The sequence below is a fragment of the Antarctobacter heliothermus genome, assembly GCF_002237555.1.
Lineage (GTDB): Bacteria > Pseudomonadota > Alphaproteobacteria > Rhodobacterales > Rhodobacteraceae > Antarctobacter > Antarctobacter heliothermus_B.
This window is the reverse complement of the sequence record NZ_CP022542.1, coordinates 1-57,671: the sequence shown is the minus strand read 5'-3', so window position 1 is coordinate 57,671 and position 57,671 is coordinate 1. Positions and strand designations below refer to the sequence as shown.

Sequence of the window (57,671 nt, the reverse complement as noted above, 5' to 3'; positions counted from 1 at the left end):
CGCGGCGTAACCAGATAGGGCGTGCCCGTCCTGCGCGCATGGCGCAGGTTGGCCATGGACGGATAGGTCCAGATCCCCTGCACATCCACGAGGTCAGGGACCAACGCGGCGATGGCCGGGGCCATTCCGGGGGCGTATTGCCCGGCCAGCGGGCCTTTAACGTCAAAACCCTGCACGCGCGGACCCCAGCCCTGCGCGGCGGCAGGATTGCCGGGATCCAGCGTGCCGACAACGTGCATTTCCATATCCGGCAGCGGGTCGATGCTATGCGCCAGACCGGGAACGGACACCGCCAGCCCCCCCGCTGCGGGAGACAGTTTCGAGGTCAGAAGGAGAACGCGCAAAGGATCGGTCATGCGGTCAGCCTGTCGTAATGGGATTTCAGGTCGGCAGCGGCCCGGGTCCAGGAAAATTGGCCCTTCACACGCGCGGCCTGCGCGACAGGATCCTGCCAGCGGTTGCCCTGTACGAAATCGGTGATCGCCCTGGCCAGCGGTTTCGGCGCGCTTTGGACCAGCGCACCGCCAGAGGCGGCGATGATCTCGGGCAGCGCCCCGGCGCGGCAGCCGATCACCGGCAGGCCGACAGCGGCCGCATCCAGCGCGGTCAGGCAGAAGCCTTCCTCGATCGAAGGCTGCACGTAGATGTTTGCCCGGTCATAAAGCGCGCCCAGATCGCGGAACGGCACGGAGGCGTGCGCGATTACGCTGTCCTGTAGCCCACGGGCTGCGATATCGGCGCGGATATCGTCAAAATAGCCTCGCACCCGGCCAGAGGGGCCAGCGATTTCCCAGATGAAATCCACACCTGCGTCCCGCAGGCGCGTGGCGGTCTCGGGGATGATGTGCTGGCGTTTGTGGGGGGCGTAGCCGCCGACAGTCAGCAAGCGTACCGGTCCCTCGGGGAGGCGCGTAGCGGGCGGCGTCATCAGCGCTTGCAGGTCAGATGTCAGGCCGTGACCGATCGCCGTGATCGGGTCTTTGACCACCGGTTCCAGGAAGCCTTTGACCTGTTCCGACGGGACGATGTGCAAATCGTAACGGTTCTTTCGCAGCCGGGTGCGGTTCTTCAGGCCCACGGCCTTCAGCCGCAACTCTTCCTTCATCCGGGCGAACAGCGGCGCGTTATGCGCGGTCTGGCGGCATTCCATGGGCGGCACGTTGTGCACCGTGGAGAAGCAGGGCAGACCCGCCGCGCGCAGGCGCCCGGTATCCAGGACCTCCATCACGAAGAGGCCAAAGAGCACATGCAGCACGTCCGGTCCATTGGCCTTGCTTGCCCGCTCCAGCGCCAGGCTGTCGACCTGGCGGCAGAAATCGTAGCGCTGTTCGCGGCTGGGATCGCCCTTGGCGGGATAGCCTGCGTCGATCCATGTGACGGTATAGGGCGGTTCGGCCATGCCTTGAGGTTGCCAGCCGTCCGGCGCCGGACCGGGCACCAGCAGCTCTGCGTCGACGCCAAGACCGGCCAGCGCGCAGAGCGTTTCGTGCACATAGTTCACCGTGCCGCCAACGCGGGGATAGTAGTGTTCGCTGATGGCGAGCAGTTTCATCCCTGCGCCCCTCCTTTCGGTCGCCCCTTGAGGCGTCGGTACAGACCCTGTGCGGCAAAGACCATGCCCGGGCCGCCGATCCCGCGCAGCAGGCGCAATGGGCCGCGCATGTCCGGCGCATAACCGGGCGATATGCGGTGCGCGCGGGCGATCAGCGCCTTGGCCTCGTCTGGAAAGGCGGTCCAGTAGGTCATGGCGATCTTGTCCATGCGCTGCGCCAGTGCCCGTGCAATCTCGGGCGGTATCTGTCCGTCGAACCGCTCCGCCACCTTGTCACAGGCGCGGACGCGGGACTGCATCTTGGCAATGTCGTCATCCGCCGAGACGCGCGGCCCACCGTCGTGATGGACATAGAGGTAATGTACCCCTTCGACGGGGGTGAAGTGATAGCCCTCGTGCAGGATCCGCAACAGCAGATCGCCGTCCTCATCGGTGATCAGGCTTTCGTCATAGCCGCCCAGCCGGACCAGCAAGTCGCGCGGGTAGAGCGCGCCGCAGTGATGCAGGAAGGGCCGCAACATTTGGCGGCGGTACTGAGCGGCGCTGTCGACTGGTAGATCGCGCCAGCTGTCGTTCACATGGGTCGTGCCATTGGCAAAGACGTGTTTCGTGGCGGCGAAGGGGAGCGCCTTGTCCTGCCCCTGTTCCACCGCGGCGAACAGCGCCGCCAAATGGCCGCTGTCCAGTTCATCATCGGCATCGAGGAACTTGATCCACTGCCCCTGCGCCCGCGCCAGCCCGGCATTGCGCGCCGCTCCCTGACGACGGTTTTCCGGCTGCCGGATCAACTGCACGCCCTCGGGCAGCGTGGCAAAGACCGCATCGTAATCGGGGCCGGAGGCATCGTCGACCACGATCCATTCTGCATCGACATTGGCGTTGACAGCCATGGATTGCGCCAGCGCATCGAAACTGGACGGGCGGAAGGCGGGGATTATGACGGAGATGTCTGTCATGGCTTATCCAGAGCTGTATGCCTGCCGGACAAAGCCCGCTCCAGTATTGGCAGAACCAAGCGTTGGGCACCTTCCAGTGTCAGATGGTTGTTGTCGTGGTAAAATGCGGCTTCGCTTGTATGCGTCGGACAGTTGGTGTCGCACATTGCCCGCGCCAAGGGCAGATAAAAGACGTTCTCGACCTGTGCCACTTCGGAAAGGACAGCATCGCTTTTGACCTGCCGTTCTGCGACCTCCCGAAAGTCGACGGGCGCGGGCAAAGGCGCGCCGAACAGGACCGACGCCTTCAGCCTGTCGGCGACGTTCCAAGGTATTTCCGGCACCGTCCCTAACAGCAGGATCCGTCGGTCCTGTTTGAGAAGACGGTCACGCAGGGCCGTCAATCTAGCGAGGACAACCTCCGGATTCCGGGTGACGTCCGCTTGGTGGGGCTCGCCTGTTTCCGCGTCGTAGAGGAACATCGCTGTTGCATTTTCTACCGACCGTTCAACAGGCAGTTCCGTACCTTCCACGTATCGCGGCCAGCGTGCGGCCAGAAAGATAGTATCGACACTGTCGAGCGCCTCGATTCGGGCAAGATCCCTATGTCTCCGCGCTGCGCAGCGTTTGGAAAGCGGATCTGGATTAAGTTCCATCGCACCGGGTATTGGCGGGCAGGACGGGGCGGAGATGAACATCAGGCCGATGCCGTCACGCGCCGCAAGAGTGTCTAGTGCAGGCAAAATGGACTTGGCATGTGAATCGCCCCACAGAACCCATCTTACCTTGCCGTTGGGATCGCCAAAGATGCATGTGCGTTTCGCGGCGCGCACGCCAAAACATACTTCTGCTGGCTCAAACCGAGATATGGATCGGGTCAGCCTGATTTCATCTTCGCTGAACCGTTGTGGCACTCCCTGCGTGACGACGCTCACTGCGGCCAGCCCCCCCAGCACCGCCATCCCTGCGCCCGACAGCGCAAATATACGCCCCTGCCCCATGCCGCCTGCACGGACCGGGACGCGAAAGGGCCGCTCGATGAAGCGCCAGCTGATCCAGCCCGCCGCGACAGAGGCCAGCACGGTTACCACTTGCCACGTCGGCTCTAGGTCCACCGTGAACAGCCGGTTGCGCAGAAAGGCCATGATCGGCCAGTGCCACAAGTAGAGCGAGTAGGAAATCAGCCCGATCCAGACCATCGGGCGCAGCGCCAGCAGACGCGAGGCTGCCACAGGTCCCGCCGTGCCTGCCCAGATCAGCGCCGCAGCCCCCAGAACCGGCGGTAGGGCGGCCAGCCCCGGGAACTCGGTGGACCCGTCATAAAGGAAGACCAGCCCCAAGGCACCCACACCCTCGCGCAGGGCTTTCGGCGCGGCGGCGGGCAGAAGCCCCAGCGCCAGCAAGGATCCGATCCCCAACTCCCAGATCCGCGTCGGCAAGAGGTAGAACGAGGCCGAGGGCATCCTCGGCGTCGCCCAGATCGCCACCACCAGCGACCCCGCTACCAGCAGCACGATGACGGGCAGCAACAGGCGTCGTCCTATCTTGTGCAACAGCATCAGCAGCAGCGGGAAAAAGATGTAGAACTGCTCTTCGACCGCGAGGCTCCAGGTGTGCAGCATCGGCAGATAGTCGGTGGCACCGTCGAAATACCCGCCCGAGTTCCGCCAGAACCACATGTTTGACACGAACAGCAGTGCCGAGAGGATCGACTGGCCCATCTTATCGTAATCAGCCGGCGCCAGGGTGAACCAGCCCGCGATCAGGCTGGCCACGATCACTGCAAAGAGCGCCGGCAGGATCCGCCGCGCACGACGTTCGTAAAACCGCAGGATCGAGAAACGCCCTTCGGCCAGTTCGCGGTGGATGATGGTGGTGATCAGGAACCCCGAGATTACGAAGAAGATGTCCACGCCGACAAACCCGCCGGTGAACCCGGCCACGTTGGCGTGAAACAGAACCACTGGGACCACGGCTATCGTGCGCAGGCCGTCAATGTCGGGGCGGTAGTTCATTGGAGTTTCCTTTTGCAGCTATGGCCGTATCTCTGCTGTGTTGAGTCTCGGAAACTCCCGACGTGGCACAGGGGGGACAGGAAGCCGCACAATTCCGTCCAGCCGTGACCGGAAGAGATGTCGCACAGCGGCGGCGGCAAACGTAGAGCCTCAGGTGTATCGTATGTGTTTGCATCCATGTTGCCGGCCACACGATAGCCCATCAGTGACAAGGCGTATCGCAATAGGGTCCTGCCGGTTTTCTGAAATCCCACGCAGAAGACATTTGCCTGAGGGCGACCGTACCGCAGGCACCGCATTTGTAGTGTCAGGGTCTGACGGGAGTAATGGAGCACGGTTGCAGTTTCCGTATGGAGTTTGAAGGAGTTTGGGTCAGGTTTTCAGCAATGCCCGGGCCTGCAGCCCGCGTTTTATTCCCAACAGGCCAACCAACCCCCTCGCCGTAGGCGGCAGGGATGGACTGAAATCGAAGACAGACAATCGTTTTTCCCAAGCAGCAGCTTTCGCAACCATGTCGTCGAATTCTCTCAGGGCATAGGCGGTCTTGCGGATCCGGCTGAGGCAGGCCCGGCGCGCGGCGCGATCGTTGCGGCGGGAAAGAATGCTTTCCGCAACCACCTCAAAAGCCTGAATGCGACTTTCACCGGCCCGGCGAGACTTGTCGCGACTGACCGCACCTTCAGGCGGGCTTCGATAGTGTACGACGGTGTCGGAACAGAACACCGCGGGTCCGGACAAGGTCAGGAGGCGTCCGAAGTATTCCCCATCCTGATCGGCGGCCAGTTCGGTGTTCCAAGGGCCGCTAGCCTCAGCTAGTGCGCGTGGAACCAACCAAGGATGCGTCGGAAAGAACCCGCCATGCATCCACATGTCCAACAAGAAATTGATCCCCTTGTCATAACTTTTCCAATAGGGGCGCGGGTCGGGGAGATCGACGCGCCCGTCATCGTGCAGCATGCGCCAAGGGCACAGGGCAACACTGCCTTCGGGCGCATTAGACAGCGCCGCCAATTGGCGGGCAATCTTGTCCGGGGGCAGGATATCGTCAGCATCAAGAAACTGCAGAAATTCGCCTGACGCCATCTCCACCCCGGTATTGCGGGCAGCACACCCACCCCGGTTGGGCCCCGTAACCCATTCCACGCGCCCGTCGAAATGTTTGATTTCGTTCAGGCTGCCGTCGGTCGATCCGTCATCGACCACGATGACTTCGCAAGGATGGGTCTGAGCCAAGGCGCTTTTGATCGTGGCAGCGACATACGCACGTTTGTTGTAGCACGGGATGATGATGCTGACGGTCGTCGGTTGCACTGCTTTCTCCTCACCCGTCCAGGTACCGCTGGTATTCCGGCTTCCCGGCGATCCAACTGGTGACTTCGGCGAAATTTTCGATCAAATCCGCCAACGGGGCAGCGACCATCTTTTTCAGGCGTGGCGTGATGTTGGCTTGTGGAACACCGATCACCGTTTGCAAGGTTGCAAAGGTTTCGATTTGCCGTTCGGGATGCTGTAGATCGCGTTCGTACTGGATCTCATGAAACGCCCGACCGTGCAGCGCGGCGCGCTCTGCTTCGCGCAGCTTAAGGCGCAGCTTCAGTTCTCTTTCCAACCTCGGCAGCGGCAGGGTGATCTTTTCCGGTCGGGTCTTTTCGCCGCCGTCCATGTGATACGTCCCGGCTGTCTCGGCAAAGATATTCGACACCACATGACGCAGCGCATTGTCGCGCCAGAGGTAGATGATTGTCCATCCACGACGTTCCATGTGCGCCAAGAACCCCGCCACGTCGTGCAGCCGTTGCCAAGCATGCAGTTGGGTAATCTTGACATGGAACCCGTAGGCAGATGTCGGCGAGACCCTGGCTGCCCTTTCCACAAATTTCAATGGAAAGACCCGTGGCACAATCAGGATTTCGTCATCACAGCGGATGTCGGGATGCATGTTTAGCGTACTGGTCAGCAGGGTTGATCCGGTACGCCCCTGAGCGAATATCATAAATTTGTGCGCAGGTTCGGGATGGTGCCCCTGCAGTGCAAGACGAATTTCCTGTCGCGCGCCAGCGTAGAGCCGCTTCAAGTACGGCCGACGCTCATAGACTTCGGGAACCAATTCGTGGCGAGGGCGGAAAAACATCGTCAAAGCCCCATGATTCTGCGCAGCCTTACGGCTGTCGCCTCATGCGAAAACTCCCTTCGGACCCAGGGCGCACCAAGCCGCCCCATCGAAGCAGCGCGGTCTGGATCGCGCAACAGCGCCTCAATGGCGCAGGCCATGGCGTCTTGGTCGTGTTCATCGACCAAAATCCCCGTCTCACCGTCGCGCACCACGTCGGGAATACCGCTATGCCGGGTACTGACCACCGGAATGCCTGAGGCCATCGCCTCGAGGATCGCCACGGGAAGACCTTCGGTATCGCCGTCGGGTGCCGTGACCGAATGTTGCACAAAAAGAGCAGCACGGCCAAGCAGCGCGCGGACCTGCTCATGCGGCAACGCCCCGTGGAGAGTCACTTGGGCACCAATATGCAGCTCTTCAACCAAGGCCCGGGCAGCGGCAAGGAGCGGCCCGTCACCGATCATGTTCAGATGCGCCGAGGGCAAATCTCGAGCAGCTACCGCAAAGGCGAGGATCGTGGTCAGCGGGGCCTTTTTTTCGACGAAGCGTCCTATCGCGATGACCTGTCCTACGTCACGATGAGTTTCCTCGAAATTTCCCGGATCTATTCCGCAGGCCGACACATGGAGCTTTTCGCGAGGGCAGCCCATCTCTGCCAGTCTCTCGGCGATAAAGCAGGAGGGGGCAATGACACCTGCGACCTGCGGGAACAGGGCGTTGTAGTGCCGTCGCCAACCGGCCTCTCGGGGCAGACGGGTTGCATCGTAACCGTGAAAGTGGACAAAAAGGCGAACATCGGCCCTATTGGCGGCATGCATCAACTTGCAGCCCATGGGACCGAATTCCGCAAGACAATGGGTGACTTTCTGCCGTTCAAAGAAGGCCCGGATGCGCCGTTCCTCAGTCCCTCGCAAGGCCCGCTCCACGTGAACGCTCCACTGAAACCGCAGGGCGTTCCGCAAGCGCTCCGCAAAGCCGCGCGGCGTGGAGTAGGCGTCGACATTAGAAAGGACCGGCATACCAAGCGCTTCCGCACCTGCTCCATTCTCGCAGACCAGAACCGTGGCGGCGGGAAGGATGGTGAGCGCGTGCGCCCGAATAAAGGTCTCTGATGACCGGTTGAAAGAGGGAGCAGCAAGTGCCAGTCGGGTCATGTACGGGAGCCTCCGATGTCAGGCAGCGTTGGCCGAAGAACTCATTGCCAGAAACTCGGGACAGTCACGCTCGAGGTTCTCCCAAGAATCGAAAGCAATCAGTTCACCGTGCCGGAGCACCATGATCCGATCGCAATTGCGCAGGGTGCTGAGACGATGGGCGATCATGATCAGCGTCTTGTCTCCGGGCAGAGCCTCAATCGACTGCATCACTTCCTTTTCTGTCGCGTTGTCCAATGCACTAGTCGCCTCATCGAAAAGGATAAGATCCGCCTGACTGTAGAGGGCTCGAGCAATACCAATCCGTTGCCTCTGGCCTCCAGAAAGGCGAATACCGCGCTCCCCGACAACCGTATCGTATCCGCACTCCAGTTCATCAAGGATAAAATCGTGTATTCGAGCAATCTTGGCTGATTCAATGACAAGCTTCTCGTCGATCTGATCCATTGGCAAACCAAAAGCGATATTTTCCCGAACCGTCAAATCTGTTAAAAATATATCTTGCGGCACATAGCCAACCGATCCTCGCCAGGAACGAAAATCTTCATGCTTAAGAACTACACCATCTATTATCACGTCACCTTGGCTTGGTTCTATCAAACCTAAAACAATATTGGCGAGAGTTGACTTTCCTGACCCCGTGGAACCAACAACTCCAATTCGCTCCCCTTTTTGAATTGAAAAACTAACACCTAACAAGTTTGGTTTGTCAGCATTAGGGTACACGAACGTAACACTATCGAAAGAAAAAAAACTTTTGAGGCCCCGCGGCTCAACGAATTGACACGGCACCGGTGATATCACTTTCGTTTGAGCATAGTCTTCGTGGATAGATTCCACTGCAGAGCGACCGTAGCTTAGTAGGGTAATACTTCTAAATAGTGTAGAAAGCTCTGGAAGGATACGTTGCCCAGAGAAAGCAAGCAAACCAATTGTTGGTATTATCTCTGCCAAGCTCTCATGCCCGTCTAACCCGGCACGTACGAGCAAGGCAAGGCATAGAACAATTATGCCAGAAAACATTATTGCGTGAATCGCATACTGTGGCGACTGAGACGCGACAGAAATAATTAATTGACTCTTTGCCATTTTTTGCGCTGGATCTGAGTAGAGATTCATATAAAATCGCTCACGTCCAAGAACCTTAATAACCTTAATCCCCGCCATTGCTTCGGTAACCAACCGATATCTTTGAGCGTTCGCCTCAACACGAACCTTACCCCAGCGCCGAGAAATTTTTCGCGTGAAAAAAATAATGACCCCATACGCAGCTCCGATCGAAAGAAAAGCGGAAATGGAAATAATTGGCTCCATATATAGCAATACAATAACGATCATGGTGCTGGTAACGATTGCAGCAAATCCCTCAATGGCAGGTTTAATTGCCTGATCTACAACCTGCTGACATTCTGATAGCAACTGCTTTCCAAGCTCGCCAGTATGCTGGTCAAGAAAAAATACATAAGGCTGCTGCAGATATCTTGTAAGAAGTCGAGAACTAAGACTGTAACTGCGCATCGCAGAGAACCGTCCGATCACATATACCTTCAGAAGCTGCATAATATTTGACAATATTATCACGCAAATTGAAGAAATACCTAGCGCCATCAAGAAGTTATATTCACCTTCAAACCCTCCATAATCGTAAGCGTATTTTAGAAATTTACTTTCGTGAATTTTTCCGGGATTCGCGAGCACCGAAAGGAAAGGCACGATCGACAAAACCATAGAAACCGCAGCAATTCCCGCCACACAAACAACTGCCACTACAATAAAAAAGTTCTTCCGTTCATTCTGATCGAGGAAACCCCAAACGAGACGCAGTGTTTTCATATCAACCATTAGCTCTCTCGGCCTTGTTTCTGCACAGTTCCGGCTTCCCCATTACCCGCCTCATGGAAATTACCTTCTCCATAAAGCTCATGAGACAAGTCCAACGAAAATGCGCTTTACTTATTAAGAACCAGATGGATTCTATAAAATTACAAAACGCCATGTTTTCGCAAGGCGGCTTCAAGTTTTTTTGACTGAATGTTAGGATGACGCCTTGCAGCATGAGCCTGACAGGCATGCTGCAAGGCCAAATGTTCACCTTCACTCATTTCACAAGCTTTCTCTATAACATGTCGCAACCCGCTTGGATTTTCGGGATCGTATAGCAATTGGTGATTTTCAATCGGAACCGCCTCAGCTGTTCCTCCAAGGTTGGTTCCAATAATTGGCTTTCCCATAGTCATTGCCAGAGCCACAACACCCGATGTCAGTACGCGGCGATAATTGACAACAACATAGTCCGCATTGGAAAATAGGTCCACTATATCAGAATCGCCCACAAAACCAAGTTTCATTTCTACATCCCTGTTGGCCGGAATGTGTTGGGTCAGATCAGGGCTTTTCCCCGGCCAAAACGGCCCCGCGACTGTAATAACTCCACATTTATCGGATACGTCGGCACTCCCGACACAGTCCAGAAACCCCTCTATTCCTTTCATCGGCAAGATCGTTCCAAAACAAAGGAATCTCCTCTTAATTGGGGCAGGAGTCGGCTTCGGAGTACGGCCATATGCTCCGAAACAGGTGGGCAGCTCCACTAACTCAATTTTATCGGGATCACTGGCAAGCATGTTTTCTGCGAAAGCCCTGCCAGCGTGATTAAATACATGTATCATGTCTACTGTATTCGCCAAAAATTTCCGGAGCTTCTCAATATGATGAGGATAGGACTCATCGTAATGGCTCTCCGCATCGTGAATAGACCATGCAAGCCCCACCCCTTTTATCTTCAGATCCTCCAACTCTTGTATTGTTCGATCTACCAAGTCTTCGGGGGGCAAATCTGGATCAAATCTTGTTCGTCTATGTATTTCATTTTCGTACTGAATGTGTAATGCATCAATATGACCAAGCCTTGCCAGTCGAATTCCACGCCATATGCTCGGCAGCGCCAAAATCTGCGTTTCAGTTTTTGCGAAAATTAACGGGATGAATGGATTTTTTAGTGGGTACGGAAAAACTCCGAGACGCGATCTCTTCCTCGACGAAAAATTAGGCCAATAATGAAAGCGAAGCGCCTTGGATGATTTGAAATGGTTTTTTATGATAGCTTCAACATCGGGATCTTGGTTGTTGTGCATTGAATTCATCTTTTTCCTTCAAAATCGTAGAGATCGACTACGGCAGGGATGCTGTTACTGAACAGTCACACCAATGCTGCGCCTGCAACACAGCGGACGTTGCAGGCGCAGCATGAAATTGCAAGCCCGAATGTTTCACTCATCGAGTGCTGCATACGGCTTTAAATCTGACGTAGATCAGTATTATTTATAAATCTTTCAGATACTTCCGTGACGGACCTCATCCATTTCCACAAAGACATCGTAAAGGTATCGCGTGTCGCGGTTCACATCGATCTCAATGTCGAACGTCAGGTAGTGACGCTCACCTGTTTGGTCTGTCCACGTCGAAGCCCCTTCCTGGTAGACTTGGTCAATAAAGTGCTGTTGCGCATGGCGTACGTTGACAACACAGAGAGAGTTCGGAATGTGCGAGTGGTTGTCGAGCAGTGTAAACGTCCCGCTGGAAACATCATAGTCAAACGCGAACTCACCGATCGACCGTCCTACATTTGAAGTTGCGATCACACGAAGCACCCCCCACCGCGTCTTCTGGTCAATGTTCCCACCACCGAAAGCCCGATACTTGACAGGAAATCGGTAGAATCGTTGCCCGTTTGAACTGCCCGTCCAGATACGCGAGCGTAGCAGTAACTGGTCGCCGATGCCGCATTGCGGTTTGGTCGCGGCCTCGATCGTGTCCACCTCCTCCTGAAGGGTCACGATGCCGCCGGACACATATGCCTCCAACGACGTTCCTTCGATACCCTTTCCGTCAAGTCCCGTAAGAGCAAAGCTATCTTGTGCCGCCGACTGTACAACGTAGTAGATTCGATTGATGTCGGTCATCCCGTCGACACCGTCGATCCAGATAACGTCCCCATTCTGATAGCCATGCCCCGGGCAGGTCACCACTGCCGGCGATGTCTGCGCGATTCCGGTGATGGTGTTGTAGGGGATGTCCAGTGCCAGCTGGCCGCTACTGCCGAAGGATTGGAATGCAGTACTGTCTACCCCGTCCAACATCACTGTGAATTCATTGACCACGGTTACTGCTCGGGTTGTTCCGTTCAGCTCAACCATGCCCTCGATGTCTGATAGCAGAACCTCGTCACCTGTCCGCAGACGATGCGGATAGAGCGTCGTGACCTCGGCCGGATTCGCCTGGCTGATCGCCTTGATCTCGGACAAAGCCACCCGCGTGCGGTATTGCCGGACCGTCGGGACATTGGCACGCAGCCCCCGCATCACCGTTGCGTCAAAATTGTTGCTTTCCGTTGGGCTAAAATCTGCCCCCTCACGGTCGCGTGCACGGGTAAGGTCATCAACCATTATTTTCAGGTGATCGAGGGTGTACTGGCTTTCGTCCAGCCCCCCGACATCGCTTTGTTCAACGATGAACCGGCCTTCTTTACCAGCCCGAATTTTAGTGTGCGGTGCGCGCAGGCGGGTGATCCTCCGCGTAAATTCACCAGCCATCGCGTCGTACTCCGGCAGCAAAAGCGGTGCATTGGTGTTGCCTGAGACTTCGGCGTTTGCATGATGCACCACGCAATCCTCAACAACTTCGCCAAGGCCACGCAAATCGATACCGTAGAGCCCTGTGCGTGTCACACTATCGGATACTCGGCGGAACACCGGCCGGATGCAGGGATGACACTGGATAATCCCATCAGTGGAAATCCCCGTGATGTCTTCGAAAAGGATATCCTGTGCCCATACACTTGCGTCGAGGTGGCGTACGTCTTTGGCCACGCAATTCTTGACATGTACGTGACGCGATCCTGTAGTGATGACTGGCGCGTAACGCAGCTTTTCCAGATCCACGCCATCATAGACGAAACGATCGCAAGACACCGTCTTAACCCCATCGGAGAAGTTTGGAGACCAACCCGGCGCGGGACCACTAACCTTACCGTCTCGCATTGAACTGTCGCACAGGCGGCGGAAGTCCAGTTGCACTGCGGCGGTCATCTCCATGTGCAATCCCTTAATATGAGCGGAGGCACGCTCGTAACAGGTGACCGTGGTGGCTACCGCTGTGGCAAAGAAAAATTCCAGCGGCTGGTCTAGGAACAAGGTCGCACCCTCTATCCGCGCAATGCGGCGCACACATTGCTTGTCGTAGTTCCAGCCTGTCTCGACCCGCGTATCCGTATGAATATGCAGCAGATCTCCGACCTCCATGCCGGTGCTGTCGAGAACTTCGATGAACCGGTCATGGCGGGCTACTTCAGCCGCGAGCATAGTTTCGCAGGCCACGGCTGCGCCAATCCCCATGTTGTTTGTAAAGTACAACTTCGCCCCACGCTCGCCAATCCAGCGCAAGCAGGACCCGCGGGCGAGTTCGATATCCTTCAACGCCCCTCCGAGCGTATAGGTACCACTGCCGAAACGAACTGGCAGATCCTCAGAAATCGCGCTAGCGCTCAGAGCTCCGAGAGCGGAGCCGCAATCCTCTCCGCTGTCGACCACACCAAGAGCGTCGACGGGAAAAACTCCATTCGTCGGTACGACGTACAGCTTGTTGCCCGCGACGGTCAGATGGTGGTCTGTCACCAAAGGTGATGCAACGGTGTAAGCGTAGCCCTCCCGACGCGTACGCAACACCAAGCCCGGTGCGAATTCCTTGGTCTCCGCTTTCAGGGCGGTCACATCGTCAAAAATAATCTCCCCCTGCCAGCCAACGAAAGTCCCCTGCCCCGCATCGTTGCGATAGAGTTGCAGGCCAGGTCCGGTGGGCACAAAGAAAGCATCGCCATCCGCAGTGCCCGCAAGACCTGCATTCACGCTGTCGTAGGTGTTCGAGCCCGCCACCAACGCTGGGACAACATCGAGGTTGACCGGTTGCGTGACAGAGACAAGGTCGGTCTTGGCCTTCGCCTGAGCCAAATCCGCATCATTCTCCGGCGATACCACGCGGCGCCATCCGGTCAGCCCTGGCAGGTTCGTGTTGCCGTCGTCATCGAAAGAAAAAATCGTACCGCCGGCAAACACCATCGTCCCAGCGGAAAAACTCTCGCCCCGGGCGACGGCATGTTTGAAGCAACCCAAGTCGGTATAACGCGTTCCGGTCTGGCAGAATTTAACTCCGCCCGCGCTCATCAGTTGCGGCACGCTTTCTTCAGCGGGCATCACTTTGTACTGGATATCAGTCGAACAGATGAGGATTTTCTGCCCCGGCCGTACCGGGTAGCGCCCAGTCACCTCTTGATAGGATAGGAAAACGTCATCCCGCAGCTGATCAGTAGAGTTGTACTCGTCCAATTCTTGGGTGCGCAGGTGGGATCCCACAAAGACATTATCGGCACTGTACAGAATGTCGCCCTGCGGGCTCTCGATCTCAACCCGGTATTCGCCATCCTGAACGTAGCACAGGTCGAAATATCCCAAAGCATCCGACTTCATGTCCGAGACACGCATGATGGTCAGATCCGGATCTTGGTACGCCGGCGCGTTGCTTGCGGCCCCCTGAAGATAGATTTTTCGAATGGCGTCCTGCACGGGCGCATCCGAGGCATCGAGGGCGCGGTTGGCAGCTTCGTGGTTGAATAGACCCATGCTGTCGTCTCCTGTGTGATCCAAGGGAGCAACCCACGACCATGCCAAGACAGGCAGGGCGCGAGCGGCAAGACTTGCTCCGTCGGCACCGAACGGCGCAGACGGTCACAGAGAAAATCCAGTGGTCAAGTTAATACGGCCTCTCACCACCGCGCGTTGCGCGGCGTCGGGATCAAGACGGGTCTGTTAAGAAGTTCAGCGCCAGCCAAGGCTGCGATGTGTGAGGTCTCCACCCTGTCAGACTTTGCGACCCTCAGAAATCTTGGTGAAATTCCTGCTTTGCAGACCGGGTGGCACTTCAACTTGGCCGCAACATTTTAAGCCATCTCGCGCGACCTGAACGCACGCTGTCTACACGCAACTGAGCATCACAATACACCTCACGCGGCTCAGGCTGCGGGAAAGGCGTTATAACGCGCCACGTTGCCACCCGTCACCGTGATCCCGTGGCTGAGCAGCCAGGCGTGTGCCTCGAATTGTGCGCCCTTCTGGCGGGGCACGCCGATCACCAGCCGACTTTCGATCCCATGGCTCGCCAGCCATGTTCGGGCTGCCAGCGCCTGAACGAGGCAGTCGCTACGCCACGGGACGTAGCGGGCCGCCACCGCGACGGCCCAGGCGGTGCGCTCGATGATGCGGCGCTCAGCGTCACTCAGCGGCGGCCAGGGGGCTTGCGGGTCGCCGATGCACGTGGCCCGTGCCAAGCTGCCCCTGCGCGTCCGCAGCCGCGCCTGGCCCAGCAGCGCGGCGGCCCGGGCCACATCCGCCAGGCGGCGCGGCGTGACCTTGCGCAGGGCCCGCAAACGCTCAGCCCTCTTGCGCGACGATCAGGGACTGGGCGTCAAGATCCGTCATCACCGCCACGACATCGCGGCGCAGCACCTCTTCGGGGACGCTGTATTCCGCCACCAGCGTGGCGCAGAGCGTCTCTACCGAGGCCCCCTCGCCAAGAAGCGCCCACATGTGGGCGCCGACCGGGTTCAGGCCGTAATAAGTGTCCGTCTTGAAGCTGAGCAGGACAAGTTCATCGCCGGTCTGGGTCGACACCACATCGGGATGGGTTTTGTAAAACGTGTTGTGGTCCATCTGGAAGGGCCTCCGGGCAGCATGGGAGTGAGTCAGGGAAAAGGGTAGCGGGAACGAGACCGCAAACTGCTATCAGGTGGCAGGGCCGCAGACAATCTGCGTGCCCCCGCCCGGTATGAGCGGCGGCCTCAGCCCACGTCGTGGTAACGCGCGGCAAAGTCCGCGAAATACCTCACGCCCCGGCGCCTTCTTTATAGCCTCTCGCGCGATGGTCTCGAGCGGGGTGGCCCGGTCGATCCGGGACAGGCAATGTCGGTCCAGATCCAGCTGGGCGTGATCGTGCGGCGCAACGACTAGGCATAGGCCGCTAGGCGGGGACCTGACCTGACCATCACGCCCCAGCTGGTGACGGAATATGTTACTTAGTTATTTAGTTACTTATACTTATTCGTTTCGATCGGCGGGACCGGCTGCTTCATTCTGCCCAGCCTCCAACAGGATGGCGCCGATTTTCTCGATGACCTCGGGCAGGCAGGCATAGTCGCGCGGATAATCCAGCATGAAGCCGGGTACCGCTGCGGCGACGGCGCTGGCCGCGGATAGGCGGGCATGCGCTCCCTTCGGGTCCGACGGGTCCAGCGCGAAGGCTTGCCCGATCAGGGTCATGCAGAGCCGAGAGGCGGTGAGCGCCGTCGCCGCTGCGGTGCCGACGTCCCCGCCCAGCACAAAGACCGCGCGCAGGCGGCACGGCAGGGTCGGATCCGCCATATTACCGGGGTCGAAACGGTACTTGTCTAGGTAATCCGCCACCGGCGAAAGGCCGGCCGGCGGCTCGGGAAACAGCTGCTGCAGCGAATCCGGCAGCAACCGCAGGCTGGGGTAGGTCGCCTGGGCTGTGATGCCCGCGCCATCGGGCCGCAGCACCAGCGCGTCGTCGCCGTGAAAGTCCCAGCCAGCGGCCCGCAGTGCCGCAGAGAGGGTAGATTTACCGCGTCCGGAGTCCCCTACTAGGCAGATGCCGTCGTCGCCACGGGACATGAGGGCGCCGTGCACGACCAGCGGGGCGTCCTCTGCGATGAGACGCGGCAGCAGGACGTCCAGGACAAAATGCTCGAGCGTGTGTGGGGACAGGCCGGGGACAAGGGGAAAGACCTGGATGGTATTAGATGGCGGCGAAACTTCCGCGACGGCCAAGTTGAGGAAATTGACAATCAGCACGCCGAAATCGTCGACTATACGGGAAACCCGTAAAGAGTTTTGCGGATCAGACCAAGAGGGTACCGCGCACGGAGAAGATGCGGGCAAATCTCCAGAGATGGCCACCCGCCACCCGTGACGGGCGCAGAGGGCTTTCAGCGGCCCGACACACTCAGAGGTGGTGCGCGGTGCGCCGCTGCAAACATCCCCGAACATCGACCGATGTGTTCAGACCCTGCCGATCAGCACCTGTTTCTGTTTGGGTTGCCGGAACAACCGCTGCCGGTCGTGGTCTCGGTTTGGATTTGCTGTGAACCGCTCGCGGTCAAAACTGCGACCTCACCAAAAATCTCAAGGCTCGGCGTAACATAGGTTTTCCGCATGTTTTGTTCACACGCACAGGCTTCGTTGGAAATTTCACTCATTATTTTCTACCTTGGTTGGCGCCTGACTCGAATATATGCTCGCGATACCATACCGCTCTGTGCAGTTCAATGCCGGTTCATCTTCACCCAGACATCAAGAAACACGATCCTGCTCCAAAGGCCAAGATTCCAGGCGTTGTCACGGTCACACAGCAGCGGCGCGACGTCGCTTCGGACCATGCGCTGCGTAAATTCGTGGCAGGACAGCACAGCGTGACCGAGATCCGGTGAGGCAGCGAAGAGCGCCTTGTTGAAATCGTACCCGTGATGATCGCGGAACCGGTTCCAGCGGATGGCATCGGGCAGGCGTCCGGCCATCGCGCGACGCAGGAGATACTTGCGGAATCCCTCCCGGAAAAGCTGCGTTTCGGGCAGGGACAGGATGAATGACAGCAAACGGATATCGCAGAACGGGTCGCGCGGCTCGATTCCCTGGGCAGCCGCGGTCCGGTCATAGCGTTCCCGTCCGACGATCATGTTCGGCGAGGTCATCCCGGCCGCACGGTGCGCCACCTGGTCTAGGTCGTGTGCCTTGAGATGCGCCACAAGGCGCGCTCGGCGCCCCGCCAGGTCATGTTTGGCAATCAGCTCCGGCGCCGCGAGGCTCTGTTCGATATGGCGATGTTCACGGCGGCGGTCGCGCAGGGCAGTCAGCGGGGTGCGCTGCCGGCGGATCGCCGGCGGCACCAGCAAGCCCCACCCCGCCTGGGCGAAGGTCAGCCAGAAATCCCGTCGTCGCCCTGTCTCGAGCGACGTGTCGCGGGCGATCCGCGGGATATCGCGGATCCTTCTCTCAGCCAGGGCGTGCCTCAGTACGTTTCCCTGAGAAAACGCCGTATCACCACCGACCCCGTCCAACATGACTTTCACGCCCGCCCGTGCAGCAGTGATGTAGACGGCGGCGATCATCGTCATATGTCCGTCGAACGGATCGTCTAGGTCGTCGATCCAGGCCCGCAGTGCCGGTAGCAGCGCGCCGAGATCGTCATGCCGGACGGCGGTCGGGGCGATGTCCGGCAGGCCCATGGCCGCCGCCACAAGCCGCGTCTCAAGGCGGCTGACATCGGGGCCGGTGCCCGAAAACGTCGGCAACGGCCCCCGACCATCTTCGGCTAGCAGACCCGCCGCCACCGCGGCGACTGAGCCCGAATCCATCCCCCCGCTTAGCATCGCACCGGGTGTCTCGGGGCTGCGCAGCCGGGCGCGCACCGCCTGCGTGAAGACCTCGGTGAAGGCCTCGGCATATTCAGCATCCGAGGACAGGCGCAGCGGCTGCTCCGGTTCGAGCCGCCAGGTGCGCCGCAGCCTCAGGTCATCTGCGTCCACCATCAGACAATGCGCAGGCGGCAGGCGCAAGACCTCCTCGAAAAAGGTCACCTCGTCATCCACCGGCTCGAGCTGGAAATCGAGGAAATCCAGCACCCGCGCCTCGTTCAGCCGCTTCGGCACGGTCTCCAGCGTCACCAGCGCGCGGGCGTCGGTGGCAAAGGCAAAAAGCCGACCGGGCTGGTACGTGTAGATCAGCTGCCGCATGCCCATGTGATCGCGCGCGCAAAAGACCGCGTTGCGGCGCGGGTCGCGGATCGCAAAGGCAAAATCCCCCAGCAGGTGATCAACGCAGTCCTCACCCCAACGCAGGTAGGCCTGCAGGATCAGCGCGCCGTCACCGATAACGCCCCCGGCCCGGTCCAGCCCCAGCGCCGTCAGCAGCACCTCCCGGTTGTCCAGACGCGCGTCGGCGGTGATCACGCAGCCGGTGTCCCCGTGCCGCAAAGGCAACTGCTCCAGCGCCGCCTCGGGGGTGGTGACAAGGCTGGCATGTCCCAGCGCCACCGCCCCGTCCTGCCAGACCTCTGCCCCGTCCGGCCCGCGGCGGCGCAGTCGCGCCATGACCGGCGCCAGCGGATCCGGCGGCAGCGCCGCGCCGCGCAGATCCCACAGTCCGCATATGCCGCTCATGCCGTTCCCTCCCCGGTCGGGCCACTGCCCACTGGTACGATACGGCCCGCTGCCAGACGCACCGTCATGTCCGCCAGCGCCAGACTGGCCGGGCGGTGGGTGATCAGGACCACCGTGCGTCCCGCCAGCGCATCGCGCGCCGAGGCGACAAAGGCCGCCTCTCCCTCGGGGTCGAACATGGCGGTCGGCTCATCCAGGATCAGGATCGGCGGGTCCTTTACCAGCGCGCGGGCCAGCGCGATCCGTTGCCGCTGTCCCCCCGACAGGCGCACCCCGCGCGACCCCACGGTGGTGTCGAGCCCATCGGGAAGCGCGCGGATGAAATCCTCCGCGCGGGCCAGTTCGATGGCACGCAGCAGCGCCGCCTCGGACACGTCGGGCCGTCCAAAGACGATATTGTCGCGCAGGGTGCCGTCGAACAGCAGGGTCTGCTGCGGCACCACGCCGATCAACCCGCGCAGCGCCGCGAGGTTCAGGTCGCGGAGGTCGGTGCCATCCAGCAGCACCCGCCCGGCGTCCGGCTCGTTGAAGCGCAGGATCAGATCGACCAGCGTGCTCTTGCCCGCGCCGTTCTCGCCGGTCAGCGCCAGCACACGGCCCGCCGGCACGGTCAGGTTGACCTTCTCCAGCGTGCCCTTGCGCCCGGAATGGGCAAACGACACATCCTCAAAGCGGATCTCACCCGCGATGGTGTCGGGCTGCAGGCCCGAGATCATGTCCTCGGCCGGTTCATCCAGCACGCTTTCGAACCGTTCCAGCGCGCCGCGCGCGCCCTCGGTGCGGCCCCAGAACCCGGCCAGCCCCGAGATCGGCTCTGTCAGCAGCCCGGCATAGAGCAGCAGGCTGACCAGTTCAGCCACCGGCAGATCCCCAGAGCGCAGCCGATCCCCCGACAGCCACAGCACGACAATCACCGCCGCCGCCGCGACGAACCGCAACGCCGGGCCGATTGTCACCAGCATCCGCCCGACGCGGATCCCCAGATCCCGCTGGCGATGGACCAAATGGGCGTAGCGGGCTGCTTCGCGCGCCTCTTGGGAAAAGGTCTTGATCGCGGGCAGGATGGCCAGATTTTCCTCGGCCAGAGAGACCCCCGCACCATAGTTTTCACGCAGATCCCGCGACAGCGGGCGCATTCTGCGATAGGCCAGCTTGGTCATCAGGACAAAGACCGGCACCGCCATCGCCAGCGGCCAGGCCAGCGCGGGATCAAGGCGCAGCATCAGGAACAGCGCGCCGATTAGCGTCAGGACGGTGGGCACCAGCCCGATCAGGCTGGATGTCAGATAGTCTGCGATATTGTCCACGTCCCGGGTCAGCACGGCGACCTGATCGCCGGGCCGCTGGTTGTGGAAATACCGGACCGGCAGGCTTTGGAAATGGGTGTACAGCTGGGTGCGCAGATCGGCCAGAATGCGCTCGGCGGTGGCCATGATGGCGATGCCGCTAGCGATCCGCAGCGCCGTGCGCAGCGCAAAAAGCCCGATCAGGGCCAGGGCGATGGGGGCGATGCCGAAGTCGCCGCTGCCGATCAGACCGCCTGCCAGCTTGCCCCCCACCCACGGGATCGACAGCGCGGCGCCGGTTTCGATCAGCTGAAAGGCCAGCGCAACCGTCAGGCTGACCCGGTAGGGGATCCCGAACCGCAGGACTCTTGTCAGCTTCATAGATCAGTGCTCCCCTTCCGCGTCAGCGCCGCCACGCCGCGCAGGGCCCGCCGCAGGTACAGCTTGGGCAGGGGTTCAGGCCGCCCGGCATGGCCAAAAGCCTCGCGCATATACGCGGCGGGGGGAAAGGCGGTTTCCCACAGAAAGCCCAATCTCTGGCCCGTTCCGGGGGTGGCGGCCAGATTGGCCATCAGCCTGCCCGCGCGCCCTGCCCTGAGAAACCGCACCGGCGGCTCATCCGGCGGCGCCGCTTCAAGCGCTTGCAGCACCGGGGCGGGCAGGACCAGTCCGGCCCAGTCCCGCGCGGCGACCAGAGAGCCGTGGCAGATCCGCAAAAGTCCCTTGTCGCGGGCGCGCGCCACCAGAGTCTCCCAGTCGCTGTCCGAAAGGAACCGCGCGATCCTGACCATGTCCAGCAGCCAGATCAGGCGGTTTTCACTGAGATGGGATGTGCCCGTCACGGTGATCGGTTTGGCGATATGCATGAACCGATGATAACAGGCGAACAGCATCGCATCGACAAGACCGGGGCGCAGCAGCATCGGCGCAAGGCGGTCCAGCGGTTCGGCCCGCGCCCGCAATTCCGCATAGGGGAACACCCCCGCCAGCGCCGCGTGATTGTTCGTCTGGCGGTGCAGATCGATGACATGGTGCAGCCCGTGTCCGTCGTGCCTTTCATAAGAGCATTGCGACGAAACGATCTGCCCTCCGGGCGCAAAAGCCAACGAAAAGCCATGCGCCTTCAGGATCTCCTGGGAGCGGTCGTAATCCGCCTCGGCGACCACCACATCGGTGTCGCCCCGGGGCCGCAGGGTCGGTTTGTCATAAACCGAATAGGCCAGCGCCGTTCCCTTCAGGATCAGCGGCGCTATCCCGGCGGCGGCAAGATCCGGCGCAAGCCGGGTCAGGAGACGCCGGTGCGCCAGTTCCCAAAAGGCGTGCCCGCGCGCGATGTCCTGTATGCCCTGTGCAACCTCGTCCGGCAGGCGCGCCATCAGGGCCGCATCTTCGGCAAGCAGGCCGGCGACACCGTGATAGGCCACCCGGCTGATCAGCGCGGCGGTGTCCAGCGGCGGATGCCGCAGGCCATCCGGGGGATCCTTGCGCAGACTGGCAGAGATCCAGGCATCTGTTTCGGCCATCTCTGCCGAAAGGTCCGAATGGGTCATGCCGTTTCCCTTTCTGCGGCCTTGTCGCTTGAACGTGTTACGCTTTTTACTGCAAACAAGGGCTCATCTAGGCCATCTGGCGGGCAAACGCGATACGGCATCATGCGCCCCGCCATAGCCACGGCCCGACACAACCCGCCGACGTGCGCGGATCGCAGGCACCCGGAACGCGCCCAGGGGGGATTTGGGGGACATTTGGGCAAAAATTCGCGCTGCAGCGCAGAGCGAGACTTTGCCTTGCGCCCCGGAACGGGTAACCCCTGCCCTGTAGACACGTCTTTTTATAAAGGGGCCCCCTTTGCCCAAGATTTCCGTCGTCACGGCTGTTTTCAACCGTGAAAAGACCATTGCCGAGGCGATCGGCAGTGTCGCCGCCCAGGATCATCCCGACGTCGAGCACGTCATTCAGGATGGCGGATCGCAGGACGGCACGCTTGACGTGATCCGGGGCGCCGCCGGCCCCCAAGTGTCGCTGCAAAGCGCACCGGACGGCGGCATCTATGACGGCATCAACAAGGGCATCGCGCGCACCACCGGCGATATTGTCGGGCTGATGCATTCGGACGATCTGTTTGCCGCGCCGGATGTGCTGAGCACCGTGGCCAAGGCCATGGCCGACCCCGCAGTCGATGGCGTCTATGGCGATCTCGACTATGTGGCGGCCGATGACGTGACCCGCATCATCCGCAAGTGGCGTTCAGGGGCCTACGCGCCGTCCCGGCTCAGAACCGGCTGGATGCCGCCGCATCCCACGCTCTACCTGCGGCGCGCGGTCTTTGACACATGGGGGCTGTATGACACCTCTTTTCGCATCGCGGCGGATTATGACGCCATGCTGCGTTATCTCGCCAAGGGCGGCATTCGTCTGGCCTATGTGCCGGAGGTGTTTGTCAAGATGCGGGTCGGCGGCGAAAGCAACAAGTCGATCCGGAAAATCATCCAGAAGAGCGCCGAGGACTATCGCGCCATCAGGGGCAATGGTGTAGGCGGGGCTGGCACCCTCGCCATGAAGAACCTTTCAAAGATACAGCAGTTTTTTTGAGCCCCGATTTGAGCCAAGACATGAAAAAAGCGTTCATCACAGGCGTCACGGGACAGGATGGCAGCTATCTGGCCCGGCTTTTGCTGCAAAAGGGCTATGAGGCGCACGTTCAGCTGGGCTGGACGCCCAAGGTCAGCGTCGAACAGCTGGCCGAGATGATGGCAAGATCCGACGACGATGCGCTTACCTGACGCCTTGCGCAGCCGCTTGCGCGGTCCAGCCGCACGGTTGCGCGGCTTTCGCGGACATCTGGATGGCGAGATCGGCGGCGCGCTGGTGGGCTGGGTGCAGCTGGTCCCGGCCCGCCGCCCCGTCAGGGTGGGGCTTTATGTCAAAGGCGCGCTTTTGGCGCAGGCCCCGGCCCATGCCTATCGTGGCGATGTGGCGGCGCTGGGGTATAGCTCTGGCCACGGCGGGTTTGTCCTGCTGCTGACGGATGAGATCCGTGACATGGTGGCGGCCAACGGCGGCTTGGCCGAGGTGCGGGTCATGTGCCCGCGCGCGCATGTGCTGGGCCATTGGCGGCCCGCCCCCCCCGCCACAGCCCCGCACGCCGCACCGCTGGGGCCGGACAGGGCCCCGCTGGCCCGGCGGCTGTACGCGGATCTGACACGGCTGGCGCACCGTCTGGCCGCCCCCGCGCCCCCGGCCTGGGCACCCCGCCCCACCCCGCCGGCGCAGAGCCGGATGTTTGGCACCCAGGACTACCTGAACGGCGGCGACCTGCCTGCGCCGCTCTTTGCCTACGCGGAATTCCTGCGCCTGCGCGACCGGCTGGACACCCGGTTTAATCCGGCCCGGATCCCCGAGGATATCCCCCGGTTCCTTGCGCATTATCTGAGCGATTACAGCGCCACCCGCGGCGGGCTGCGGATCCCGTTGTCCGCCGCTGCGATCGCCTGGTTGAACGCGCCGGCCGCCCCGACAATGACAGACGACCGGCCCTGCGGCCTCAGCCGCGCCGCGCGCTTGTTTTCGGGGGACGGGGCCGAAACCACCGGCGCAGAGACCAACAGCGCGCTTGACCGGCTCTACCAATGGGCCGCCGGGCAGGCCTGGGCGCTGCATTGTGAGGATTGTCTGGTGGCGCCCGACCATATCGCGGCGCTGTCTGCTCTCTCCGAGGGGGCCGCCGTCCAGCCATGGGGACTGTCGGAATTCCTGCTGCGGCTGCGGGCAGAGACTGCGGAACTGATCCCCCTGCCCATCGACACCGAAAAGGGACGACGCGACCTGACCTGTGCCGTGCTGATCCTGGCGCTGTCGCGGCCCGATTTCCTGCGTTACATCCCGCCCGCCAGCATAGACGCCGCCCTGTCGGGGGGCGTGCTGGCGGATTTCTGTGCGTCGATGGGCACGCCGCTGCCCCGGCTTGACCGGGCCGGATATGCCCACGCGTTGCGGGCGGCGGGGTTCGATCTGGACCGCATGTGTTTCACCAGCCTCACCGCCGAAGGGCACCGGGCGGAATTTGCCCGCTTTGCCCCGCCAGACGGCGCACCCGCAAACAGCCCCGCAAACGCCCTCGTGGAGATCCAGATCATCGGCCCCTTTGGCAAGGCCTCTGGGCTGGGACAGGCGACACGGCTGTCGGCCCTGATGCTGGAACGCGCGGGCTATCATGTGCACCGGGTCGATTTCACCCTCGACAATCCCTCGCCCGAGGATGCCGCCCGCGCCCGCGCGCTGGCCGATCTGCGCCCCGCCCGCGTCAACCTGTGGCACATCAACGTCGAGGCGCTGCCGCTGGCCGCCGCCTATCTGCCGGATGTGTTTTCCGGCAGCTACAACATCGCCTATCCGTTCTGGGAGTTGGACAGCCCCGGCGCCTGCCATCCGCTGGGGATCGATCTGGTAGATGAACTCTGGGTCGCGCCGCAATTCGGCGTCGATGTGTTCCAGCCCCATACGGACAAACCCGTCACCGCCGTCGGCATGAGCTATGAGGATCTGCCCGATATCCCCCGCGCCCCCGCCCGCGCGCGGCTGGAGGCGCGGATCGGTGCCGCGCCGGAGGATTTCACCTTTCTCGTCACCTTCGACAGTTTCTCATTCTTGATGCGCAAGAACGCCCTTGGGGTGGTCGAGGCGTTTTCCCGCGCCTTTCCCAAGGACGCGCCGGGTGGCCCGCCCGTGCGGTTGGTGCTCAAGACGCAGAACCGCGCGCGGGTGGCGGACCCGGCGCAGGCCGCGCTGTGGCACAGGATCGACGCCGCCCTGCAGGCCGATCCGCGCATCACCATGATTGACGAAACCCTGCCCTATGCAGAGGTCTTGCAACTGAAAAAGGGCGCGGATGCCTATGTCTCGCTGCACCGCTCCGAGGGCTGGGGCTTTGGCATGATCGAGGCGATGAACCTTGGCCTGCCGGTGCTGGCCACCGCCTATTCCGGCAATATGGATTTCTGCGACGCGGACACCTGCTGGCTGGTGGATTACACCCTGACAGAGGTCGGCCCGCAGGATTACATCTTTGTCCGTCCGGGGCAGATGTGGGCCGAACCGGATCTGGACCACGCCGCCGCGCAGATGCGCGCGCTGTATCACGACCCCGACACCCGCGCCGCCCGCACGACCGCCGCGCTGGACCGGGTGCGGCGCGATTTCTCGCAAGAGGCGATTGCGGCGCGTTACGGCGCGCGGATGCGGGCGATCCTCGATAGGCTCGGGGCGGCTGCCACATGACAGGCGAACGGCTCCTTCTGACCGGCAAGCGGCTTATCCTTCATGTCGGCTATCACCAGACCGGCGCCGGTCTGATCCGCCAGTGGCTGGAGGATCACGCCAACATCCTTGCCCCCCATCTGGCACTGTACCTGCCCGATGATCCGCTGGTCGAGGCGCTGCGCGACGCGGCAATGGGCTGCGCGCGCGGGCGGGCGGACGCAAAAGCGGCGCTGACACAGGCCGCACGCGATCTGGCCGAGGACATCCGCAATCAGAGCGCGCCGCTGGCCCTGCTGAGCGACGAGGCCCTGCTGGGCCCCCCGTTGGGCCATGTCGAACACGGCCATGTCGAGACAGAGATCTACCCCAGCCTCTGCCCGATCCTGAACGTGCTGGCCCGCGAACTGGCCGGGTTTGTCCCGACCGTTGCGATCTTTGAACGCGACCCCGACACCTGGCTGGAAAACCTGCACGCCCAGATGGTCCGGCAGGGGGCCTTTGTCGGCGATCTGGACATCTACCTGAGCCATTATGAGCCGCAGCCGGACTGGGCCGGACTGCGCGACGAGATCACCTTTGCCCTGCACGGGCGCGGCACGCTGGCGGCCTGGCCCTTTGAGACGGAATTTTCCAAAGGCGCGGTGGCCCGAGTGGGGTTTTTCAAGGCGCTGGACATCCCCGATGCGCTGATGGCACGCTGCCGCCCGACCTTGCGGGTTGGTCCCCGCACCCCGCCAAAAGCCGCAGAGGGGCCGACCGACACGCCGCCGCTGCCGCGCGCGCTGCAACTGGGCGGGGCCAATGCCATGGCGGCTGACGGCTGGGGCCAGCTGATGCGCCGCGATTACAGCGCCTTGGTAGAGGCGCAGAGCCTGTCGACCGCAGCGGGCACATCGGCCACAGGGCTCTACCGGATGCTGGCGCAGGGCACCGACACGCCGGGGGCGGCGGTGATCTGGGAACAAGGCATCAACGAATACACCCACCTGACCGGCGGGCAGGACCTGGACAGCCTGCTCTATCATGTCGAATGGCTGTTGCAGCTGTGCCTGCGTGAGAACCGCCCCTTTGTGCCCCTGCTGACCCGCACCAAGATGCAGACAGCCCAAGGCCGGGACGATCCCTATGTCACCGGGCTGCGCGCGCTGTTTGCCCGCTATGGCCTGACGGTGCTGGACACCGACCGCCTGATCGAGGTGCTGGAACGAGGCCCCGCCGACCCGGCCCGCTGGTACGCACGCAACGCACTGTATGATCCAGAGACCGACCTGCCGCGCCGGATGGCCGAGGCGGCACTGATGGCGCTGAGCGACGCGCGGGTGCCGGTCTCACCGCCTGACCGCGCGGCGCATTTCGACGCTCTTGCCCTGCGGTTGCGGCGCCCCGCCGGGACACCCGAAACATTCGACCTTGCCGGTACCCCCTGCCCCTTTGCGCCTTTTGAGGATGGTCTCACCCTTGCCGCGCCGGGCCGTGCGCTGGCGGCGATTCTCGTGACCGGGGGCAACGGGCCGGTGATCCGGCTTGAGGCGGATCAGACGGATCTGGGGTGCTACGTCACGCAGGTACCCCACGGTCCGGGCCAGCCGCCGCAGCAACTGCGGCAACTGGTCCTTGGCCGTGGCGCGGGTGGGGTTGAGATACCCGGCGGCGTGGTGCAGATAGGCATCGACACCAGCCCCGAGGCCCCAATTGTCCAGACCATGTTCCATCAGGGCCCGCCTCCGTCCGACCCCCTGCCCACCGGGCTTGTGGCGCTCTTGTGCGAAGAGGCTGCCGGGGATGCGGTTTGAGTATTTTCCTCCAGCACAAGGATATTGATTCATGATCTTTCCGGTTCTTCTGTGTGGCGGCTCCGGCACCCGCCTCTGGCCGCTGTCCCGCAAATCCTACCCCAAGCAGTTCGCCGAGGTCGTGGGCGACGAAAGCCTGTTTCAGGCTTCGGCGCGCCGCTTTGCCGGGATCGGCTTTGCCGAACCGCTGGTGGTGACCGGCGACCCGTTCCGGTTCATCGTGACCGAACAACTGGATGAGATCGGCGTCAAACCCTCGGGCATCCTGATCGAACCCGAAGGCCGCAACACCGCGCCCGCCGCCGCCGCCGCCGCCCTGTTCGCCATGGCACAGGACCCGAGCGCGATGATCCTGCTGGTGCCCTCGGACCACGCCATCTCGCAGCCTGAACTGTTCCGCGAGGCGGTGCTGGCCGGCAAGACCGCCGCCGAGGCGGGCCAGATCGTGACCTTCGGCATCGCCCCCAGCCGGGCCGAGACCGGCTATGGTTGGCTGGAAACCGGCGCCGAGGAACACGGCGTGCTGAAACTGGAACGCTTTGTCGAAAAGCCTGACGCCAAAACCGCCGAAGAGCTTTTTGCCGACAAGCGTTATCTGTGGAATGCGGGTGTCTTTCTGGCCCGCGCCTCGGTGCTGGTCGAGGCGTTCAGGACCTACGCGCCCGAGATCCTCGACGGCGTCGCCGCCGCCATGCAGGCAGCGCAAAGCGATCTGGGCTTTACCCGCATCGACCCAGAACTCTGGGCAAAGGTCGAGGACGAGTCGATCGACTTTGCCGTCATGGAAAAAGCACCCAACCTGTCGGCTGTGCGCTTTGACGGTCACTGGACCGATCTGGGTGGCTGGGAATCGGTCTGGCTGGAATCGGACCGCGACGAGAACGGCAACGCAGTCTCTGACCATGCCATCGCCTTTGACTGCGAACATACCCTGCTGCGCGCCGAATCCAGCGATCAGGAACTGGTCGGCATCGGGCTGAAAAACGTGGTCGCCGTGGCGATGCGCGACGCGGTCATGGTGGCCGACCTGTCAGAGGCGCAGAACGTCAAGAAGGCGGTCAAGGTGCTCAAGGATCGTGGCGCCAAGCAGGCGACCAGCTTTCCGGTCGATCACCGCCCATGGGGCTGGTTCGAAACGCTGATCCTCGCCGACCGCTTTCAAGTGAAACGCATCCACGTGCACCCCGGTGCGGCACTGTCTCTGCAAAGCCACCACCACCGGTCGGAACACTGGATCGTCGTGCAGGGCACCGCCAAGGTGACCGTGGACGAGGACGTCAAGCTGCTGACCGAAAACCAGTCGGTCTATATTCCGCTGGGCGCGGTGCACCGGATGGAAAACCCCGGCAAGGTGCCGATGGTGCTGATCGAGGTGCAGACCGGCAGCTATCTGGGCGAGGATGACATCATCCGCTACGAGGACGTCTACGCGCGCAGCTAAGCGCCACCTCCGAAACAAACCCGCAGGGCGGGGTTTCCCCCGCCCCGCAGTCTACAGCGTCCTGCGCCGACGCCGCGCCGGTTTTGATCCCGGCAGCGTCACCGTCCCATCCTCTGTCACAATCACTGGCTGCGGAAAGCGCACCGCCTCGGGCGCATCCGCCCCGTGCGGCAGCAGCACCAGTGCCGCGTAGCCGTCCTTGACCGCCGTGACCGACACCACCCAGCCCTCGCCGGGGGTGTCGCCCGCTTCTGCCGCCAGCGCGGCCAGATCATGCATCACGCCATTGGCAATCAGGGTTTCGCCCTGCCGTTCCAGCACCAGCGTCTCTTCCCGGCGCACCGGGGCGAATGTAACTGTCAGTGTCATTGCATGGCTCCTCAGATCCAGCGCCCGATGGCCAACAGCCCGGTGGCATAGGCCACCCGCGCCGCCGACAGCCCCCAGACCGAAAAATTCACTCCTGCGGCCGAAGGCGCGCCGGTGCTGGCGAAATGCGCGGTCTGCACCTGCGCCGTGGCCTGTATGATCGGCACGCTGCCTGCCGCGAACCCTGCGGGATACAGCCACAGCGTCTGACCCGCCGCACTAGAGGGCATCTGCTGCCAGCAGATCTGCGTGCCATCCGCCAGCCGCAGATAGCTGCCGTTGGCGTTGGTCCCGCTCTCCAGCACCGCGCCGGTGGGGATTCCCCCCGCCTGCGCCACCCCGCCCAGCAGGTTGCCGGGGCCATAGGCGTAATCCGCCCGCGCCAGCTTGCCCGCACCGGTGTCAGTGGGGGCGTTCTGCACCGCCGCCCCAGACACCGTGCCACTGGCCCCGTCAAAGGCCAGCGCGGTCTGCCACGCCGCGCCATCGGCGCTGACCTTGATGGCAAATTCATCGGTGCCGGTGGTGCCCATCTCGGCGCGGCCCGACCAATCGGTCTGGAACAGCAGGCTGGCGGTGTCGGTCTCGGCGGCCTTGTTCACCTTCAACTGGTGCCCCGCGCCGTCATGGGTCAACAGCGTGGCGGGGGCCACGCTCATCAGCCGGTTGGTGGCATCCGCCGCACCGTTCACACCCAGCGTATCGACATGCAGCGCGCCCAGCCCATCCTGCCACGCGGTGCCATCAAAGCGGACCTGCGCATCCTCGGACAGCACCCGCGCGGACCAGCCCGCCACCGGCGCCTGAAACACCCATGTATTCATGTCATAAACCGCGATCTCACCGTCCCGCCCGGCCCAATCGCCACTGGCCCCCGCAGGCACCAGATAGCGGTCCCCCTGCCCCGGATCGGCAGGCGGCACAGCCAGATCCCGCGCGATCACCGCCAGTTGCACCGCCACATCAAGCCGCCCCAGCGCCTCGTTGTGGGTGACATGTTTCTGGGCCTGCGCGGGCAACAGATAAGGCAGCGACAAAACCGCCGAGACATCGGACATGGGAAACCCTCCTCGAAGCGTCGGGGCATAGAGCTAGGCAGGCAAGGTTAACGGAGGTTGAGGGCAGCGTACGATGGGGGGGCAATGTCATCCCGTAGGCCGGGGGTCTGCCCGCCACGCTGGTTCGGCTGCAAAAGCTCTCGTCGCCCCCGGGGCTTTGCCTGATCCGGCCCGTCCGGGGCTCCGCCCGTCGTGGCCTCAAACTCTCCACTGGAGAGTTTGTCAGGCTTTGCCTGATCCGGCCACGAACCCCAAAAACGCCTTGTCGGGATTGCGCACCTGCACCCGGCCCGAGGCCGCCCACCACGCCCGCCAGTCCGCCTCCAAAGCGTAGACATCCGCGCCGGGGCGCAAGCTCCGCGCCGCCTGCAACGTCTCGGGCAGCAGCGGCGGCAGGCTGGGACCCATGGCCTCGACCACCTCGTCGCGCCGGGTGACCTGCAGCATGTCGCCCTCGACCTCCTCCAGCGCGTAATCCGGCAGGTGGTCCTGTGCGATCATCTTGCGCACCGCCGCCCGGAACACCCGCACGGGGGCGGCACTGCCCGCCTTCTTGTGCAGCACCGCCACGCTCACCTTCCATGATTTCTGCCGCCCGCAATGTTTGCGCGCCAGCTCATAGATCCGCCGCTCCAGCGGTTTGCGCAGGCGGAAATAATCGCGGCTCAGGGTCAGCACCGATTTCGACAGCACCGCCCGGTACAGCCAGTCCGACAGCGTGACCCGGACCGACACCATGCGCCCGCCGCGCGTCTTGCGCACGATCTCCCATGCCTCGATCAGGCCAAAGCCGCGCGTCGTCTCCTCGCCCCCGGTGGCGATATTGGTGGTGATGCGGGTGCCGGCCAGCCGCTCGAACGCCTCCTTGAGACGTGCATAGGCATCGCCGGATGTATCGCGGTTGGTTGCCACCAGCAGGTCATGCGCGCGCAGCGTCAGGTGGCGCGATACGGCGCGCCCGGCATTCACCGCCGCCATCAACTGGCTGATGCAATAGATCAGGATGTCCTTGTCGTGGATCGTCGCCCGCCCCCGGACAGAGGGCGTCACCTGCACCGACATGCCATTGTGCTCATAGGACAGCACCCGCGTGTCGGGCCGCGTCGCCAGTGAGAAAATCGGATGTTCCATCGAGGCGAGATCGTCCTTGGGCGAGGCATCGAAGATGTCGCAGACAAAGAAATCGCTATTCGGATGCCGGTCGGGCAATAGCCCGCCCGCTGTGGTACTGCCCATGTCGTCCTCATGCCCACCCGGTTTTCACGTCCCGGTTTGTCCGGAATCGCCTTCGGGGGTTCAGTGACACCCACCCTAAAGTTATCCACAAGACCCGTCCAGCAGACCCCGGAAAAAAGCCACGCGCTTTCGGGGGACCGGAGTCGCAACCTCGGGGGATCAGAGTCGCCCAAACGTGGGATCAGAGTCACCCCACTCCGCCAAGCGGCGTAATTTCAAGGAGTTGCACGAAAATCTGTTGTCTTAACGGATTCTATAACCTTGAATTAACACCACTGGATGGTCCAGATTTACCACAGCACAGGCTTGGGAACGCAAAATACCCGCCCATGTCCGCATTTCCTTCCCATGTCAGGCCTTTTCCAGTACTCTGAGAAAAAGAGCGCACATCGCGCCGTTCGAGCAGACGACAAGCGGATTACAGGACCAACGCCATGAGCGATCTCCCCCCCTATTTCGGCATCGATCCCGATATCGCCGCGACCCAGCTAGAGGCCCCCGCGCGCACGCAGGATTTCGCACGCATCGCCAAGGCTTGCGCCGCCGGGCGCGGCGATCTGTGCAGCCGGGGCTTGGAAGAGGGCGGCGGGCGCACCCTGCGGCTGTTCTCCACATGGGAAATCACCCGCTACCTGATCCCGGTCGCCGTGGGCCATTTCCGCCGGGTGCTGAAACAGAACCCCGACTTGCCGCAAGGACGGTCAGAGACCACCGGCGGCGCCAAGTGGTTCAGCTTTGACGAGGTGCTGCGCCTGCGCGCGCATTTTGCCGCCGAAGGCTCCAAGTCGAAAAACTACCTGCCCTACCGACCCAAGGATCATCCGGCGAAAATGATCGCCGTGGCGAATTTCAAAGGCGGCGTGGGCAAGACCTCAACCGCTGCCCATCTAGCGATGAGTGCAGCACTCGACGGTTACAAGGTGCTGGTGATCGATCTGGATTCCCAAGGCTCGATGACCTCGATTTTTGGCGGCAAGGTCGAGGATGAATGGCAGACGGTCTTTCCCCTGCTCGCGCGCCACTACGCCCGCCACATGCAGGCGGACAATCAGGCCCGCGCGGCCCGAGGTGAGGCGCCACAGCCCTTGGATGACACATTGTCAGAGGCGCTGGATGCCACCGCGCAGGAGCTGATCCAGAAAACCCACTGGCCCAACATCGACCTGATCGGCGCGCAACTGAACCTGTATTGGGCGGAATTCCAGATCCCGGTCTGGCGCATGGCGGCGCGCGGCTGGCGGCTCTGGGATGCGCTGACCGACAGCCTCGAGGCGGACGGCGTGCTGGATGACTATGACCTGATCTTTCTCGATACGCCCCCCGCCCTTGGCTACCTGACGATCAACGGGCTGGCGGCTGCCGACATCCTGCTGGTGCCGCTGGGGGCGTCGTTCCTCGAATTCGACAGCACGGGCCGGTTCTTTGACATGCTGCATTCCACCTTCGGCTCCATTGAGGAGGCAGAGAACATCGCCGCCCGCGCCCTTGGCCGCGAAGGACTGGCCTTTGAGTGGGACGCAGTCCGCGCCATCGTCACCCGCTATGACGGCGCGCAACAGGGCGAACTGGCGGCCCTGATGCAAAGCTATCTTGGTCCCACCCTGTCACCGCACCGACAAGGGTTCACCGCGCTGATCGGGCAGGCGGGCGAACAGGTGCAGGGCATCTACGAGGCCGACTACCGCGACTTCAACCGAGAGACCTATGTGCGTGGGCGCGAAACCTTTGACGCCACATGGGCGGCGGTCAAATCGCTGGTCATCGGCGCTTGGCGGCGGGACGAACGCGCCGCGCTTCAGGCGGCAGAGTGATGTTTCGCGCGCGAAACATTCGGCTTCTTCTGTCCGAAAATATCCCGGGGGAGACGACCGTAGGGAGACGGGGGCAGCGCCCCCTTGCCCGCCCCTCCACCGCGCGCCGCCCTCAGATGTTCTTAACCCCGCGCCGCAGATTAGGGCACAGCCTCAGGAGGAGATAACATGGCCAAGCGCAAACGCCTGACCCCTGCCAACCCGATGTTCCTCGAGCCCGCGCCCGAGACCAAATCCGCCGTCGCCGCCCCGCTGCGCGCGCCCATCGCCGATGTCGCCCGCGAGGCCAGCGCCACCGCCGCCGCCGAGGAAATGGCCCACAGCATGGCTCAGGCGCGCGCGCAGGGCCGCATGGTGATCGCCGTGCCGCTGGCGCAGATCCGCCGCGACCACCTGACCCGCGACCGGGTGACGGTGGACGAGGACGACATGGCCCCCCTGATCGAAAGCCTGCGCGCCCGTGGCCAGCAGACGCCGGTGGATCTGGTCGATCTCTGGCCCAACAAAGACGGGCCGCGCTATGGGCTGATCTCTGGCTGGCGGCGCTGTCTGGCGCTGGAGCGGTTGCATGCCGAGACCGGTGAGGCGCAGTTCGCAGAGGTGCTGGCGCTGTTGCGCCGCCCGCAGGACAGTTCCGCCGCCTATGTGGCGATGATCGAAGAAAACGAGATCCGTGCTGGCCTGAGCTATTATGAACGTGCACGCATCGTGCTGCGCGCGGTCGAGGCCGGGGCCTTTGCCGATGCGGGGGCTGCGCTGCGCGGGCTGTTTGCCAGCGCCAGCCGCGCCAAACGCTCAAAAATCGGCAGTTTCACCACCATCGTCAGTGCGCTGGACGGGGCGTTGCAGTTCCCCCGCGCGCTTGGCGAACGGCAGGGGCTGGCGCTGGCGCAGGCGCTGGAGGCGGATGCCGGTCTGGCCGCAAAGCTGGCCGCAACCCTGCGCCGAGAGGCCCCTGAGACCGCCGAGGCGGAATTGGCGCTGTTGCGCAGCACGCTGCAACCCGCAAGACCCGACAGGCCCAAATCCCACCCGGTTTCGGTTCAGGTTGTGCGCCGCTCTAACCGTGAGGTGTCCTTGATCGGTGAGGCGGTGGATGAGGCGTTCCTGAAAGACCTCGAGGCCTGGATCGCGAAAAGGCGGGTGTAAGGGGGGCGTCATGCCAAAGGCATGCTTCCAGCATGACCCCCCGCCTCCCTACGGTCGACTCCCCCGGGATATTTTCAGACAGAAGAAGCGCAGAACCGTGCCAAGCCTTTCGCCCCGTCCGCAGAAATCATGAAGGTGTGCTCTGGGTGTTTCGCGCGCGAAACAATTGCGACGTTTTTCCCCCTGCTTTTCATTGGAGCGCCCGGCGATCTGTGGTTCATGAGGAACCAATCTGAAGGGGGACTCCGTGCTTCATCGCGTTCGGCGGCTGTTCGATATCTACGCCGCCTATCACCTGCCACAGGATGCACCTCGCCCGCGCGTTGCGCGGTGGCGGCTGGTCCCCGGTTTCGTTGCCGCGGGCGCGCGGGCGTTGCCCGCTGCGCTGCGATGGGCGCGGCACCGCGATCCGGCAGCACGGGCGCGGGTGAAGCAACTGCTGGATCTGTCCGGCCCTGCCCCGGTGCAACTGGACGCGGACCTGCTGCGCCGCCCGTCCGATCCCACGGTGCCCGAGGGCGCGGGCGTCACGCTTGTCATGCCGGTCTACAACGGCCTTGATCTGCTGCGCCCGGCGCTGGATCGGGTGGCGCGGCACACGGATATTCCTTGGCGTATCGTGATTGTCGATGATGCCTCACCCGATCCGGATGTCCTGCCGTTTTTGCGCGACTGGGCCGAGCGTCATCCACAGGCGCAGCTGATTGAGGCCCCCGAGAACCTAGGCTTTGTCGGAGCTGTCACGCTTGGGATGGTGGCGGCGCGCGACTGGGCCGATCCGGTGGTGCTGCTCAACAGTGATGCCTTTGTGCCCGCAGGCTGGGCGGCGCGGCTGCTATCCCCGATCTGGGAGGATGCGCGTGTCGGGTCAGTCACGCCTTTGTCGAACGATGCCGAGCTGGGATCCGTGCCGGAACCGGGCCGCGCGCGCGACATTGCGCCGGACCTGGCCGAGGCGGTGGACCGTCATGCCGCCACGCTGAACGGTGCCGCGCGGGTGGCCGCCCCCGCCGGGGTTGGGTTCTGCATGGCGCTGTCCCCCAAGGCGCTGGCTGAGGTGCCGGAATTCGACGCCGTCTTTGCCCCCGGCTACGGCGAAGAGGTCGACTGGTGCCAGAAGACCGCGCAAAAGGGGTTTACCCATCTCTATGTGCCCAACCTCTTTGTCGCCCATGTGGGCGGGCAGAGTTTCGGCTCCGAGGCCAAGCAGCGGCTGATCGCCCGCAACAGCGCACTGATCTCCCGCCGCTATCCACGCTTTGACGCCGAGGTGCATGGCTTTCTGCGGCGCGATCCGCTGGTCACTGCGCGGTTGGCGCTGGGGCTGGCGCAGGTCGAACAGACCCGTCGGGGCCCCCTGCCCGTCTATCTGGCCCATTCCATGGGCGGCGGGGCCGAGGTTGACCTGCAACGCCGCCTGATGGCTGATCTGGCGCGCGTAGGCGCGGCGCTGGTGATCCGCGTTGGCGGCGTCTTTCGCTTTACGCTGGACCTGCATGATCTGCGTCCCGATGGCAGCGCCGGAGTGACGTCTGGCGGCACCGCCAGTGCGGCAATGATCGCGCAGCTGCTGGCCCCAGTCACCGGGCGCGAGGTGATCTATGCCTGCGGCGTCGGCGATCCCGACCCGATCACCCTGCCCGACCTCATGCTGTCGCTGCGCGGGCCGCGCGACGGGCTGGAGGTCTTGGTGCATGATTATTTCCCGCTCTCGCCGACGCCCTCGCTGCTGGAGGCGGGAGAGACGTGGAAGGGCCTGCCCGATCCGCAGACCGCCAGCCCCCGCCATGCCACCCGCCGCCCCGATGGTGCGACCGTGCCGCTGTCGCGTTGGCGGGCGGACTGGGGGCGGTTGTTGTATACCGCCGACCGGGTGACCTGTTTCTCCGAGGCCTCGGCTCGGCTGATCCGGCAGGCCTATGCCGGGGCCCCGGTGGAGGTTTCGCCCCATGCCCTGCACGCAGAGGTGCCGCGCATTCCCCGCCCCGAGGGGCCGCCTGTGATCGGCATCCTTGGGTCGCTTGCCCCGCACAAGGGCGCGGGCGTGGCGCAGCGGCTGAGCCGCGCCTTGAAACCGGGTGATCCGGGGCTGGTGCTGCTGGGAGAGATCGACCCGGCCTACCGGCTGTATCGCCCGGCGCGGATGCATGGCCGCTACGCGGTCGAGGATCTGCCGGATCTGGTGGCGCGCTACGGCATCACCTGCTGGTTCATCCCCTCGGTCTGGTCAGAGACGTTTTCCTTTACCACCCATGAGGCGCTGGCCACCGGTCTGCCGGTCATGGTCTTTGATCTGGGCGCGCAGGCCGATGCGGTCCGCGCCGCGGGCGATGACGGCGCGGTGCTGCCGCTGTCGGCGGCAGAGGACATGTCCATGATCCTTGAGACCGCCAAACGGCTGAGCAGTCCTGCATGAGCGATAGCCCCGCGATCATCCTGCATGTGGGCGCGCCGACATGCGGCACCCGCGCCCTGCAACGCGCGCTGAGTGCCGCGCCCCTGCTGACCACAGACAGCGGGACGCTGGCCTATACGGTCCCGCGCCCGCGTGGCGGCGCGGTACTGTCGGGTCGGGCGCTGCGCACGGCGGCCGCGCGGGATGTGCGCGGGCGGCTGGGCTGGCCTGATCCCGAAGGGGCCGAGACCGGGCTTTTCGAGCAGATCGACCGGGTCCGGCGCAAACCCCCGGGCGGCGTGCCGCTGGCGTCGAACCCCGGCTGGATCGGACAGGCCGACCGCTTTGCCGAGGCGCTGCCGCAGTGGTTCACCGAAGACAGTCCGCCGGTCGAGATCTGCGCCTTTGCCCGCCCGCCGCTGGACTGGCTGAACGCGGCCTATTGGGAATGGGGCGTCTGGTCCGGGCGCGGCTTTGGCGCGTGGCTGGCGCAGATGGGCATGCCCTACACGCTGGGCGCGGCGCTGAGCCGTTGGGCGGCGCTGCCGGGCACAGACCTGAAACTGGGGCTGACCGACGATGTGCTGACCGCGTTTGAGGGGGCCTATGGCACCACCCTGCCCCGGCCCGCGCGCGGCACGGATGGCGCGCTGCCCCCGGCCCTGCTGGGGTTCCTGCTGCGCAACCGCCGCTACCGCGCCGATGCCACAGACATCGCCGCCGAAGAGGTGTTTCGCCGCTGGTGCCATGTCGAGGATGCGCCGCGTCCCTGGGCGGTGCTGCCGCGCCACCTGTCGGCGCTGCGCGAGGCCACAGGGGGCGATCTGGACAGGCTGTTTGCGCTGATCCCCGAAGCCGAGGCAGAAAGCCTGCGCGCCCGCGATCCGCGCTGGACGGTCTCTGCGGACCCCTACGAGACACTGTTCCTGCGTGGCCGCGCGCCGCTGGATGACCCCGAGGAACTGGCGCAACTGTACCGGGCGCTGGTCCGGGGCGTGGGCACTGTGGCCGAGGCGGCGGGCAAACCTGTGCCACCACTGCAGCCGGTGCTGGCCACCCGCGCCTCTGTCCATACCTGGGACGTGGCGGTGGCGCGGGCGCTGGAGCACCTTGTGCTGCTGGACACCGCGCAACGGCGCGGGCGGCGGGTTTTCGGGCTGTAGCGGCCTGCTGAAATCGGCCATCTCCCCACAGATGTTTCGCGCGCGAAACACCACCATGCCCCCCACCTCTGGCGTTCCCCCCGGCGAGGTCTTTGACCAGAAAAGAAACCCCCATGTTTCGCGCGCGAAACGGGCCGCCCCCGCCGCAACAGGGTGCGCGGCTCTCATGTTTCTTCTGTCTGAAAATATCCCGGGGAGTCTTGGCTTGCCAAGACGGGGGCATGCTGGAAGCATGCCTTTGGCATGACGCCCCCTCCTGCCCGCCTCTCAGAGCGCGGCGGCGCGATTCATGTTGTCCTCGTGGTGCGCGATCGCATCCTCGAGATCCTCGTAGTAATAGGCCTGCCCCTCATCCAGCACGAGGCCCGCATCGCACAACAGCCGGACCTGCGGCATCGAATGGCTGCACACCACCGCCCCGGCGTGCCGCAGCCGCGCCTTGAACAACCGGTCAGACCTTTCGCGAAAGGCCGAGTCGCCCACGGCGGTGATCTCATCCACAAGGTAGGTGTCAAAGGCGATCCCCATGGACACACCAAAGGCCAGACGTGACCGCATCCCCGAGGAATAGCTGCGCAGCGGCAGGCGGAAATGCATCCCCAGACCGGCGAATTCCTCGACAAATTGCGCCAGCTCATCGGTGTCCACGCCGTAGATGCGCGCGATGAAGCGGCAGTTCTGCAGCCCCGTCAGATCCGGGTGGAACGAGCCCGCAAAGCCCACTGGCCAGGACACAAGACCGGTGGTCTCGATGTGGCCCTCGGTCGGTTCCGTCGCGCCCGAGATCATCCGCAGCAGCGTCGACTTACCCGCCCCGTTGCGCCCCAGCAGGCCCACCGACCGCCCGGTGGGCAGCACCACGTTCATATCCTCGACCACCGTTTTTTCGCGGCCCTCGGTGATGTAGCGTTTTGAGACGTTCTCGAACCGGATCACTGTCTTGGGCTTTCCTAGCGCCGGTCCTTGAGCGCGTAGATCACCAGCACCAGCGTCGACCAGATCAGAAAGATGAACAACGCCGCGAGGCTCAGCAGCATGGGCCGCTGCGGAAAGCGAGAGCTTTCGGCCAGTGTGGGACGCACATAGGGGGCCAGATACCGGCTTTGCCGCCGCGATTCCGCCTGTGCCGCGTCATAGCTGGCCAGCGCGGTGGTATAGCTTTTCTCGGCAAACTCACGGTCCACCACCAGCCGTTCGTATTCGCCGAACAGGTTGGCATAGACTTCGGTGCCATTGGCGCCATCGCCCGCCAGGCCCAGCTTGCGCCGCTCGGCGTCGATACGGTCGCGGATCACCTCGATGCGGCGCTGCGCCTGCGTCACGCGCGGGTCGTCGGTGCGGGTCGACAGGGCCAGCAGGTCGAACTCGATCAGCGCATCGGCCAGTTGCGCCTCCAGCTTGCCCAACAGGCCCGCCTGCGTGGCCAGATCGACCGAGGGGTCGACCAGCTGGTGGGTGTTGCGGAATTTCGTGACCGCCTCGCGCGCGGTCTTGAGCCGGTCCACCGCCTCGTTCAGATCCGCGCGGGCGTAGCGGATCGCGTCTTCGCGCGCGATCGCCGACAGTGCGTTGATCATTTCGGAGGAATGTTCGAACAGGGTCTGCGCGATCAGCTGCGCGTCGTCGGCGGTAAAGGCCAACGCGCGCACCTCGATCAGCCCGGCACCGTCGTCGTAGTAGATCTTGACCATGCGGTTCCAGTGTTTGACCAGATCCTCGATCGTGCCATCGGTGTCGAAGGTAAAGATCGGATCGCCCTCGGGCTTGGACCAGAGCGCGCGCAGATCGATGGCGCTGTCGATGTCCTCGACCAGCTTCTGGCTTTGCAGGAACTCATACAGGATGTCAGTGTCCGATGAGGACGACCCCGAGATGCCCGGAATACCGATCAGGCTTTCCAGCGGAGAGCCTGCCTCTTCGGTGCGCACGGAAAAAGCCACGGTCGAGGCGTATTGATCGGTCGCCTTGAACCAGAGATAGCCCGCCACCACCAGCACCGGCAGGATCACGCCCAGCACCAGACTGATCAGAACCGAATAGTGCCGGCGGCGCAGCCGTGCGCCGCTTGCCATGCGCGGGGCGCCCGATCCGGCGCGCGGGGCAGGGCCCGGCTTGCCGGGTGTCCCGATCTGCGGGCCTTGCGGGGGGCCGCCGGGGGCGGGCCGCAGTGGCGCGACACGGTCCCCGACTCCGGGAGCGATGGGGGCAGGGCCTTTGGGCGGGCGTGGCGGAGGGATCTGGGTCACGGAGGAATGCGGCTTTTCAAGTAGCTCCTGAGACCTCCTTGCTACATAATGCAGAGCGTGGTTTCCAGTGCGGATGCCGCCTCCGGTGCGGTTCGCCGCGCAACAGGGATCCGCGCGGTGTCCCGCGTGCCAAAAAGCGACCCGCAAACCACACCCCAGCCCCGAGCAGAGGCCCCGTGACCGACAGTTCGACCGACAGTTCCGACCCAAGGCTCCCCGCGGCCCAACGCCCCCGCGTGCGCGCCGGCATTCCGCGCTTTGCCACCCTGCGCACCATCACCGCGCTGATCCTGCGCGAGATGAGCACCTCTTACGGGCGCTCACCGGGGGGGTACGCCTGGGCGATCCTCGAACCGGCGGCGGGCATTGCGCTGCTGACGGCGCTGTTTTCGGTGGGCTTCCGCTCACCGCCCTTGGGGGTGAGCTTTGCGATGTTCTACGCCACCGGGATGCTGCCCTTTACGCTGTTCACCGACATCACCGCCAAGCTGGGGCAGGCGATGAACTATTCGCGCCAGCTGCTGGCCTATCCGCGGGTGACCTTTCTGGATGCCATTCTGGCGCGGTTCGGGCTGAACCTGATGACGCAGCTGCTGGTCAGCTACGTCGTGATCGGCACCATCCTGCTGGTGTTCGAGACGCGGGTGGTGATGGACGGCGCGGTGATCGCGCGCGCCTATGGGCTGGCGGCGCTGCTGGCGCTGGGGGTCGGGGTCTTCAACTGCTTCATGATGCTGCGCTTTCCGCTGTATCAGCGGTTCTGGTCAATCCTGATGCGGCCGCTGTTTCTGCTGTCCTGCGTGTTCTTTCTCTTCGACACCATCCCCGAGCCTTACAACAACTACCTGTGGTACAACCCGCTGGTGCATCTGGTGGGGATGATGCGGCACGGGTTCTATCCCAACTATGACGCGCCTTATGTCTCTGAGGCCTATGTGGCCGGGTTTGGTCTGGTGGCGCTGGTGCTGGGGCTGATGCTGCTGCGGCGCGATCACAAGAACGCGCTGGAGATGTGAGATCGGGGCAGGGGGCGTCATGCCAAAGGCATGCTTCCAGCATGACCCCCTCGGGATATTTCTAGACAGAAGAAACAAGGGGGTCGCTCTCCTGGCAAACTAGGGCTACCCGTTTCGCGCGCGAAACATTCGGCTTCTTCTGTCCGAAAATATCCCGGGGGGCACGGCATTGTCACGTAAACTCGACGTTGTCGCCGGTGTGCCGGCATCAGCGTAATTGCCGAGCATGACACAGCATTCGATCAGCTACAAACGCCACCGCTTCCCGCCCGAGATCATCGCTCATGCAGTCTGGCTGTGCGACCGTTTCAATCTGAGCCTGCGTGAGGTCGAGGAAATGCTGCTGAAACGCGGCATCGACGTTTCTTGCGAGACAGTCCGACGCTGGGCCCGCTAATTCGGGTCGCTGATCGCGCGCAACGCCCTCGCCGTCCACTACCACCGACTGGAAGCATTCAATGCATGGCAAGCCGCGGCAAAGGCCGCTTGATAGAACTCTGTGCAGAATTTCGTGTTCCCCACGAGTTAACGTGACAACACCAATTGAAGACATGGCCGCGTAACTAACCGAAATCAGCCTCTGGAAAACCCGGCGCGGTTCACTATCCATTTGCAGAGTCGGATTAAGCCTTTTTGACCCGCCGAAAGCGCGGGGCCGGAGCCTGCGGGAAGGCCACACCGCTGACGGTGACGCCCAGTCGCACCTTTAGCTTGCCGAGTTCGATGGCGCAGGAATAACCCTCGAGCACGGGTATATCCCACCCGCGATCCGACAGGGTCTGTTGCAGATGAGGTTTCAGCCAGTACAGCGCCGAGCATCCGATGATGAGCGATTCCGCTCCGTCCTCCACGATGGCCGCCTCGGCCTCGTTGACCGCCGCGAGGAGGAGGTCGGAGGTTTTACCGGCGTCGACCCTTGATTTCTCGACAGCGATGGAGGTGCCGGCATGGTCTCCCCTTGGCAGCGGGCGCTCGAGGTTGCGCAGCGAGGCGCAGTTTTCGGCGAAGCCATAGGAACGGATGATGTTGCCATAGTGTACCGAATGCGGCTCTGACACATCGATCACGCTGAATCGCCGGCCGAGCATTGCCGCGACATGCATCTGTGCATTGCCGCAGGCGGTTACCGGGATTCCGAAGCGCTGGCCGATCTCACAGGATTCGAGAAAACCCGGATCGCCGCCGCCCAGCAGCACGATGGCATCGTATCTGCCGCTTTCGCAGGCTTCCCGGACTACTGGTAGGCGGGCCGCCGCGATGGCCAGGAACTCTTCGCGCGTCTCGACCAGCGAGGTTCCATGGTGGGACACTGGCCCGGGATGCACTTCCCATTCGACCCCTTCCAGAAGGGGTGCGATCAGGCCATAGTTCATCATCGACTCTTCCCGCGTCGCGCCGGGTTTGCGCATCGAGTAGTCGGCGTCTGGCGGCATCGAGAAGGCCTGGATGAACAGCAGGCGCAGCGGGTCGGGATGGACGCGTGTCAAGATGAGGTCTCCTTGGATGACTGTGGTCACGGTGCCTGACCGGGCCTGCCGCCGGTAATCGACAGGCCGCCGCAGGCATAGATGGTTTGTCCGGTGACATAGCTAGCTCGGTGTCCTAGGAAGAAGGCGACCGCGTCGGCCACCTCTTCCGGCAGGCCGAGCCGTTTCATTGGCACCGATTCCCGCAGGCGCGCCACGTCCGGCGCGTCGGGTGGATTGTTGTGCCGGAACAGTTCGGTGTCGATCATGCCGGGACCGACAGCGTTCACCGTGATGCCGGTGGCGGCCAGTTCGACCGCCCAGACCCGCGTCATCGCGGCGAGGCCGCCCTTGGTGGCGGCATAGGCGCTGCGGTTGTCGCGGCCCAGTGCCGCGCGGCTGGTCACGTTTACGACCCTGCCGAAACCGCCGCTGCGCATCGCGGGCAGCACCGCCTGCAGACAGACCAGGGCAGAGGAAAGGTTGAGCCGGTCCAGCCACCGCTGGGTATCGTCGGTCCCGTCGCGCAGAAACTCCCGCCGCGACGAGCCGACGTTGTTGACCAGCCGAGTGAAGCCGTGCCGTTCTGCCAGTTTCGATACTACCGGAGCCGTCGCGTGGTGATCGGACAGATCGGTCAGGACGAATTCGGAAAGACCCGGTGGCGGGGTGTTCGCGATGTCGAGACCGACCACCGCGTATCCATCCGCGATGAGCCGTTCGGCGATGGCCCGCCCGATCCCGGACGCAACCCCCGTGACCAGGACCGCCCCGGCACCGCCGAGCCTTTGGGGTCCATTCATCATATCGGCAAGATCCCTGCATCGGTGTCCCGGCTCACCTGCAGAACCTGCCCGGAGATCATGCCGGACCGGGGCGAAAGCAGAAACGCGGTCGCCTCGGCGACGCTCTCGGCCACTTCCTGTGGTTCTTCGGCCAGTATAGTGTTGGCGGTGACGTTCTCGGCTGCGAATTCTAGCGCCCAGGAACGTGCCAGTGCGGTCAGCCCGCCGCCGAGCGCCGCGGGCATGGTGACGCTCGACCGGCCCCGCGCCGCGAGGTTGCCAACCAAGACGATCCGGCGCAGGTTGCCGGCGGCAAGTGCGGCCCGGACCGCCGAAGCCGCGCCGGTCATCGTCTCGTCCGTCCGGTTCAGGAAATCATCGATGTCGAGTGCGTCCACCGGTTGTTCCGGCGCTTCCGCGGCGACGTAGACGATGCCCCAGCATCCGGCGTCATTCATGCGGTCCGCACCGGTCGAGACGGCGCAGCCTTCTGCCTTCAGCCGCTCGGCGATGGACCGGACGAGATCGCCGTCATCCCCGGCCAGGACAACGTTGCGCAGGTCCGTCATCCGCCCTGGGTCCAATCAGTTCGAAGGTCGTTCAGGATCGATTGCACGTTCTCCAGCCTGCGTCGAATCCTGTCCTGGCCCGTGGCCCGGCCGGCCGTCCAGGCATTGATCATCGACAACATGGCGTCGTCTCCCCAATATTGCGCCGCAACCCCGCTCTGATCCCAGACCGTGGACCGCCGGGCATGGGTCGCTGCGCGAAGCGTTGCTTCTGCCCCCATGATCTCGATCTCAGCCTCCGTCGCGCCGGCGTTGCACAGCGCAGGCGGCAGGCAGCAGGCGACATCGATCGTGACAACCGTACCATTCGCGGTGCGCGCGATCCCCACCGCCGAGTCGGTTTCCTGGCCGAACATCGCGCCGCCGTCCACATGCATCTCTGCCAGCGTTGAGTCGAGGCAATCGTCAATCAGGCAGACTGCGTCCCACAGAAGCGCCTCGAAGCTGCGGCTTCCCGCATCCTCGGTGGCTGTCCTGACCGACAGATACAGCGAATGGATTGCGCCGACGCCCGGGTCGGAAAGTTGATCAAGAAGGTGGCGTCCGGCTTCCGAATGCCCAAGCCGGCCGGGCGCATCGACCGGCGCATCGGCCGCCATTAAGTTGGCAAGCTCCGCAAGATCGGCCGGCGCAGTCAGGATGACCGCTGCGCCGGCAGCAAGCGCGTCGCTTATCCAGTCTTCGGGTGCCGCGGCATCCGGTGCTATTGCCAGCAGGTCGGCATCGGCGGCGGATTCGACAATGGTGATGCCGGGCAGTAGCGCGGCCTCTCCGGCCAGCCAGCCGCTCCATTCCGGTCCCGCCGCGATCGCCACAGCGGTCAAGAGGCGGCCTTTACTGCAATGCGCCGTCCGGTCTCAGCCGATTCGATCGCCGCCAGCGTCACGGCCAGCGCGAGACGCGCGTCCTGTGGCGTTACCGCAAGTGTTTGGCCAGACCGTATCGCATCTACGAAAGCGGCGAGTTGCCGGACATAGGTCTGCCCGCCGGACAGGTTCAGCGAAAGACTCTCGGGATGGTGCGCCCCGGCCGCGTCGTGGCGAACCAGACTTTGGCAGTCGTGGTCACGCGCCCGGATCGCGCCTTGGGTGCCATAGATTTCCAGCTGATGCACCGCTGGGTAGCCGGGCGGCTGCATGCGTCCGATCTCGCTGGTGCCGATCGCGCCATTGTCGAAGCGCACGGCGAAGGACAGGAAGTCGGGAACGCCCTGGTTGCCCGGCGTCGTCACCGCGTGCCTGGCCACAACCGTGACCGGTCTGGCCGATGCGAACCAGTTGATTATGTCGGCTTCGTGGATACCGGCCAGCAAGGCGATGCCCAGCGTCTGCTTCGGGTCCCCTGTCCAGTGGCCCGGTCGGAACGTTTGTACCCCTCCCGGCCCGAAACCTTGCGGGCGGCGCTCGTTCTCGCGCACCAGCCGAACCTGCCCTATCCGGCCCGAGGAAAGATCGGCGGCCACGTCCATGTATCTTCGCGTGAAACGGCGGCTGTGGGCGACCATGAACACGATGCCGGCCGCGTCGCAGGCGGCGATCATGTCGTCCGCTTCTTCCAGCGTCGGCGCGATGGGCTTTTCGCACATCACGTGTTTGCCAGCCTTCGCTGCCGCGATCACCTGCTCTGCATGACAAGATTCGGGCGTGGCGATCAGCACCGCCTCGACGGCGGGATCGGCAAGCGCGCCTTCGATGTCGGTCACCCGAGCACCGAACGGCTCCGCCGCATGTCGGGCCGCTTCGGGGTCGGTGTCGACCGTCGCCACCAGCCTGACACGCCCTCCCAACGCGGTCAGGGCGGGCTGGTGCGCGGATCGGGTGATGATTCCGCAGCCTATCAGGGCAATCGAAACAGGATCCATGTGTGCCTGCGAGTGACTTTGCGCGGCAGTCCATTGAATCTTTATGTGATTACGTGAGCCGCAATGCAAATCATAGGACCGTATCCCGATCCATGTCAATCCGCGCCACTTGTGCCGAAATTGCTGCTGAACCGATAGTGGATCAACGTTGGCCTTGATGGATGCGCGCCATCAAAGTACTCACAATGGATTGATTTCTAGACACGAGTTGGCGCCGCCAGCCAGTGAACATGGGAACGATCGGGAGGATCGGCGAAGATGAGTCATGCAGCAGGAGATACTTCAAGCGGTCGCACCGGCGGCGGCCTGCACAATGTGAAGTCGGTCGAAAAGGCATTCGCGGTGCTGGAGGCGTTCCGCGATGTCGGCCGAAGCCTCAGCCTGAGCGAACTGGTCACGCTGAGCGGTCTGGACAAGAGCGCCGTCCAGCGGTTCACCCGCACCCTGCGCGATGTGGGTTATCTGCGGCAGAACCCGAAAACTCGCCAATACGAGCTTTCAGCCAAGGTGCTCGATCTGTCGTATTCCTACCTGAATTCCAGTGAACTGGTGGCACGCGCGGCGCCTGGTCTCATCAAGCTGAGGAACACGACGAACGAACGGGTGGACCTGTCATTCGTCGACGACACCACCCTGATCTATCTGTTCCGCATTCAGTCCAAGCAAGAGACGATCTCGGCCGCCCTGATCGGCCGCCGGGTGCCGATCTATTGCACCGCCGGCGGCCGCGCGGTGCTGGCCCGGATGCCCGAGGATCAGGCAAGGGCTCTGCTGGACCGGTCGGAACTGACCGCCCATACCGCCCGGACACTGACGGATCCGGACGCGATCATGGAAGACGTGCGCAAGGTGCGCGATCGGGGTTTCGCCGTACAGGCGGACGAGTGGAGAATCGGTGAAGTGGTCGCGGCGGCAGCAATCGTCAACCATTCCGGCGAGCCCGTCGGCGCGCTGCATATCGTCGGGAACACGGGCGAATGGACGCCCGAGGACTTCGGGCGCCGCATGGGCTCTCTGGTTGCTATCGCCGCACAGGATGCCAGTCTCTGAGGCATTGACGGACCAAACACGGGTTGCAGCCAGTTTTTGGTTGACGGCCACTTTTCTGACTTTCATAGTGATACTGCATATCATATTGCGACACGAAAGATTGGCCGGCCAACGGCCAGGAAAGCGAGTGCCAATGGTCGTCTCACGAGATCTCGTTTCCGGCGTTCTGTTTTTGGTTTTCGGGGCAGCGCTTACCTGGAAATCCCAAGACTACCAGATGGGAACGCTGTTCCAGATGGGGCCGGGGTATTTTCCGTTCATGATTGGCTTCGCTATCGTCCTCGTCGGTGCAGTGATGACGATACGGGCCCTGATCGAAAGTGGGCCGCCGCTGACCGGTATCGCGCTGCGGCCGCTGCTGTTTCTTCTTGCCGCCATCGTGGCCTTCGCGCTGGCGCTTGACCGGTTCGGTCTGGTGGTGGCCACCGTGTTGCTGATCATGACTGGCCGCTTTGCGTCGGCAAAACCGCTGGGCTGGATCGCGACACTCGTGCTGACCGCCTCTCTTGCGGGAGGCTCTGTGTTAATCTTCCGCGAACTGCTTGGTCTTCCCCTCAAAGTCTGGCCCTGATCATGGAAATCCTTAGCAACCTTGCCACTGGCTTCGGCGTCGCCTTCTCTGCCTCCAACCTGCTCTATTGCCTTTTCGGCGTCACGGTCGGAACCTTCATCGGCGTCCTGCCGGGCATCGGGCCGCTTGCCACCATCTCGATGCTGCTTCCGCTGACCTTCTCACTGAATCCGATCGGCGCGCTGATCATGCTGGCCGGTATATATTACGGGTCGATGTACGGCAGCGCCGTCACCTCGATCTTGCTGAACACGCCGGGACATGCGGCCTCGGCGGTGGTTTGCCTTGACGGCCACCCGATGGCCAAGAACGGGCAGGGCGCCCTCGCGCTCGTCATCAGCGCCATCGCATCCTTCTTCGGCGGCACCGTCGCGATCATTCTGCTGATGTCGCTGGCACCGGCGGTGGCCACTTTCGGCCTGCGGTTCGGGGCGCAGGAATATTTCTCGATGATGGTACTCGCCCTTACCTCGGCGGCCGGTCTGTCGCAGGGATCGTTCCTGAAGGGTGTCGCGATGGTCCTCTTGGGTCTTGCGATCGCCACTGTCGGCATCGACGTGAACTCGGGCGCGCAGCGATTCTTGTTCGGGCAGTGGAGTCTTTCGGGCGGCATAAGTTTCGTCATTGTTGCGATGGGCTTCTTCGCCATCGCCGAGGTGGTTTCGAATCTGGAGGGTCCCGAGCGGGGCGAGCTGCTTGGCAAGAAACTGCATTGGCGCGAGATGTTCCCCCCACTCAGCGCCTTGCGTCGTTCGGTGATGGCGGCGATCCGCGGGACAGGCACGGGTTTCATTTTCGGAGCTTTGCCTGGAAGCGGACCGACGATTGCGACCTTTGTGTCCTACGGCATGGAAAAGCGCGTGGCCCGCGACCCGTCACGCTTCGGCAAAGGCGCACACGAAGGCATAGCGGGGCCGGAAGCGGCCAACAACTCGGCAGCAATTGCCGGTTTCATTCCAACGCTGACGCTGGGCGTTCCGGGCGATGCCATCATGGCGATGATGCTGGGCGCGCTGATCGTCTTCGGCGTCACCCCCGGGCCTGGCGTCATCGAAGACAACCCCGAGCTGTTCTGGGGCCTGATGGCCAGCATGTGGATCGGCAACCTGCTTTTGTTGATACTGAACATCCCGTTCATCGGGGTTTGGGTGAAGGTGCTGCAGATTCCTTACAACATTCTCTATCTGTCGATACTTCTCTTCATCTGTATCGGGGTTCACAGTATCAGCAACAATACCTTTGACGTGCTGTTGCTGGCTGCGTTCGGGGGCATCGGGTACTTTCTGACGAAGCTTGATTTTCCCGCCGCGCCACTGCTTCTGGGCGTCATTCTGGGCCCGATGTTGGAGGAGAATCTCCGGCGCGCTATGCTGATTGCCCGCGGCGACCTAACCACCTTCTTCACGCGCCCGATCAGTCTGACACTTCTGCTGGTCACCGCTGCAATTGTGCTGTTCCTCGTCGTCGTCGGAATCCGTGACATGAAGCCTGCAAAGGCAAGCGATGGTACCGCGTGAGGGGGTCTGGAGAGGTTGTTCTGGATGTTCGATCTGTTTGCCGCCGGACGAAGCTAAAGCATGTGTTTCATGTCAGGCGGCGGCTTTCAGGTATTGGCTTTCGGTTGGCGTCAGCAACCCGTGGGATGAGTGCGCGCGCCTCTCGTTGTGAGGTGCTCCCTATTCCTTGGACAGGATCTGGCGCTTTTTAAGCTCTGATCTGCTCCTGCTGATCGGGTTGCGTTGCTTGGATGCGCAGTGAGTAGACCACCGCTGGTGGTTTGCCTGCAAGGGCCTTGTGTGGGCGGCGGTGGTTATAGAACTCCATCCACTTTCGAACACCCGCGCGGGCCTGAGACCCGGTCTCCCAAGCATGCAGATAAACGCACTCGTATTTCAGGGTGCGCCACAGCCGCTCGATGAAAATGTTGTCCAGGTATCGACCCTTGCCGTCCATCGAGATGCGGATGCCGGACCGACGCAAGCGGTCTGTCCAGGCAAACGAGGTGAACTGCGATCCCTGGACGCCCTTCTAAGAGTCAAGCGGCGATTTGTGTCTGATTGATCTCTTTGTAGCGGCGCATGATGATGCCGAAGACTTCGCGCGCGATATAACGTTTGAGGCTGCGAATGGCTTCCAGTTTCGAGTTTCCGGCAGCGATCCGTTTGGCAACGTAGGCTTGAGTGCGTGGGTCCAGTCGCAAACGTCCGATGGCGATAATGTGGATCGCACTATTGGCTGCGCGATCACCGCCTCTGTTCAACCTGTGCCGGACAGTTTTGCCAGAAGACGCAGGCACGGGATTGACGCCGCAAAGGGCGGCAAAGCTGGCTTCGGATTTCAACCGCTCCGGATTGTCTCCAGCCGTCAGCAGCAGCTGCGCCGCGCTGTTCAGGCCGATCGCGATCTGTTCGAGTAGCTCTGGGGCAAGATCTTTGACGATGGCTTCGATCATGTCATCCAGATCGGCGATCTCGTCATGCAGTTCGAGGTAACGCCGCGCCAGGGATTTGAGCGAGATGCGATAGGCTTCTTCGACCTGCCGAAAGGCCGTGAGATCGGGCCGCCAAGCTGCCAGTGTGCGGATCAACTGCATTCGCGTCATCTTACGTAGGGGTTCTCGCAATCTATCGGGGGCACAGATGATCGTCGTCTGGATCATTTGCAAAGCAATGCGGCGCGCCTGAACGGCTGTCTTTCGGCAAACCCTTAGAACACGGAGGCTTTCGACCATACCGTCACGGCTTCTCGGTGTGACAGTGCGCCGTTCGGTGAAGGCGGCATGGGCCGCACTTTCTGCGTCGAAGTCGTCGTTCTTGCCGCGGCGACGGCGCTCGTTTTTGTCAGGGGCAGTGACCACCTCCAGAACTTCGACACCAGCTGTCTGCAAATAGCGCAGCAACCCTGCGCCATAGCTGCCCGAACATTCGATGCCGACGCGTTGCAGATCCCCGAAAGACCGCATCCAGATCAACATCAAGCGATAGCCATGACGGGTCGTGGGAAAGCTCTCGGTGCCGAGCACGCGGTCGTAATGATCTACGACAGCTGCAACATGTAAATCCTTGTGGGTATCGACGCCTCCGACGACGTGAGATGTTTCAGGGGTTTCAGCCATTTGACGATCCTTTTCTGCGGCAAGAGAACGAGCATCGCCTCGATGGATGCAGGGACAGGACAGTCATGAGACCGGATGGTCAGGCCCTTCTGGGGTCACGGCAACACCTTTGAGACAAGCTCGCCGCAGGCGTTCCCGGATGATCGACAGGTCCAGGGAAAGACACGTGTCAGGTCGGTCGCTGTTTGGGTCAAACCAAACCGAGAAGCCATACGGCACCAACCCAGCGAATGGTCGATCAGTGTTTGAGTCAAACCATCCGAGAACTGGTATCAATCGTATGACTATCGCTGTTCATGATCTCAGGCGGCCCGAACCGATAGATCGCTTCGTTCAGCGCCTCGACGCAGAAGTCGGCGTCCAGCGTGTTCGATATGGCCCTCGAACCGGTGGCGTGCTCATGCCTCACTCCAGCCGCTGATCATCGTCGGGCGAAAGTCGTACTTCTTGGCAAGCTCGGCCGACATCAGCTCCGCGCGGATGGCTTCTAGGGCCACCTTCGCCTTGGACTCTGCAGAATATCTCTTTCGCCTTGTCTTCTCAGGTTGGTTCTTTCTCAGACGCTACAGCTTAACGACTGGTCCGAAATCCTGCGACCACCTCTTGGCGCTTGACAATCGTTATTGGTAGTCGCATCATAATGTGGATCTTGGTATCACTAAGTGATACATTTTTGTTCCTGGAGGAAGAAATGGAAGTTACCGAAGACCAAAAGCGTGAGTATCAGGAACAAGGTTATCTTCTGTACAGGAACCTGTTGAGCGCAGATGAGATCGGCGTGCTGCAGGACGCCCTGACCGAAATCAACGCGATGGACGGTCCCCAGGTGAAGCGCGAAAGCCCCGAGGTGCCGCCATCCATCGTCTATGCGCCGCACGCGTTGTCGCCGTCCTTCGATGCGCTTTCGCGTCTGCCGCGGATCATCAAGACGGTAGAAGCGCTGCTAGGCGAATCGGCCTATATCTATCAGTCTCGGGTCAACCTGAAGATGCCGTTCACCAGCGACGGCTGGGCTTGGCATCAGGACTTCACGGCCTGGCACCGGGGTGACGGCATGCCGAGCCCGCACGCGATCATGGTCGCCGTGTTCCTGCACGACTGTACGCCGTCGAACGGTCCGCTGCTTGTCATTCCAGGAAGCCATTCCGACGATCTGGACGAGATCCTGTCGCGTGAAGAGGATGTGCCCGGCTACAAGGCACAGCGCGTGCCGCTAGGTGTGATCGAGAGCCTGGCGAAGAAGGCGAGCATCCTGGACCTGTCTGCGCCGGCCGGGTCTGTGGCCTTCATCCATCCGACGTTGATGCACGGCTCGGCCGCCAACCTGACGCCGTGGCCCCGTTCGATCAGCTATTTCAACTTCAACGCGGTTTCAAACCGGCCATCAGACAACAAGCGGCCCTGGTTCATGAACAACCCGGACACCGCGCCCCTGCAGGCACTGGGTGACGATGCACTTACGACAGTGTCGACCACCGCGTGACGGCGGGTCGCGGGATCGGCCGGCGGAAGGGATGACAATGGCGAAGAGGCTTGAGCAGTGCGTCGCGCTGGTAACCGGAGCCGGAGCGGTCGGGCCCGGCTGGGGAAATGGGCGCACGACGGCCGTGCTGTTTGCCCGTGAGGGTGCAAAGGTAATAGTAGCGGATCGCGACCTTGCGGCCACTGAGGAGACCGTCGAGATCATCCGCGGCGAAGGCGGAAACTGCGTGGTCTGCGAAGCCGATGTCACGGATGCCGACAGCGTTTCGGCGCTGGTCGACCGGGCGGTAAGCGAATATGGTGGGATCGACATCCTGCACAATAACGTCGGCGCGTCATTGCCCGGAGGTCCCGAGGACATGTCGCTCGAGGATTTCCGCCGTCAACTGCATCTGAACCTGACCAGCGTCTTCTTGACCTGCAAGTTGGTGCTGCCTGTCATGCGGGAGCATGGAGGCGGGGTGATCAACAATGTGGGCTCGATCGGTGGGCTGAAGCACCTTGGACACAACCATGTCGGATATTCGGCCAGTAAGGCCGGATTGGTTCAGTTCTCTCGCCAGATCGCGGTGCAGTACGGCCCCGAGGGCATCCGGTGCAACACCATCATACCTGGCATGATCGACGCTCCGCTGCTTGAACATCGCGTATCGCAACTGGCCGGCCGCGCTGACCTGGAGACCTTACGCGAACAGGCGCGGCAGAGAGTGCCGCTGGGCCGCCGGGGCGACGCCTGGGACGTGGCGCATGCCGCGCTGTTTCTTGCGTCGGACGAGGCGCGTTACATTACCGGCACCGAGTTGCTGGTGGACGGAGGTTTGATGGCGCGCAGCGCCTGATGCCCACTTCTCCCGAACGCCTCGCGACCTGTGCGAAGGTACGGGAAGACAATACGACCAAGGAAACTGCATGAACAAGAATGTCGAGCCGTCCGTCACCATTCCGGCAGACCAGCTCTCTGTCTTCTCGGCGGCCGTGGACCTTGCCGAGGCGCTCCGCGCCGGAACGCTGTCCAGCCGCGAGCTGCTGGAGGACACCTTCCGGCAGGTGGACCGGCTCAATCCGCATCTGAACGCCGTGGTCCTTCAGGACCGCGAGGGCGCGCGCAACCGGGCAGACGCCGCCGACGCCGCACGGGTCAGCGGCAAGCCGCTGGGCCCGTTGCACGGGTTGCCGATGACGGTGAAGGAGTCCTTCAGCGTGAAGGGGACGGTGGCGACCTGGGGCCGGTCCGATCTCTCCCACAATGTGGCGACGGAAACCGCGGTGGCGGTCGGTCGGATGGAATCGGCGGGCGCGGTGCTGTACGGCAAGTCCAACGTGCCGCTGCTGCTGTCGGACTGGCAGACCTACAACGCCATCTACGGCACAACGCTCAGCCCCTGGGACGAGACCCGCACTCCCGGTGGGTCTTCTGGCGGTTCCGCCGTGGCGCTGGCGACAGGTTTTAGTGCCGTCGAGATGGGTTCAGATATTGGCGCCTCGGTACGCAATCCGGCGCACTACTGCGGGATCTTCGGCCACAAGCCGAGTTACGGTATCGTGCCGCTGGACGGCCATCTGATGCCCGACGTGAACATCTTTCCGGACATTTCGGTGGCCGGCCCACTCGCCCGAAGCGCGCGCGACCTAGACGTGTTCCTTGACGTCATGGCCGGGCCGCATGGCGACTCGGCCCGCGGCTGGCGTCTCAGTCTGCCGGCACCCGAGAAACACCGGCTGTCCGAGTTCCGTGTGGGCCTGATCTGGGATTCTTCCGTTAGCGAAGTCGACAATCCGTATCAGGACTTGATCCGCTCCTTCGGAGAAAAGCTGCGCGCTGCCGGGGCGACGGTGGTCGATGGCGCGCAACCGCCCTTCGACGAGCGGAAGCATTACGAAGTCTACATCCGTCTTCTGCGGGCCGTCACCACAGCACGGCAGCCCAGGGATGTGTTCGAGAACGCTCTGGAAATCGTGCCGGGCCTGTCCGAGGACGATCAGAGCTATGCCGCGCTGCTTAAGCGGTCGACCGTGATGTACCACCGCGAATGGCTTGCGTGGCACAGTCGGCGCGAGGCCATTCGGGCGGGATGGGCGGAATGGTTCGGCGAATACGACCTGCTACTTTGTCCCTGCGCGGCAAGCACCGCATTCCCGCTGGACGAGACCGGCACGCGGGATACGCGCACCATTCCGATCAACGGCCACCGGGTCAGCTATAACGACCAGCTCTACTGGGCGGGACTGGCCTCGCTTTCCTATCTGCCTGCCTCGGTCGCCCCGATCGGATTCGACTCGGGCGGGCTGCCGGGAGGCATTCAGATCATCGGCCGCTATCTCGACGACCGCACGCCCATCGCCTTCGCTCAGGCCATCGAAAGGGAGATCGGCGGCTATGTCCCGCCGCCGAGTGCACTGCCTGGTGCCTGACCGCCTGCGATGACCCCGCGCGGACTGGTCGTGACCGCAGGTTCGGCGGTCGCGATCGCGATCGTCGCGCTATGGGTCTGTGTCGCCTTGGCCGTGCTTACCGGCCTGACCGCGGCATGGATCGTCGCCGGGACGATCAACGTCGCCGTGGCGTTTCTTGGCGCTGTTCGGCACCGGGGGTTTCCCCGCGTCGCCCTGTTCGGCTTCGGCAGCGTGGCCCTAGTGCTGATCTTCGCTGCGGGAGACTGCCAGGCGGCGGGTGCTGCGGTGGTCAACGCGACGGTTCTGGTGGCGTTTTTGGCCTGTCTCTTCCTACTTCGGACGATGATCGAGACGGCCCCCGGCCTGCCCCGTGTTCTCGCCGGGTTCGGGGCGATGACCCTGCACGAACGGCGGGGCGGGGTGCAACTTCTGGCATGGGTCTTCGGCCTGCCGCTAGCGGTCGGCGCGACGGGTATCGTCGTTCCCCTCGTACGCCGCGAAACCGATACCGGCGATCGGGTGGACCTGGCCGAATGGGCCATGCGGGGCGTGGGCCTGACCGTACTCTACTCGCCTTTCACAATTGCGATGGCGGTGGTGACCTCGATCCTGGCGGAGACGCGTCTGGTGGTTCTGATCGGTTGCGGCTTTCTGTTCAGCCTGGCGCTTGTGACCTCCTCGTTCCTTCTGGCGCATGCCCGGTTGCCGCGTCGCCTAGGAGAGGAGTTCTGGCCGGCCGCGGCGGCGGTGATCGCACCCGTTCTTGGGCTGGTGGTGGTCAACATCTCGATCATCGCGTTGAGTCCTCTCAGCCCGGCCCAGTCCGGCCTGCTTGTGATCCCGGCCTGCGTTCTTCTGGCAGGTCTCTGGACCGGGCCCGGGCGGATCGCGAAGATGGCAGAAGCCACGGTCGACAGCTTGCGTGGCTATGACGCGGAAACCGCGGTCTTCCTGTCGGCACTGCTGTTTGCGGCCGCGATCCGTATGACGCCGGGAATAGACGAGGCCGTCGGGCGGCTGCTGACGGGCGTCGGCCCAGGGCCGCTGATCGCCTTCACCGCGCTCGCGATCACGACGCTCGCGATCTTCGGCTTGCATATGGTGGTATCGACCAGCGTCCTACTGGGCTTGTTCGCGCCGGTGATGCCGAACGGGTTGCATACCGTGCTCTTGGGAATGGCCGCGCTGGCCGGATGGGGATTTGGCGGCATGTGCGGTGTGGGCGCGGTCAGTTTCCTTACCTGCGCCCGGATGTTCGGAGTCGAGGCGCGCAGGCTGGCCCTAGGGCGTAACTTGCGCTTCATCGCGGCGGTTTACGTGCTTTGCGGGGTCGCGGTGCTGCTGTTCGCCTGAGCCTTCGCTCTGCCTGCGAAGCTGTCGAGGAACGGGATCAGTTCCGCCAGACAGCGCTCGGGAACCGCGTCCGTGATGTTGTGCGGCATGTTCTCGAACACGACAAAGCGGTGGTCGGGGACCCGCTTAAGCACCTCGTAGTTATCCATCGAGTGCACCGGATCGCCGCTGGCCACCACGAACAGGCAGGGGCACGAGATCTCGGGCAACCTGTCGGAGAAGTCGAAGCCGGTCATCATGTGGACGAAGTCGGCCAGGAACGAGGCGTCATTTCGCCCGGATTCGCAGCAGAACCAGTCGACAAAGCCCGGATCCACCTGGTCGAGATGAAAGCGCTGTTTCGCCGTGCGCTTCAGGAAGCTTTCGACCCCTTCGGCGACCAGCCCCGTCTTCCATTCGTCATAGTCCACGTGATTGACCGAGGGCGAGAGACCCGGGATCGCGACGAAGGATGACAGGCTGAGGAACCGGTCGGAATGTTCCAGCGCGGCACGCATGCCGATGATGCCGCCGGTCGATGAACCCACGACATGCGCCCTTTCCAGGCCGAGGTGGTCCATCAGTTCCAGGAAATCCTGCGCCAGCCTGTCGATGGTGACGGTCTCCTTGGGTGACGCTTCCGAGGTTCCGTGCCCCCGAAGGTCCGGCCGGACCACCCGGTATTGTCCGCTGAGCGCGGGCACCCAGTGGTGGAAGCGCCGCGACGAGCCCATGGCGGCATGCATCAGGATGATCGTTTCGGGTTGGGTCCAAGGTGGCGTGAAATCATCCACCTCATAGCGGAGTTCGGTGCCATCGCTGGCGACAAAGCCATATCGGCGCGCGCGCTCGATGGTCATGCTACGGTTTCCTTGCTCTGTGCCGACAGATTTGCGGCCGTACCCTGCGGCTCGAGAAATCCCTCGTTGCCGAGGAAATCCAGCGTGTCCTCGACGCAGCGCTCGGGTTGGCTGTCCCACACGTTGTGGGGCATGTTCTCGTAGACCCGCAGGTCAACGCGGGAAATCGATTCCTTCATCCGGTCGAACCCGCTATAGTCGCCGATCTTGCCGGCGCCGGGTACAACCAGCAGGGTCGGGCAGGTGATCTTGTGCAATTCGTCACTCCAGTCCTGACCGTCCATCAGTAAGATGAAGCGTTCTAGGAATTTCGGCTCGGTGCTGCCTGCCTGATCGAGAAACCAGTTTACTCGGTCGGTGTCGATCATGTCCTTGGGGAACCTGTCGGTGATGGTGTCGGCCAGGAAGTTGCGCAGTCCTTCTGTGCGGATCCGCGGCAGCCACGCCTGCGCCTGCCCGCCCTTGAAACCCGGCGTCGATCCGAACAGCGATAGCGAGCGGACGGCATCGGGATGATCCATCGCCATCCGCATCGAGAGATATCCGCCGGCGGAGGTACCGACGAAATGGGCTGCCGGAACTTCGGCAAGTGCCATGAGCTCGCGGATGTCCTCAATCAGTCGGTCGATCGTCAGTTCGCTGTCCGGTCCGGGCACCTCGGACTGTCCGTGTCCGCGCAGGTCCATCCGGATGACCCGAAAGTGCCGGACCAGCCGAGGCATCCAAGTGCGCAGCCTTTCCATGCAGCTCATCGCGGAATGCAGGAGGATCAACGGCTGGGACGGACGCCACGGATCGGTGAAATCGTCAATGCTGTAGGCGAGTCTCACGCCGTCGGTGGTGGTGAAATGGTCCATGCCGCACACTGTCTCCCGCTGCTGTGAGCCGGTTTTCGGATGGCCCGGAACCGGCGT

The 57,671-nt window shown here is 62.9% G+C and carries 45 protein-coding genes and 4 pseudogenes (1 of these 49 running past the window's edge); 18 read left to right on the top strand and 31 right to left on the bottom strand.

What is annotated here, in order from left to right; genetic code table 11:
* The 16 genes from ANTHELSMS3_RS24630 to ANTHELSMS3_RS24555 form a co-directional block, all read right to left on the bottom strand.
* Positions 1 to 356, bottom strand: the 5' portion of a protein-coding gene (locus tag ANTHELSMS3_RS24630) for a glycosyltransferase (RefSeq protein ID WP_198319979.1). 790 nt of this gene lie to the left of the window's left edge; 356 of the gene's 1,146 nt are visible here — the first part of the coding sequence; it begins with the start codon at positions 354 to 356; its stop codon lies beyond the left edge, outside the window.
* The gene (locus tag ANTHELSMS3_RS24625; protein WP_094037661.1) at positions 353 to 1,552 is read right to left on the bottom strand and encodes a glycosyltransferase family 4 protein; all 1,200 of its coding nucleotides are present in this window, start codon (positions 1,550 to 1,552) and stop codon (positions 353 to 355) included. The genes ANTHELSMS3_RS24630 and ANTHELSMS3_RS24625 overlap by 4 nt, the downstream gene beginning before the upstream one ends.
* On the bottom strand, positions 1,549 to 2,508 hold the full coding sequence (locus ANTHELSMS3_RS24620) for a glycosyltransferase family 2 protein (RefSeq protein ID WP_094037660.1): 960 nt from the start codon (positions 2,506 to 2,508) through the stop codon (positions 1,549 to 1,551). The genes ANTHELSMS3_RS24625 and ANTHELSMS3_RS24620 overlap by 4 nt, the downstream gene beginning before the upstream one ends.
* The gene (locus ANTHELSMS3_RS24615) at positions 2,505 to 4,502 is read right to left on the bottom strand and encodes an acyltransferase family protein (RefSeq protein ID WP_094037659.1); all 1,998 of its coding nucleotides are present in this window, start codon (positions 4,500 to 4,502) and stop codon (positions 2,505 to 2,507) included. Before ANTHELSMS3_RS24615 ends, ANTHELSMS3_RS24620 begins: the two co-directional genes overlap by 4 nt.
* A 372-nt stretch (positions 4,503 to 4,874) precedes the next feature.
* The gene (locus tag ANTHELSMS3_RS24610) at positions 4,875 to 5,813 is read right to left on the bottom strand and encodes a glycosyltransferase family A protein (RefSeq protein ID WP_157733658.1); all 939 of its coding nucleotides are present in this window, start codon (positions 5,811 to 5,813) and stop codon (positions 4,875 to 4,877) included.
* 10 nt (positions 5,814 to 5,823) lie between these two features.
* On the bottom strand, positions 5,824 to 6,495 hold the full coding sequence (locus ANTHELSMS3_RS24605; protein WP_157733657.1) for a hypothetical protein: 672 nt from the start codon (positions 6,493 to 6,495) through the stop codon (positions 5,824 to 5,826).
* Between the two features lie 140 nt (positions 6,496 to 6,635).
* Entirely contained in the window at positions 6,636 to 7,634 is a 999-nt protein-coding gene (locus tag ANTHELSMS3_RS26565; RefSeq protein WP_368074452.1) for a glycosyltransferase, read from the bottom strand.
* Between the two features lie 153 nt (positions 7,635 to 7,787).
* Positions 7,788 to 9,611, bottom strand: coding sequence for an ABC transporter ATP-binding protein (locus ANTHELSMS3_RS24595; protein WP_094037655.1), 1,824 nt, complete (start codon positions 9,609 to 9,611; stop codon positions 7,788 to 7,790).
* A 140-nt stretch (positions 9,612 to 9,751) separates the two neighbouring features.
* Entirely contained in the window at positions 9,752 to 10,903 is a 1,152-nt protein-coding gene (locus ANTHELSMS3_RS24590) for a glycosyltransferase (RefSeq protein ID WP_157733656.1), read from the bottom strand.
* 198 nt (positions 10,904 to 11,101) lie between these two features.
* Positions 11,102 to 14,443, bottom strand: a complete 3,342-nt coding sequence (locus tag ANTHELSMS3_RS24585; RefSeq protein WP_157733655.1) for a ubiquitin-activating E1 FCCH domain-containing protein — start codon at positions 14,441 to 14,443, stop codon at positions 11,102 to 11,104.
* A gap of 389 nt (positions 14,444 to 14,832) precedes the next feature.
* Entirely contained in the window at positions 14,833 to 15,204 is a 372-nt protein-coding gene (locus tag ANTHELSMS3_RS24580; RefSeq protein ID WP_254694994.1) for a lasso peptide biosynthesis B2 protein, read from the bottom strand.
* A gap of 46 nt (positions 15,205 to 15,250) precedes the next feature.
* Positions 15,251 to 15,529: a PqqD family protein gene (locus ANTHELSMS3_RS24575; protein WP_094037651.1), complete on the bottom strand. Its 279-nt coding sequence runs from the start codon at positions 15,527 to 15,529 to the stop codon at positions 15,251 to 15,253.
* A gap of 384 nt (positions 15,530 to 15,913) precedes the next feature.
* Entirely contained in the window at positions 15,914 to 16,687 is a 774-nt protein-coding gene (locus ANTHELSMS3_RS24570; RefSeq protein WP_094037650.1) for a hypothetical protein, read from the bottom strand.
* 470 nt (positions 16,688 to 17,157) lie between these two features.
* A complete protein-coding gene (locus ANTHELSMS3_RS24565) occupies positions 17,158 to 18,981 on the bottom strand; it encodes an asparagine synthase-related protein (RefSeq protein WP_198319978.1) in 1,824 nt (607 codons plus the stop codon).
* 65 nt (positions 18,982 to 19,046) lie between these two features.
* Positions 19,047 to 20,717: an ABC transporter ATP-binding protein gene (locus ANTHELSMS3_RS24560; RefSeq protein ID WP_094037648.1), complete on the bottom strand. Its 1,671-nt coding sequence runs from the start codon at positions 20,715 to 20,717 to the stop codon at positions 19,047 to 19,049.
* Complete coding sequence (locus tag ANTHELSMS3_RS24555; protein ID WP_094037647.1) at positions 20,714 to 21,886, bottom strand: nucleotidyltransferase family protein; 1,173 nt, start codon at positions 21,884 to 21,886, stop codon at positions 20,714 to 20,716. Before ANTHELSMS3_RS24555 ends, ANTHELSMS3_RS24560 begins: the two co-directional genes overlap by 4 nt.
* A 298-nt stretch (positions 21,887 to 22,184) precedes the next feature.
* Here ANTHELSMS3_RS24555 and ANTHELSMS3_RS24550 point away from each other — a divergent pair, with 298 nt between their 5' ends.
* The 5 genes and pseudogenes from ANTHELSMS3_RS24550 (at position 22,185) to ANTHELSMS3_RS24530 (ending at position 28,829) form a co-directional block, all read left to right on the top strand.
* Positions 22,185 to 22,928: a glycosyltransferase family 2 protein gene (locus ANTHELSMS3_RS24550; protein ID WP_094037646.1), complete on the top strand. Its 744-nt coding sequence runs from the start codon at positions 22,185 to 22,187 to the stop codon at positions 22,926 to 22,928.
* Positions 22,929 to 22,948: 20 nt separating this feature from the next.
* Positions 22,949 to 23,035, top strand: a pseudogene (locus tag ANTHELSMS3_RS24545) (GDP-mannose 4,6-dehydratase); the annotation flags it as partial.
* A 70-nt stretch (positions 23,036 to 23,105) separates the two neighbouring features.
* Positions 23,106 to 25,613: a glycosyltransferase gene (locus ANTHELSMS3_RS24540; protein ID WP_094037645.1), complete on the top strand. Its 2,508-nt coding sequence runs from the start codon at positions 23,106 to 23,108 to the stop codon at positions 25,611 to 25,613.
* On the top strand, positions 25,610 to 27,388 hold the full coding sequence (locus ANTHELSMS3_RS24535; RefSeq protein WP_094037644.1) for a hypothetical protein: 1,779 nt from the start codon (positions 25,610 to 25,612) through the stop codon (positions 27,386 to 27,388). Before ANTHELSMS3_RS24540 ends, ANTHELSMS3_RS24535 begins: the two co-directional genes overlap by 4 nt.
* A gap of 31 nt (positions 27,389 to 27,419) precedes the next feature.
* Positions 27,420 to 28,829 carry a mannose-1-phosphate guanylyltransferase/mannose-6-phosphate isomerase gene (locus tag ANTHELSMS3_RS24530; protein ID WP_094037643.1) on the top strand — a complete coding sequence of 470 codons (1,410 nt, stop codon included), beginning with the start codon at positions 27,420 to 27,422 and terminating at the stop codon, positions 28,827 to 28,829.
* A gap of 51 nt (positions 28,830 to 28,880) precedes the next feature.
* Here ANTHELSMS3_RS24530 and ANTHELSMS3_RS24525 read toward each other — a convergent pair whose 3' ends face one another.
* The 3 genes from ANTHELSMS3_RS24525 to ANTHELSMS3_RS24515 all read right to left on the bottom strand — a co-directional run bounded on the left by ANTHELSMS3_RS24525 (position 28,881) and on the right by ANTHELSMS3_RS24515 (position 31,492).
* Complete coding sequence (locus ANTHELSMS3_RS24525; protein WP_094037642.1) at positions 28,881 to 29,198, bottom strand: hypothetical protein; 318 nt, start codon at positions 29,196 to 29,198, stop codon at positions 28,881 to 28,883.
* 11 nt (positions 29,199 to 29,209) lie between these two features.
* A complete protein-coding gene (locus tag ANTHELSMS3_RS24520) occupies positions 29,210 to 30,256 on the bottom strand; it encodes a DUF2793 domain-containing protein (protein WP_094037641.1) in 1,047 nt (348 codons plus the stop codon).
* Between the two features lie 222 nt (positions 30,257 to 30,478).
* On the bottom strand, positions 30,479 to 31,492 hold the full coding sequence (locus ANTHELSMS3_RS24515; protein WP_094037640.1) for a replication initiator protein A: 1,014 nt from the start codon (positions 31,490 to 31,492) through the stop codon (positions 30,479 to 30,481).
* Positions 31,493 to 31,926: 434 nt separating this feature from the next.
* On the opposite strand from ANTHELSMS3_RS24515, the gene ANTHELSMS3_RS24510 reads away from it, so the two are divergent.
* The 4 genes from ANTHELSMS3_RS24510 (at position 31,927) to ANTHELSMS3_RS24495 (ending at position 38,010) form a co-directional block, all read left to right on the top strand.
* A complete protein-coding gene (locus tag ANTHELSMS3_RS24510; protein ID WP_094037639.1) occupies positions 31,927 to 33,303 on the top strand; it encodes an AAA family ATPase in 1,377 nt (458 codons plus the stop codon).
* A 168-nt stretch (positions 33,304 to 33,471) separates the two neighbouring features.
* Positions 33,472 to 34,452, top strand: a complete 981-nt coding sequence (locus ANTHELSMS3_RS24505; protein ID WP_094037638.1) for a ParB/RepB/Spo0J family partition protein — start codon at positions 33,472 to 33,474, stop codon at positions 34,450 to 34,452.
* Positions 34,453 to 34,699: 247 nt separating this feature from the next.
* Complete coding sequence (locus ANTHELSMS3_RS24500) at positions 34,700 to 36,868, top strand: glycosyltransferase (protein ID WP_094037637.1); 2,169 nt, start codon at positions 34,700 to 34,702, stop codon at positions 36,866 to 36,868.
* Positions 36,865 to 38,010 carry a hypothetical protein gene (locus ANTHELSMS3_RS24495; protein ID WP_094037636.1) on the top strand — a complete coding sequence of 382 codons (1,146 nt, stop codon included), beginning with the start codon at positions 36,865 to 36,867 and terminating at the stop codon, positions 38,008 to 38,010. Before ANTHELSMS3_RS24500 ends, ANTHELSMS3_RS24495 begins: the two co-directional genes overlap by 4 nt.
* 267 nt (positions 38,011 to 38,277) lie before the next feature.
* Here ANTHELSMS3_RS24495 and ANTHELSMS3_RS24490 read toward each other — a convergent pair whose 3' ends face one another.
* Positions 38,278 to 38,946 (bottom strand): ABC transporter ATP-binding protein, encoded by a 669-nt coding sequence (locus tag ANTHELSMS3_RS24490; protein WP_094037635.1) that lies wholly within the window; start codon positions 38,944 to 38,946, stop codon positions 38,278 to 38,280.
* 14 nt (positions 38,947 to 38,960) lie between these two features.
* Positions 38,961 to 40,082: a hypothetical protein gene (locus ANTHELSMS3_RS24485; RefSeq protein ID WP_094037634.1), complete on the bottom strand. Its 1,122-nt coding sequence runs from the start codon at positions 40,080 to 40,082 to the stop codon at positions 38,961 to 38,963.
* Positions 40,083 to 40,432: 350 nt separating this feature from the next.
* Here ANTHELSMS3_RS24485 and ANTHELSMS3_RS24480 point away from each other — a divergent pair, with 350 nt between their 5' ends.
* Positions 40,433 to 41,272 carry an ABC transporter permease gene (locus ANTHELSMS3_RS24480; protein ID WP_094037633.1) on the top strand — a complete coding sequence of 280 codons (840 nt, stop codon included), beginning with the start codon at positions 40,433 to 40,435 and terminating at the stop codon, positions 41,270 to 41,272.
* Between the two features lie 226 nt (positions 41,273 to 41,498).
* Positions 41,499 to 41,660 (top strand): annotated as a pseudogene (locus tag ANTHELSMS3_RS24475) (IS6 family transposase); the annotation flags it as partial.
* Positions 41,661 to 41,895: 235 nt separating this feature from the next.
* On the opposite strand, the gene ANTHELSMS3_RS24470 reads toward ANTHELSMS3_RS24475, so the two are convergent.
* From ANTHELSMS3_RS24470 to ANTHELSMS3_RS24450, 5 genes are read right to left on the bottom strand one after another with little or no spacing between them, the layout of a single operon-like run.
* Entirely contained in the window at positions 41,896 to 42,759 is an 864-nt protein-coding gene (locus ANTHELSMS3_RS24470; RefSeq protein ID WP_157733654.1) for an aspartate/glutamate racemase family protein, read from the bottom strand.
* A gap of 26 nt (positions 42,760 to 42,785) precedes the next feature.
* Positions 42,786 to 43,544 carry an SDR family NAD(P)-dependent oxidoreductase gene (locus ANTHELSMS3_RS24465; protein WP_254694993.1) on the bottom strand — a complete coding sequence of 253 codons (759 nt, stop codon included), beginning with the start codon at positions 43,542 to 43,544 and terminating at the stop codon, positions 42,786 to 42,788.
* The gene (locus tag ANTHELSMS3_RS24460; protein WP_094037631.1) at positions 43,541 to 44,092 is read right to left on the bottom strand and encodes a hypothetical protein; all 552 of its coding nucleotides are present in this window, start codon (positions 44,090 to 44,092) and stop codon (positions 43,541 to 43,543) included. The genes ANTHELSMS3_RS24465 and ANTHELSMS3_RS24460 overlap by 4 nt, the downstream gene beginning before the upstream one ends.
* Positions 44,089 to 44,916 (bottom strand): hypothetical protein, encoded by an 828-nt coding sequence (locus tag ANTHELSMS3_RS24455; RefSeq protein WP_094037630.1) that lies wholly within the window; start codon positions 44,914 to 44,916, stop codon positions 44,089 to 44,091. The genes ANTHELSMS3_RS24460 and ANTHELSMS3_RS24455 overlap by 4 nt, the downstream gene beginning before the upstream one ends.
* Positions 44,913 to 45,953: a Gfo/Idh/MocA family protein gene (locus tag ANTHELSMS3_RS24450; RefSeq protein WP_094037629.1), complete on the bottom strand. Its 1,041-nt coding sequence runs from the start codon at positions 45,951 to 45,953 to the stop codon at positions 44,913 to 44,915. The genes ANTHELSMS3_RS24455 and ANTHELSMS3_RS24450 overlap by 4 nt, the downstream gene beginning before the upstream one ends.
* 258 nt (positions 45,954 to 46,211) lie before the next feature.
* Between ANTHELSMS3_RS24450 and ANTHELSMS3_RS24445 the strand changes: the two genes are divergently transcribed.
* The 3 genes from ANTHELSMS3_RS24445 to ANTHELSMS3_RS24435 all read left to right on the top strand — a co-directional run bounded on the left by ANTHELSMS3_RS24445 (position 46,212) and on the right by ANTHELSMS3_RS24435 (position 49,091).
* Positions 46,212 to 47,003, top strand: coding sequence for an IclR family transcriptional regulator (locus ANTHELSMS3_RS24445; RefSeq protein WP_094037628.1), 792 nt, complete (start codon positions 46,212 to 46,214; stop codon positions 47,001 to 47,003).
* Positions 47,004 to 47,136: 133 nt separating this feature from the next.
* A complete protein-coding gene (locus tag ANTHELSMS3_RS24440; RefSeq protein ID WP_157733653.1) occupies positions 47,137 to 47,574 on the top strand; it encodes a tripartite tricarboxylate transporter TctB family protein in 438 nt (145 codons plus the stop codon).
* Between the two features lie 2 nt (positions 47,575 to 47,576).
* Positions 47,577 to 49,091, top strand: coding sequence for a tripartite tricarboxylate transporter permease (locus ANTHELSMS3_RS24435; protein WP_094037626.1), 1,515 nt, complete (start codon positions 47,577 to 47,579; stop codon positions 49,089 to 49,091).
* 187 nt (positions 49,092 to 49,278) lie between these two features.
* Here ANTHELSMS3_RS24435 and ANTHELSMS3_RS24430 read toward each other — a convergent pair.
* The 3 genes and pseudogenes from ANTHELSMS3_RS24430 to ANTHELSMS3_RS26220 form a co-directional block, all read right to left on the bottom strand.
* Positions 49,279 to 49,593: pseudogene (locus ANTHELSMS3_RS24430) on the bottom strand (transposase); the annotation flags it as partial.
* Positions 49,594 to 49,609: 16 nt separating this feature from the next.
* Complete coding sequence (locus ANTHELSMS3_RS24425) at positions 49,610 to 50,689, bottom strand: IS110 family transposase (RefSeq protein WP_094037624.1); 1,080 nt, start codon at positions 50,687 to 50,689, stop codon at positions 49,610 to 49,612.
* A 410-nt stretch (positions 50,690 to 51,099) separates the two neighbouring features.
* Positions 51,100 to 51,249, bottom strand: a pseudogene (locus ANTHELSMS3_RS26220) (IS3 family transposase); the annotation flags it as partial.
* A gap of 131 nt (positions 51,250 to 51,380) precedes the next feature.
* On the opposite strand from ANTHELSMS3_RS26220, the gene ANTHELSMS3_RS24420 reads away from it, so the two are divergent.
* From ANTHELSMS3_RS24420 to ANTHELSMS3_RS24405, 4 genes are all read left to right on the top strand, one after another.
* The gene (locus ANTHELSMS3_RS24420; RefSeq protein ID WP_157733651.1) at positions 51,381 to 52,172 is read left to right on the top strand and encodes a phytanoyl-CoA dioxygenase family protein; all 792 of its coding nucleotides are present in this window, start codon (positions 51,381 to 51,383) and stop codon (positions 52,170 to 52,172) included.
* Between the two features lie 37 nt (positions 52,173 to 52,209).
* Positions 52,210 to 53,010 carry an SDR family NAD(P)-dependent oxidoreductase gene (locus ANTHELSMS3_RS24415; protein ID WP_094037622.1) on the top strand — a complete coding sequence of 267 codons (801 nt, stop codon included), beginning with the start codon at positions 52,210 to 52,212 and terminating at the stop codon, positions 53,008 to 53,010.
* A 70-nt stretch (positions 53,011 to 53,080) separates the two neighbouring features.
* On the top strand, positions 53,081 to 54,583 hold the full coding sequence (locus tag ANTHELSMS3_RS24410; RefSeq protein WP_094037621.1) for an amidase: 1,503 nt from the start codon (positions 53,081 to 53,083) through the stop codon (positions 54,581 to 54,583).
* Between the two features lie 9 nt (positions 54,584 to 54,592).
* Complete coding sequence (locus tag ANTHELSMS3_RS24405) at positions 54,593 to 55,918, top strand: hypothetical protein (RefSeq protein WP_094037620.1); 1,326 nt, start codon at positions 54,593 to 54,595, stop codon at positions 55,916 to 55,918.
* Here ANTHELSMS3_RS24405 and ANTHELSMS3_RS24400 read toward each other — a convergent pair.
* A complete protein-coding gene (locus ANTHELSMS3_RS24400; protein WP_094037619.1) occupies positions 55,879 to 56,757 on the bottom strand; it encodes an alpha/beta fold hydrolase in 879 nt (292 codons plus the stop codon). The two genes, ANTHELSMS3_RS24405 and ANTHELSMS3_RS24400, sit on opposite strands and share 40 nt — an antisense overlap.
* Positions 56,754 to 57,614 carry an alpha/beta fold hydrolase gene (locus tag ANTHELSMS3_RS24395; RefSeq protein ID WP_094037728.1) on the bottom strand — a complete coding sequence of 287 codons (861 nt, stop codon included), beginning with the start codon at positions 57,612 to 57,614 and terminating at the stop codon, positions 56,754 to 56,756. The genes ANTHELSMS3_RS24400 and ANTHELSMS3_RS24395 overlap by 4 nt, the downstream gene beginning before the upstream one ends.
* Positions 57,615 to 57,671 lie beyond the last annotated feature (57 nt).

What these genes read in the sequence shown, in the direction of transcription:
- ANTHELSMS3_RS24625 (WP_094037661.1), bottom strand. Translation starts at nt 1,552, where the DNA reads ATGAAACTGCTCGCCATCAGCGAACACTACTATCCCCGCGTTGGCGGC.
- ANTHELSMS3_RS24620 (WP_094037660.1), bottom strand. Translation starts at nt 2,508, where the DNA reads ATGACAGACATCTCCGTCATAATCCCCGCCTTCCGCCCGTCCAGTTTC.
- ANTHELSMS3_RS24615 (WP_094037659.1), bottom strand. Translation starts at nt 4,502, where the DNA reads ATGAACTACCGCCCCGACATTGACGGCCTGCGCACGATAGCCGTGGTC.
- ANTHELSMS3_RS24605 (WP_157733657.1), bottom strand. Translation starts at nt 6,495, where the DNA reads ATGATATTCGCTCAGGGGCGTACCGGATCAACCCTGCTGACCAGTACG.
- ANTHELSMS3_RS26565 (WP_368074452.1), bottom strand. Translation starts at nt 7,634, where the DNA reads ATGCCGGTCCTTTCTAATGTCGACGCCTACTCCACGCCGCGCGGCTTT.
- ANTHELSMS3_RS24595 (WP_094037655.1), bottom strand. Translation starts at nt 9,611, where the DNA reads ATGGTTGATATGAAAACACTGCGTCTCGTTTGGGGTTTCCTCGATCAG.
- ANTHELSMS3_RS24590 (WP_157733656.1), bottom strand. Translation starts at nt 10,903, where the DNA reads ATGCACAACAACCAAGATCCCGATGTTGAAGCTATCATAAAAAACCAT.
- ANTHELSMS3_RS24585 (WP_157733655.1), bottom strand. Translation starts at nt 14,443, where the DNA reads ATGGGTCTATTCAACCACGAAGCTGCCAACCGCGCCCTCGATGCCTCG.
- ANTHELSMS3_RS24575 (WP_094037651.1), bottom strand. Translation starts at nt 15,529, where the DNA reads ATGGACCACAACACGTTTTACAAAACCCATCCCGATGTGGTGTCGACC.
- ANTHELSMS3_RS24565 (WP_198319978.1), bottom strand. Translation starts at nt 18,981, where the DNA reads ATGGCGCGACTGCGCCGCCGCGGGCCGGACGGGGCAGAGGTCTGGCAG.
- ANTHELSMS3_RS24560 (WP_094037648.1), bottom strand. Translation starts at nt 20,717, where the DNA reads ATGAAGCTGACAAGAGTCCTGCGGTTCGGGATCCCCTACCGGGTCAGC.
- ANTHELSMS3_RS24555 (WP_094037647.1), bottom strand. Translation starts at nt 21,886, where the DNA reads ATGACCCATTCGGACCTTTCGGCAGAGATGGCCGAAACAGATGCCTGG.
- ANTHELSMS3_RS24540 (WP_094037645.1), top strand. Translation starts at nt 23,106, where the DNA reads ATGCGCTTACCTGACGCCTTGCGCAGCCGCTTGCGCGGTCCAGCCGCA.
- ANTHELSMS3_RS24535 (WP_094037644.1), top strand. Translation starts at nt 25,610, where the DNA reads ATGACAGGCGAACGGCTCCTTCTGACCGGCAAGCGGCTTATCCTTCAT.
- ANTHELSMS3_RS24530 (WP_094037643.1), top strand. Translation starts at nt 27,420, where the DNA reads ATGATCTTTCCGGTTCTTCTGTGTGGCGGCTCCGGCACCCGCCTCTGG.
- ANTHELSMS3_RS24525 (WP_094037642.1), bottom strand. Translation starts at nt 29,198, where the DNA reads ATGACACTGACAGTTACATTCGCCCCGGTGCGCCGGGAAGAGACGCTG.
- ANTHELSMS3_RS24520 (WP_094037641.1), bottom strand. Translation starts at nt 30,256, where the DNA reads ATGTCCGATGTCTCGGCGGTTTTGTCGCTGCCTTATCTGTTGCCCGCG.
- ANTHELSMS3_RS24515 (WP_094037640.1), bottom strand. Translation starts at nt 31,492, where the DNA reads ATGGGCAGTACCACAGCGGGCGGGCTATTGCCCGACCGGCATCCGAAT.
- ANTHELSMS3_RS24510 (WP_094037639.1), top strand. Translation starts at nt 31,927, where the DNA reads ATGAGCGATCTCCCCCCCTATTTCGGCATCGATCCCGATATCGCCGCG.
- ANTHELSMS3_RS24505 (WP_094037638.1), top strand. Translation starts at nt 33,472, where the DNA reads ATGGCCAAGCGCAAACGCCTGACCCCTGCCAACCCGATGTTCCTCGAG.
- ANTHELSMS3_RS24495 (WP_094037636.1), top strand. Translation starts at nt 36,865, where the DNA reads ATGAGCGATAGCCCCGCGATCATCCTGCATGTGGGCGCGCCGACATGC.
- ANTHELSMS3_RS24485 (WP_094037634.1), bottom strand. Translation starts at nt 40,082, where the DNA reads ATGGCAAGCGGCGCACGGCTGCGCCGCCGGCACTATTCGGTTCTGATC.
- ANTHELSMS3_RS24465 (WP_254694993.1), bottom strand. Translation starts at nt 43,544, where the DNA reads ATGATGAATGGACCCCAAAGGCTCGGCGGTGCCGGGGCGGTCCTGGTC.
- ANTHELSMS3_RS24460 (WP_094037631.1), bottom strand. Translation starts at nt 44,092, where the DNA reads ATGACGGACCTGCGCAACGTTGTCCTGGCCGGGGATGACGGCGATCTC.
- ANTHELSMS3_RS24450 (WP_094037629.1), bottom strand. Translation starts at nt 45,953, where the DNA reads ATGGATCCTGTTTCGATTGCCCTGATAGGCTGCGGAATCATCACCCGA.
- ANTHELSMS3_RS24445 (WP_094037628.1), top strand. Translation starts at nt 46,212, where the DNA reads ATGAGTCATGCAGCAGGAGATACTTCAAGCGGTCGCACCGGCGGCGGC.
- ANTHELSMS3_RS24440 (WP_157733653.1), top strand. Translation starts at nt 47,137, where the DNA reads ATGGTCGTCTCACGAGATCTCGTTTCCGGCGTTCTGTTTTTGGTTTTC.
- ANTHELSMS3_RS24435 (WP_094037626.1), top strand. Translation starts at nt 47,577, where the DNA reads ATGGAAATCCTTAGCAACCTTGCCACTGGCTTCGGCGTCGCCTTCTCT.
- ANTHELSMS3_RS24425 (WP_094037624.1), bottom strand. Translation starts at nt 50,689, where the DNA reads ATGGCTGAAACCCCTGAAACATCTCACGTCGTCGGAGGCGTCGATACC.
- ANTHELSMS3_RS24420 (WP_157733651.1), top strand. Translation starts at nt 51,381, where the DNA reads ATGGAAGTTACCGAAGACCAAAAGCGTGAGTATCAGGAACAAGGTTAT.
- ANTHELSMS3_RS24415 (WP_094037622.1), top strand. Translation starts at nt 52,210, where the DNA reads ATGGCGAAGAGGCTTGAGCAGTGCGTCGCGCTGGTAACCGGAGCCGGA.
- ANTHELSMS3_RS24410 (WP_094037621.1), top strand. Translation starts at nt 53,081, where the DNA reads ATGAACAAGAATGTCGAGCCGTCCGTCACCATTCCGGCAGACCAGCTC.
- ANTHELSMS3_RS24405 (WP_094037620.1), top strand. Translation starts at nt 54,593, where the DNA reads ATGACCCCGCGCGGACTGGTCGTGACCGCAGGTTCGGCGGTCGCGATC.
- ANTHELSMS3_RS24400 (WP_094037619.1), bottom strand. Translation starts at nt 56,757, where the DNA reads ATGACCATCGAGCGCGCGCGCCGATATGGCTTTGTCGCCAGCGATGGC.
- ANTHELSMS3_RS24395 (WP_094037728.1), bottom strand. Translation starts at nt 57,614, where the DNA reads ATGGACCATTTCACCACCACCGACGGCGTGAGACTCGCCTACAGCATT.